Genomic DNA, 56,923 nt, shown 5'->3' on the forward strand with positions numbered 1-56,923 from the left:
CGGTGGCGCGGAAAACGCCGCCGTTCTTGCCGACGTCCTCGCCGAGAACGAGCACGTCCTCGTCGCGTTCCATCTCGCTTCGCAGCCCGTCGCGGACCGCCTGTACCAGCGTCAAACTCTGCGTCTCAGTCTCAGTATCGGTATCGGATGCTTGCGTACTCATTCCAGTAGTTCCTCGTCACCGTAGCGCTCGCGTAGCTGTTCGAGATGGGCCGCCTGCTCGTCGAGTATATCGGTCCGTTCCGCGAAGACGCTGTCGAACATGTCTGTCGAAGTCGGCACGTAGGACTCGGCCGTTTCGATCGCCTCGGCGACGCCGTCTTTTATTTCCGCATCTATGGTCGCCTCGAGTGTATCATCCAAAAGACCCTGGTTACGTAGATACCGACCAAGCCTCGTGATGGGGTCTTTCCGTTTCCACGCGTCGACTTCTTCGTCATCGCGGTAGACCGAGGGGTCGTCCGCCGTGGTGTGTGCGCCGAAGCGGTACTGCACGGCCTCGATGAGCGTCGGTCGTGTCGCCCCACCCGGCCCATCGTCGCTCGCCGGATCGGGGGACCTCGCCTTCGAGAGCGCCTCGCTCGTGACTTGGTACACCGCCAGCGGATCCATCCCGTCGACCTGTACGCCCTCGAAGCCGTACGCGTGGGCCTTCTGGGCGAACGTCTCGGAGGCCGTTTGTCGCTCTCGAGGGACCGAAATCGCCCACTGGTTATTGTTGCAAAAAAAGACCGTGGGGAGATCGAAGACGCCGGCGAAGTTCAGCCCCTCGTGAAAGTCACCTTGGCTCGTCGCACCATCACCCAAGTGACAGAGGAACGCCCTATCCTCGTTTCGTAACTTTGAGGCCCAAGCCATTCCAGCAGCATGGGGAGGATGTGTCCCAACCGAGATGGAGTCAGTGAAGATGTTCAGATCAGTTGGGATTTGATTCCCGACTTCGTTACCCATCCAGTATAGAAGGATGTCTTTGGGGTCGACACCTAGCGCCATCTTTGCGCCGTGTTCTCGGTAGCTTGGGATGAACCAATCGTCCGATCCGAGCGCATGTGCGCTCCCGATTTGTGCACCTTCTTGACCGGCCATCGGGGTGTACGTCCCCATGCGACCTTGGCGTTGTAAGCTGATTGTCCGTTCGTCAAAGTGGCGTGCAAACCGCATCTCTTTGTACATCGCGACCAACTCGTCCTCCGGAAGGTCCGGTACGGAAGCATCGGATCGGACAGTCCCATCCGGATCAAGGATTTGAACATAGTCTGACGACTGGTAGTGGACGGCTGCCATATCGGATTATATCCGTAGGTTGTTATAAATATGCGTGTTCGTGTGTCACATTCATCGGTCACAAGGTAGCTATACGGGTTTAAGCAACGTTATTCACATATTCGAAACCGATCACTCCTGCGGGAATTACCATGTTCGGTTGTTCTCAAATATTTTAATAACAAAATTAGGTCCGTTATTGAATGTTCGCAATATGTAAATTTTGGATGGAACTCGTGTGAGTTGGTCGAGTAGACGATAGCGGCGTAAAAATGTGTACCAAAAGATCGTATTAGACCACAATTGAACGGTATATGAAGACAAACATCAAAATAAGCTGCTTCGGAGATCTATTCAGGCGTCATCATAGCCTGTCAGGTATATATAGTTCGAATAACACGAACAGTTATTTGACTCGGTGTACACGTATGTACTAAGAATGAACCCAATAAAAGATCAGAAACGGCCCGTTAAAACGGTCGAAATAACATTCGAAATACTCGAAGCGATACGGAATACTGGTGGGGCAACGCTACAGAGTCTGTCCGAGGATCTCAACCTCGCAAAAAGCACGATTCATCGCCACTTGGGGACACTTGAGCGAAACGGGTTCGTCATGAGACAAGGAGATGAGTACACGACAGGGATGCAATTTCTCGATTACGGAATCGAGGTCCGAAACTCGCATCCGGGGTTCGACCTTGCACGCGAAAAGACGGGACAGTTGGCTGAACGAACCGGTGAACTCTGCGTGTTTTTGATCGAACAACACGGACAGGGGTACATTCTCTGCCGTGAGGAAGGACCGAATGCGGTACGGACGGGTACTCGTGTCGGCAAACCGGTTTATGTCCACGCAACAGCGGGTGGTAAAGCGGTTTTGTCCCAGTATAGCGACGAAGAAGTGGAGTCGATCATCGATCGATGGGGACTTCCGCCTCACACCGAAAACACGATCACGGAACGCCAAGTGCTGTTCGAAGAACTCGAACGCGTTCGGGATCAGAAGTTCGCTCTCAATCGAGAGGAACATATAATGGGGCTGCAGACGGTCGCGGCACCGATTTGCAACGGTGGGCGAACGATCGGCGCGCTCTGCATTTCTGGACCTGCAAATCGGATGACGGGGGCGTATTTAAAAGAAGAGAACGCCGATTTGCTGTTAAGCGCCGTTAACGAGCTCGAATTAAACCTTGAATACAGCTGAGTGATTCGGTTTATTTGAATACAGTTCGTCGAGGTAGAGATCAAGAGGTCCCACAAACGAAGATATAAATAACCCCTTCGATATTGTACGCAACATGGAACCGGAAGTCATTCGAAAGATAGAACGTCCAGATCCGGGGATCGTAGAGCGGTTTGGCACGCACAACGCTGCCGATGTACACGAAGCGATGGGGAAGCGAAACGCGATGGAACCCGAAATATCGCTTCAGACATCGGGAGCCCCGGTTTGTGGACCGGCGACGACGGTTCGATTGCCAGCGGGTGACAATATGATGATCTACGTCGGGATCGAACTGGCGAAGCCGGGAGACGTACTGGTCATCGAAGCTGAGACAACTCGAGCGGCGACCTGGGGAGAACTCGCGACCCGGTATGCGATGAAGAAGGGATTGGCCGGCGTCGTGAGTTCCGGAAACGTTCGAGACATCGATGCGATCACCGAACTCGGGTTCCCCGTATTTAGTCCGGCAGTATCGCAGATTGGAGCTGTCAAAGAAACGCTAGGGTCGGTTAACATCGACGTGAGTGTTGGCGACGTAATCGTGTCTCCGGGCGACGTTATCGTCGGGGACACCGACGGCGTGACGGTCGTCCCGAGGGATGTTGCCGGGGATGTGGCCGATGCGGCTGACGCGCATCTCAAGCGCGAGAATGGGCTTCGAGAACGGATCGAGAACGGAGAGTCGCTATACGAGATCGGCGGGTACGACAACGTACTCGTCGAGCACGGATTAGAACCGATTACCGACACCGAATAGCTCTGATGTCTACGAGGGAGACCGAGTCAGCCGTGGAAGGTGGAAAATATACCCTTGAGGAATACTTATATATTGAAATACTGTAGAATACTATCATGGCGCAATCAGCTGAAGAGATACCCGCGAGATTAAAAAAGATCGATACGATCGTCGACTGCGACTTTCACGTGACGGAGCGTCAGGAAGACATTCTCCCGTATCTTCCGGAGCCGTGGTCAAACGTGTTCGGTCGGAGTAAAGGAGACGACTATGGATTCCTTAGCAGTCTCTATCCGTCCGCCGGGTTGATAAATCCAATCACAACTGGCAAGGTCCAATCGGAGTCGGTTCGTTCCAAAGAAGAAGCTCAAGTTGGGATAGATCTGATTCACTCGGACAAGGTCGTCATCACACCGACGTTGAATCTATACCTTGGTTGTGTACGAAACGAAGAGGTCGCAGCAGCGCTCGCCCACGCGTACAACGAGTGGTTGCTGGACACGATGATCGACACCGATCGCGGGATGTATGGTGCAGCGGTGGTTGCCCCACAGAAACCGCAAAAAGCGGCAGAAGAAATAGACGATCGTGCGAGTGAAGATGGGATTGCGGCAGTCTTTTTCCCAAGCGGCGGTATATCGCCACTGGCAGGTGCAGAAAAATACTATCCGATCTACGAAGCAGCAGAAGCCAATGGATTGCCCGTGATGATGCACAACGCATCGGGTAACATGATGACGGCATTTCCCCGAGCGTTCGCAGATTTAACTCGATTTATTTCCTCACACGTCGTCGCCCATCCGATGATGCACATGTGCAATATGGCAGATATGATTACCCGGGGCGTTCCGGTCCGATTCCCGGATCTGAATTTCGTGGTCCAAGAGGCTGGCCTCGGCTATATTCCGTATTTTATGCGGCGCTTCGATCACGAGTATCACTCGAAAAAGGAGGACGCCCCGATGTTGGAGGCCGAGCCGAGCGAGTATATCCGACGGAATTTCTCGTTCACTAGCCAGCCGATAGAGGGGACTGGAGAACCGGAGTACGTCGATTCGATGGTTCGACTAATGGGTGGCGAAGATAATCTCATGTTCTCGTCTGATTACCCGCACCTTGACTTCGATTACACGGACGAGATGATGAATCTCCTCCCATCGTTCGATGTCGACGAGTTGAATAACGTCTACGGACAGAATGCGCTAGAAACATTCGACTTTTAAAATGAGTTCAGAACCTGTAGAAACCGACGACGGAAAGACGCTGTATCCCGTAGAACCAGCCGCAAACCTCGGCGAAGGAGAGCGAATTACGGTGAATATTAAGGGTCGTGAGATAACCCTATTCAACTCGAACGACGAGTTCCACGCGGTATTGAACTTCTGTCCCCATCAGGGTGGACCCCTATGCGAAGGACTCCTCGATGGAACGTTGACGATGGAGGATTGGGAGTGGACGTACAGTTGTGACGGAGAGATCGTCTCCTGCCCGTGGCATGGGTGGGAGTTCGACATTAAAACAGGAGAACACCTCTCGAAGAGTGATTACCGAGTTCCTACGTACGATGTCGTCGTCCGTGATGGCGAGGTGTACGTGGTAGAATGACGCAGGTTGCGATACTCGGGGCGGGAGCACTCGGTGGCGTCTTCGGTGGGTATCTATCCCGCGGTGGAGTTGACGTGACGTTGGTCGATATCTGGGAGGAACACGTTTCACAGATCAATGAGGAGGGCCTGCTCGTCGAGCGTCAGGATCGCGACGACGTAGTTATCGACGTCCCAGCAACGACGGACTCCGGAGAGATCGGCGTCGTTGATGTGCTATTCGTGTTCGTTAAGTCTTATCACACACGTACGGCATTGGAATCAAGCGAGGAGCTTTTCGACGAGAATACCACCGTCGTGACGTTGCAGAACGGCCTGTTGAATATGGACTACATCTCGCAGTATGTCCCAAAGTCCAATATCGTCGGTGGAGCAACGACGATCGGCTCCAGCACAGAAGGGCCGAGACACGTGCTACACACCGGGTGGGGTGACACGAAAATAGCGGGGGATGACGAGAATCGAGTCACACAGGTCGCACAATTACTCGAGAAGGCAGGCGTCGAAGTGCACACAGCGGACGATCCCGAAGCGGTAATTTGGGCAAAACAGTTCGTCAGTGTCGGGATAAAGCCGGTCGCAGCACTAACCGGCTTACTCGACGGCCCGCTTAGTGATCATGGCGAATCAGCGGCCGTGATGGATCGATTAGTCGAAGAAGCGATGCAGGTTGCAAAAGCGCGTGGGATCCCGATAGAGGGTGATCCAGTCGCCGAGACCCACCACAATTGTCAAATAAACTACGACACGATGTCCTCGATGTTGGAAGACGTTCAAAACGGACGCCAAACCGAGATCGATCAGATCAACGGTGCAATCGTTAAATATGCCACCGAGGAGGACATCGATGTTCCGTACAACCGGATGGCAACGAACCTTATAAAAGCGAAGGAACACAGCTACACCGAATGAGACGGATCCGCACAATATAGTAACCAGTGGTCTGCTTTCCGTTCCGCGGGACTTATGACAGAAATGCAACCTAACTAAGATAGGCACAAATAAAGATATTTAAATTGATATGATACGGAAATATCAAGCAGTTTAGGTCCGGTACAATGTATAATAATAAAATAAGGACAACCCGGTAGGTTTATAACCTATCGCATTATTTACTGTGTAGGTATGTCAAACCACACGACCTCACGGAGGAAAGTACTAGCAGGCGCAGCCGCGGCTACAGGGATGCTGGGGCTAGCTGGCTGTGCGGGTGGAAACGGTGGAGATGGAAACGGTGGAGATGGAAACGGAGAGAGTGGTGGCAACGGTAATGGCAACGGAAGCAGCGACGATGGGAGTGGCAACGGAGGAGGAGCCACACAGGAATTCACCTTCGCGACATCCGTTGAGGGTTCGACGGCATTCCGTATCGGCTCTACATTTGGCGAGTACCTTCGCCAAGAGAACCTAACGGATCTATTTGAGATCAATGCGGTTGTCTCGCCAGGGGCTACTGGAGGATACCGGATGATGGACCAAGGGGAAGCCGCTTTTTCAACCCCATCGACATACGGACTAGAGGTCTCACCCGATCAAGGACCGTTTGCGGACAACCCGCTGAACGATTTCAACGCCGTCCGACAGATCCGAGGAAACTTCAGTGTTCAACCATTCTTGATCGTTCAAGCGGATTCGGGGATCGAAAGCTGGGACGATCTCGAAGGGCAGACGGTTTCGTTTGGATCCGCAGGAGCTGGTACGCGTGTTCCCTCGGAGACAATCCTCGATCTCGAAATCGGCTTGGAGAACATTACCCCCGAATACGTTGGGTACTCTGATCAACCGGCAGCACTCAGAGGCGGCCGGGTAGACGCGATCTTCGGTTACGTGAATAACAGCGCGATTGCACCAGGGTGGATGCAAGAGTTGGATGCGACTGTCGATTGGCGACACATCCCGTATAGCGATGAGGTTCGCTCGGAGTTCGAACAACAACTACCGTACACTTCGACCCTCGAAGTTGATGGCAGTAATTTCTTCGAGTCGTTCACCGACACGATCACCCCGTACAACCTCACATACGTCGTAAGCTCAACGACGGGACTCGATGATGAAGTCGCATACGAATTTGCGAAGCTGTCCTACGAACACGGGGAAGCCTTGCTGGAGAGCGATAATTCGATGGGATTCTATCCGGACCCCGATCTGTTCTTGGAGACGATACATCCGGATGTACCGGTCCACAAAGGCGCGTATGACTATTATGTAGAGTCCGAACTCTGGGGGGATTACGACCTCACCGCGCCCCCAGAAGCGTAGTTGAATTATACTCGTAGCTGAATATTTGTTTTAACATGGCAGAGACAGACACGACGGATACAATTACACCCGAAGAATTGGAGGCGCGTATCGATGAACAGTTGGGTGTGGAATACGATTCGCCAATCACAACAGTCATTAGACGGGATCCCGCGGAATTTCTCGTCTACGCGCTCGGGGTTGCGTTCTTTATATACCACTTGTGGTACGCAGCTAGCTTTCCAGTCGCAGAAAATCAGCACGTAATTATCCATCTTGGCTTTGCGCTTTGTTTTTGGGCATCGATACAACTGTTGCGAGCGGATCGGGACGCGCTCCGTGGAAAATTGCTCACCGCCGGCTACTCGATGTATTTCGTCGCGGTGATAGTACCAACTTACTACTTATTTAACAATTACCAGCAACTGCTATTCGGTGCCGGTGCATACTCCAACGAACAGGTGATGATGGGAGCGCTGGCTATTGTCCTGCTGCTCATCGCATTGTGGTCTGTCTCCCGTCTGATCTTCGTCGTCGTCACACTCGGACTGCTCTACTCGTATTTCGGCGCTTTCTTACCGGGGGTCTTATCACATGGTGGGCTATCGCTGCAGCGGATCATCACGATGAGTACTATCGAATTCGAAGGGGTCTACGGACGCCTGACGATGGTTGCTGCGACGTGGGTTGTGATCTTTGTTATGTTGGCCAGTATGGTCGAGAAATACGGTGGCATGAGTCAGCTAATAAAAGGTGTGACCCAGATCACGACCCGTCACAAACGGGTGAAAGTTGGGCACGTCGCGGTCCTTGCCAGTATGGTCTTTGGATCGATCAACGGTGCAACGACTGCCAACGCGGCGACTACTGGCTCGTTCACCATCCCGCTGATGAAGGAAAACGGATATCCACCGAGACTCGCGGGTGCACTCGAGGCTGTTGCTTCGTGTGGCGGACAGGTGCTTCCCCCAGTAATGGGGACAAGCGTATTCATCATGGCCGAGCTGATTGACCCTAGCTATACGGACATCATCATTCGTGCGACAGCTCCTGCTGTTCTATTTTTCGCCGTTGTTATCATCTCGATAGAGTTGTACGTGTCACGTTCTGGTACAGATGAAGACAAAATGCCAAGCGTCGAAACAACCAGTTCTATGCCACGAAGGGTCTACAAAGTTCTGTCGAACTACGAATATATTGGGATGTTTATTGTCTTAATGTACTGGCTCGTGTACATCCAGGCAGATCCACTTCTGTCTGGATACTATAGCATTTTTACACTGATGGGACTGCGATTAGTACGGACGTTGCAAACATCCATTACAGGTGACAAAGAAAGTCTCAGACAACTTCGACGATACGCTCGGGAAAGTATTGAAGGCTTCCGCCGAGCAGCCGAAGCGGCAATTAGCATCACGATTATGGTCGCAGCCCTTGGAATAATTGTTAGGGCGTTCATCGTCACCGGATTCGCACAAAACCTTTCTCGCGTACTGATCACCATCGCCGCAGGAAATGTTATTCTAATGGTGATCGTGGCCGCGATCGCGTCGATTCTATTCGGTATGGGTATGCCAACGGTTGCCGCGTACCTCCTAGTTGCACTGTTCGTCGCACCACCAGTGGCCGACGTCGTTGCCGTCGATATCCTCGCGATCCATATGTTCGTCTTTTACTTTGCCATCGTTTCGAATATCACCCCACCGATCGCTGTCGCGGTCGTCATCACACAAGGGATCGCTGGCTCAGGATTCATGCAGACATCGATAGATGCTCTCAAAATGGGTACACCCCTGTTTATACTCCCATTCTTGTTTATTTTTAACGAATCACTATTGAACCCAACGCCGATGCTGGCAGTGACCGTTCTGTTGCTGGCCGTTGGTTTCCTTGCGATCTCGATCGCGTTTATTGGTTTTCGTGATCTATCGCTTCCCGCTCGAGGAGTGCTTCTCGGTACCGGGTTCGCAGCGCTATTTGCTCAACAATTAACCGTGCAAATAATACTTGTAGCGGTCATTATTATCGGACTCTCGACATTTGATCCCCGGGTCGCAGCACGATTGCCAACCAGATAAATGGCGCGAGAACCTTTTTGCTTTTACACACGAGTACCTACCAATGAAAAACGAGAGGCGGATCGAAACACTCCGGGACCGCCTACCGGGTGAGGATACAGACGAATATGAGGATAGAAACCCTAACGAGCTCCCCGACTGGTGGAAGTACGCCGTCGAAGAACACGAGGCCTATGGCCTTCGTCCGTATCGTCCCCCGCGGTTCGAAGACGATGTACTAGTGCCTCCGCTTTTGGAAACGCTCGAGGATCGATACGGAAGTAGTATCCAACTGTTTGGTATAAACAATATGTATGGAGACGACTGGGTTGTCTATATCGACGGTGAGCCAGCGTTTGAGATTCCGCGACGGCGGGATCCAGCGGGATACACCGTGTTCGAACGCTCAAGTACGAAATTCGAAGAGACCGTCCGATCAGCCCTATCGGAGTCGGCATGAAGACTGATTCGGATCAGTGGGATGCGGAATTGTACGACGCGAGCCATAGCTACGTCTACGAATACGGCAAAGACGTTCTCCAACTGCTCAAGCCGCGTGGCGGAGAGCAGATATTGGACCTCGGCTGTGGAACCGGACACCTGACAGCCCAGATTGCAGAGGAGGGTGCGGAAGTCATCGGCCTCGATAGCTCTCGAGAGATGGTCACGACGGCCAAAGAGAACCACCCGGCACTTCCGGTGGTTCTCGGGGACGCTAGATCAGTCGAATTCTCAGTACCATTCGATGCGGTGTTCTCGAACGCGGCCCTCCATTGGATGAAAAATCAACGAACCATCGCTCACAATGTCTTTTGTCACCTCACCGATGGAGGGCGATTCGTTGCGGAGTTTGGGGGAAATGGAAACGTAAACGCGATCCAGTCAGCGGTGCGATCAGTATGTCGTGCACGTGGGTACGAGGTCACCTCACCGTGGTATTTTCCAACGCCAGCAGAACATGCAAGCATCTTGGAATCAGCAGGGTTCGAGATACGATACATGCGACTCATCGATCGGCCAACGCCGCTCGAGGATGGGTTAGATCCGTGGCTGAAAATGTTCGCGGACGGACTCCTTGAGGAAGTACCTAGAAAAGAACGGGGATCGATCAGAGCGGCGGTCATCAACCGACTCCGGGATGAGTTGTACGATCCCGAAAACGGTTGGGTTGTCGACTACCGACGGCTTCGTTTCGTCGCACACCGATCATAGTTCGGCCGATATGTAAATCGTTCCAGCTGGCACTATATTAACCGGACGTGAGGATGACCACTGGAAGTTCAGTATTGAGCAGCACCGCTTGCGAAACGCTCCCGAAAAGGGCTTTCCCGACGGGACTTCGCTTTCGGCCGCCCATGACGATGAGGTCGACAGCGCCTTCGTGTGCGTATTCGAGGATCTCGTCAGCCGGGTCCCCGTGTCGACGAACGAGCGACGTATCAAGTCCGTCTGCTTCGAAGCGTCCTTCGATCGTATCAAGCCCGGTCGGAACGTCCGTTTCGTCATAAATGTCGCCAGAAGACACGGTGAGGTCCCCTTCTACGCCATCGAACGCTTCGAAAACGTTCAGAATAGTTATTTCGAGTTCGTCCCGGTCCAGTGGCATTTCTGTGAGCATTTCAGCCCGTTTCGTCGCTGCGTCGTCGACAACGTCGATTGGGAATAAGACACGATACATGATAGAATAATACATTCTTGCCATGTATTTAAAATGGCGTACTTGCGCGCGAAATAGCAACACGAACTCGCAGTAGTATACCATCGTTTATATAATATAGATGGGAAGGATACAGACTCCTGTGGGACATTCATCCACGATACGCAAGGAGGTTCGTACACTCCGTGATGATGGCAGGGGGAAAATCTTATTCGCCGTGTCGGCGGGGTCATTTCTCATAGTTGGCGTACAGATGATATACCCGGTTATGTTGCCGGAGCTACGGGTCGCCTATGGGCTCAATTTGGGTACGGCCGGCTTGTTGTTGACTCTCCTCTGGGCGGCGAACGCGATCGGTCAGATTCCGAGCGGTATCTTGGCAGACGAGATAGGTGAAAAGCGAACGTTACTGCTCAGCGTGGTATTGTCAGCAGTGACAATAGTGTTGATCGTCTCCTTCGAATCGTCGGCCGCCCTTTTTGCATCGACAGTCCTTCTCGGAGCGGGACTCGCCCTTTTCGGCGTCGCTCGATATACCATTATGTATGAGACCTACCCGGACCGGGCAGGGACGACGATCGGTATTGTGCTCGCAGCGGCCGATGCCGGACAGTCGCTGCTTCCCCCACTCGCTAGCGTATTGACGGTCGTTGTCGCGTGGCAACTCGGCTTTGGATTTACGATCCCAATATTCATTTTGATAGCGGTCACGATTTGGCTGTACATTCCACGGGAAGTCTCGAGCGAAAAACAGAGCTCGGAACACATGTCCCTGTCCCGATTCGCCGAGACGCTCTCCATGATGTACACCAAACGGGTGATCTTTGCGACGACGATATTCGTCATTTACGTTTGCGTATGGGTTTCGTTCACCAGCTTTTATCCAACGTATTTAATCGAAAGTAAAAATATCCCTCAAACGACGACTGCGATCCTGTTTGGCTCATTTTTTGCGGCCGGTGTCGTGATAAAACCGCTTTCGGGAGCGATATACGATCGGGTTGGCATTCGTCGGACGCTGATGGTATTAGCGCCCATCTCGGCGCTCGCGTTGATCGCGTTTCCATTGGCTGAAGGGGTACTACCGATTGCGGTGATCACGTTACTTGTCGCCCCACTTCTCGGCAGCGGAACGATCGCGCAGTCGTACCTCATCGAAATATTTACACACGACGTTCGGGGGACTGGACTGGGGATCATTAGAACATGCGGACTACTAATCGGGTCGACTACACCGGCGATCTTCGGGTTCTTTGCTGAGATCGGCTATTTCGATGAGGGATTTCTAGCGCTTGCGCTTCTCATTGGAACGATGATCACGTTAATTATGTTACTGCCGAGTAAGTGACGACAGACCGCTAGGAATCGATATCAGCGGTGAGCCGCTTTGCGATGTCGATGTCGCGCTCTTCAACAGAGATTACTGGAAGGAGCTTCTCGACTTGGCGTCGAACCTGTTCGACGCCGGGATGTGGTGGTTCGAGTACGAAGGTAATTCTCGAGTGCGCACCATCGCCCATTGGTTCCCCAACGATTCGCTCGATGTTTATCTGTCGTCGAGCGAGGAGGCTAGTTACTTCGGCCGTAACACCCGGATCGTTGGTTACGACTGCGGACAGGACGGCTCGTTGATCCGTGGGGACCGACCTACCAGAATCCGAAACTCGGACTCCGGCAGGCGTTCGACTGCCCGTCGGTTGAGGGCGGTCGTGTGGTCCGAGTCCATCGGGTGTGTCAGTCATAGTTCCTCTAGTTCCTGTTCGTTCATCGCGAACTTCGTGTTGTTCCCGCCGCTTGGGACGATCGGATAAACGTCCTCTTCAGGGTCGATGTGGACATCGACGACGCTTGGGCCATCGTACTCGTACGCTGCCTCGAGCGTCGACTTGACTTCATCGTGCGTCTCGACGCGGAACCCGCGTGCACCGAACCCTTCGGCTATGGAATCGAACCGAGGGATCCACGGGTACTCAGATGCCACTCGACGACCACCAAAGAACGCATCTTGCCACTGTCGAACCATCCCGACTGCAGCGTTGTTCAGGACGATGACGGTAATATCGAGTTCCTCGCGAACGGCCACCGATAGCTCTTGGAGCGTCATGAGGAACGAGCCGTCGCCATCGAAGCAGACCACGGACTGATCGTCATCCGCGGCATAGCGTGCGCCGATAGCCGCCGGAAGACCGTATCCCATCGTCCCCAACCCATGCGAAGAGACCCACGTCCGTGGGTGTCGATACGTCCAGTACTGGAAGGCCCACATCTGATGTTGGCCCACACCGGTCGTGACGATGGTATCGTCCGGCGTTAGCGCATCCATCGCCTCGACGACGAACTGTGGTTTTACTGGCCCGTCCTCGTCGATTGTGTACGCTAACGGATATTCTTCTTTCCACGCTCGACACTGTTGTCGCCATTGCTCCGTGTCAGGCGCGCTGGGCATTGCCTCGTACAATTGGTTGAGTACCGTTGAAGCATCCCCAACCAGTGGATAATCAGCATGGATGATTTTCGAAATCTCTGCGGGGTCGATGTCGACGTGTGCAACCTCAGCATCCGGAGCAAACGTCTCGACGCCGCCGGTGAGTCGATCGTCAAACCGAGTTCCGACGGCGAGCATCACGTCAGCGTGTTGCAGCGCCAAGTTCCCATATCCAGCACCGTGCATGCCGGCGACCTTCATCGAGAGTTCGTGATCCTCGGGGAACGATCCGATTCCAGGCATTGTCGTCACGACAGGGATGCGATACTCGATGGCGAACCGTCGAAGTTCGTCCCACGCGTTTCCTTTGATTACACCACCACCGGAGAGAATAATCGGCTGCTCCGCATTGGCGAGTGCTTCGGCTGCGACACAGACATGTTCAGTGTCGGCGGGATCCGTCGTTTGGTGAGTCGAGGGAAGTTTCGGTTCGATCACCGTGGACTCGGTCTCACGGCTTGTGACGTCTTTCGGGAGATCGACGAGCGTCGGTCCCGGGCGCCCAGACTGTGCGAGCATGAATGCCTCACCGACCGTCTCGCTGATGGACTCGGTATCGGCTGCAATGTAATTTGCCTTCGTTACGGGCAGCGTGACGCCGATCGTATCGGTCTCTTGGAAGGCATCTCGCCCAAGAAACTCCTTGGGAACCTGACCAGTCAATGCGAGAACAGGATCGGAGTCCATGTCCGCGTCAGCAAGCCCCGTGATCAAATTAGTCGCTCCCGGGCCGGAAGTCGCAAAGCAGACGCCAGGCACTCCAGCAACGATGCCATACGCATCCGCAGCGTGTGATGCCCCTTGTTCGTGGGCCATCGTAATATGTTGAATGTCGGAACTGTATAACGCGTCGTAGACCGGCATAATGGCGCCACCCTGAACGCCAAACACGTGTTTGACAGTAGCGGCTTCCAACGACGCAATGATCGAATCAGCGCCAGTCGTGGCGGATCGATCAGACGGTTCAGTAGGCGTATCTCGCGAGTCGGTGAGTTGTTTTGTCATTATTCTAATATTTTTGTAGTACGGCATTCGCCGTGCAACGAACGTTCACGAACGGGAGGTAGGCAGGCCGAATAGGTGTGGTAGTGGGGCTAGTAGGAAGCCCCAATAATGGAGTTGCGACGAAAAATCGCAAAGTCGAAGGTAGCAAACTCTACCATTGGACAATCGTATCATGGGATCCTACATTAAAATTTCGGTCGGAGAATCAGTTCAGAGCCACAGTTTGGCGCATCACGCCGTGGCTAATAAGAACACAGTCGGGAGCACATGAACCGTCCGCCACCTGACCGTAAGCGTCTCCGCCTCGGGGTCTTTATAGTTACCCCACCGAAAGAATGAGATATGGGGCGTTTGTCAATTCCCGATATTTTTGAAAAGTACGAAAACGGTGAACGTTTGGCAATGTTGACTGCGTACGATGCGCCGATAGCACGGCAGGTCGATAACGGAGGCGTCGACATGATTCTAGTCGGAGATAGTGCAGGGGACAACCAATTGGGATACAAAGGTACACTCCCTGTGACGCTCGACGAGTCACTCTCAAACACTGCCGCCGTCAGTCGAGGGGTCGAAGACGCGATGGTGATCGGCGACATGCCGTTTCTATCATACGGTACATCGCTCGAGGAGTCCGTGAAGAACGCTGGGAGATTTATTAAGGAAGCGGACGCAGACGCGGTGAAGTTAGAAACCGCCCCATACGGACAGACGACGATCGATATCGTGTCCCGACTCACCGAACTCGGGATACCGGTTGTCGGGCATATCGGTCTGACACCGCAGCGTATGAATCAGATCGGCGGGGGATACGTCCAAGGACGGGGAGACGAAAACTCGACGAGCGTCGACGCGCTTGTCGAGACGGCACAGCAACTCGAGGACGCGGGCGCATTTTTGATCATCCTCGAAGCGGTGACCGAAGAGACAGGAAAGCGTGTCACCGAAGCGGTCGACGTTCCGACGGTCGGAATCGGGGCGGGGAGACATGTAAATGGACAAGTGCTCGTAATAAACGACGTACTCGGACTTAACGAGACCTCTTATAAATTATCGAAGCAGTATGTCGATCTCAATTCGATCATCGGTGGCGCTGTAACGGAGTACGTCAGCGAAGTCAAAGGCGGTAACTTCCCCGGTCGTGAGAACACGTTCGATCCAATCTACGAAGACTAGTGATCGGGGAAGTCTCAACGCGTCTCAGTCGTCCGTCGAAACGCTCGCCTCGTCGACGTCGACCGGCGATCCCGTGAGGTTGCCCTCTCGCCACGTCCCGCGGCCGTACCACGCGTAGGCGAGGAGCGCGCCGACAACGTTCGAGATCGCAAAGGACAGCCAGATACCCGACGAGCCGAGTTCGCCGGCGGCGACCCACGCGATCGGAAAGCGGACGACACCGAGCATCAGCACGGAGATCGCGGCGGCGGTGAGCGTCTTGCCCGCGCCGCGGAAGCTCCCCGTGTACGCGCGCATGATGCCGATGAACCCGAAGGTCAGCGCGACGTAGCGCAGGAACTGGGTGCCGACCTCGACGACGCGGACGGCGTTCTCCTGGTCGGCACCGACGAACACCGACACGATCGGTTCCGGGACGAAGAACACAAGCACGCCGGCCGCGGAGAGCACGACGAACAGCGTCTTCGCGGCGAGCCCGGCGGCCGCGGCGGCTCTGTCGGGCTCGTTCGCGCCGATGTTCTGGCCGGTCATCGTCTCGACGCCGCGGGCAACGGCGATCGCCGGGAGGAAGATCACGGAGAACACGCGCGTGCCGATGCCGTAGGCGGCGACCACCGGATCGGGGAAGAGCGCGACGATGAACAACAGGAGGTTCATCGAGACCGCCCGGCCGGTCCCCTCGATCGAGGCGGGCAGGCCGATCCGGACGAGTCGCTTGAGATAGCTGGAGTCCGGCACCATGTCTCGGAGGTGAATCTGGACGCCGCGCGCCCCGCGGAACATGATCGCCAGCCCGACGACGAGCGCGAGTCCACGCGAGAAGACGGTCGCGAGCGCCGCGCCCTCGATGCCGAGTTCGGGGAACGGCCCCCATCCGAATATGACAAACGGATCGAGGACGATGTTGAGTACGACGGAGCCGAACATCACGAGCATCGGCGTGATCGTGTCTCCATGCCCGCGCATGAGCGCGACGAACACAAAAAAACCGAACATGAACGTGAGACCCAGCGAGATGACCTGCATATAACTCGATGCCATCGGCAGCACGTCCTCCGAGGCTCCCATTATCGCGAGAAAGTCTCCGACAAGCAGGTAGCCGGTCCCACCCAGGATCACCGAGGCGATCAGCGCGAACGTCACGGTCTGTGAGGCCGCGTACTCGGCTTCGCGCTCCTCGTTCGCGCCGGTGTACTGCGCGACGAGGACGCTGCCGGCGACAGAGATGCCCATCCCGAACGAGATGAGCAAAAAGACCATCGGGAACGCAAAACTGATCGCGGCCAGCGCGTCAGTGCTGTACTGGCCGAGCCAGAAGGTGTCTGCGAGGTTGTACGCCGTCTGAAGCAGGTTCGTCACGACGATCGGCAGCGAGAGGAAAAACAGCGGCTTGCCGATGCTCCCCGAGGTGAGATCGAACTCGTCGGGGCCTTTGAACAGAGCATCAAGCGAGTCTCGAACCCCCATCAGGCCGTCACCTCGAACTGCCGAGCCATCGCTGCGTCGAGATTCGTCACAGTAGTACTGAACTTGCTGGTCGGTAAGTCAAAAGGCTTTGGAAAGATCGACCCTATATGCCATTGAACGGCGGTATTACACGTATCTACGGAAGTACCGTACGTCCAGTAGCGGCGCGACTAACTGAGTGGTCATAATAATTATCACCCGGAGGCGACATTCGTCGCGTAATGGCCGACGATTCGGATTCGTCGAGGTCGAACGCACACGGGGAGATCATGCGGGCAACGTATCGCGCGCTGCGCGATCACGGCTATGCAAACCTCACGATCAAGCGGATCGCCGAGGAGTACGGCAAATCGACGGCGGCGGTTCACTACCACTACGACACGAAGGACGAGCTTCTGGCCGCGTTTCTCGACTACCTGCTCGGCCGGTTCAAGGACACGGTCCACGAGGTCGAGATCATCGATCCCGAACGGCGTCTCGATTCGCTGTTGGATCAGCTCCTGATCGAACCAAACGACCACCGGGATCTGTTGATCGCGATGTTGGAGATGCGCAGTCAGGCACCGTACAGGGAGGCGTTCGGCGAACGGTTTCGAGGCAGCGACGCGTACGTTCGGTACATCCTGCGAACGGTGATCGAGCAGGGCGTCGCGGCGGGTGCGTTCGACGACGTTGACGTCGATCACGCCGCCAGAGCGCTCATGACGGTCGTCGTCGGCGCACAGACCCGAGATGCTGTCCTGAACGACGACGAATCGGACGCTTTCGAGACCGCGCGGCGGCTGGCCGACGAGTACGTCTCGGCCGTGCTCATCGACGACGATTCGGGGGCGAACTGAGGCGGAAGACGACCGACGGATCCCCGTGTTTCAGGGCTCGGCTCGGTCGCCGTCATTCGATTCTCGCGCCACGTGTACCCCGTTAAGTTCGGTTGTACACCAGTGACAGAACTCTAAGCCCGGGTCGAGCGACTGCCCGCAGTTTGGACACGGGCGAGAATCATCCACGGCGGTGGACTGGCGGCCACGGTCAGCGGTCGCCCGCGACCCGGCGATCAGGTTCTGGACGCGGGCGAGGAGGTACGCGTCCACGGCGCTACAAGCTGTCACGAGCAGGGCAGGCGCGACCGAGAGCACGCTGACGGCGTTCCCGTTCGCGTACGCCTCGATCGCCGCGGGGTCGACGAAGAGCGCGGTGACCCCGAAGAGCGCGGCGAGCCAGCCCACCGCGCGCAACCACCGTCGGAGGTAGAGGTGACCGAGTCCGGTCGCGAGCGTCCCGAGCAGCGCTGCGAGCCACGGTCGTTTCCGCGAGATCGGTCGGGCCATACAGTAATTAACTGGTTAGTAAGCAATAAACATTCTCGTGGGGGACGGCATATCCTCACCGACGGCGGAGAGACGCTTCGACAGCGTGACCGACCTGCTGCGTCGCGCGGAGTACTGGCGAAAACGCGTCGGTACGGGAGGCAGTGGGCTAATCGCCACCGATTTTCGGTCGGGGACACGGCGGCGCATATCACAAATATAAAGTGTTCAACTTACTACGTGATTGCCATCGTGAAACCGCGTTCGGCAGGGCCAGAGAACGCCACACGTCGAGGAAAGCCCAACGAAGTGGCGCCCGACGCGGATCGTCGTCCCCGGCCGAAAACGGACGCACGTTTGAGATGATCCGATCGTTCATCCGCAACCTCGTCGGGGGGCCGTTCGCGCCGCAGATGCGCCGGTTCGTCATCGTCGGGATCGTCGCTGCGGGCATCCAGATGGTCCTGCTGTGGGCGTTCGTCGATGTCGCGGGAGTGAACTATCTGCTCGGCGCGGTGATCGCGATCGAGATTACCATCGTGCTCACGTACGTCGCCAACAACGCGTGGACGTTCCGTGCGCGGCGAAACGACTGGGTCGTCGAGTACCTGATCGGACTGGTCAAGACGAACCTGGTCCGCGGGACAGCGATCCCGATCCAACTGGCTGTTCTGTACGCGTTCGTCGAGTGGGGCGGGCTGTCGTATCTGCTCGCCAACGCGATCGCCATCGGGGTGAGCGGACTCTATCGGTACGTTCTCGACGCGCGATGGACGTGGAGGAGATAACACACGCATGCTCGAACCGATAGGCGCGCTGTTCACCGGCGGCATGGAAGCGCTCGTCGAGTCCGCGACCGGGCGGTACGGGATGAGCATCATCTTCGTCTACTCGTTTCTGTTCGCGTTCGTGCTTCCGGGACCGAGCGAGATCGTCCTGCTTGTGCCGCTCGACCTCGGGCTGTCGTCGATGGCCGAACTATCGATTATCATGCTCGTGAGCGCGACCGGAAAGGCCGTCGGCAGCGTCTTCGCGTTCCACATCGGCCAGGAGGCGAAGCAGGCCGGGCCGATCGTGCGGTGGTTGCGAGCGTCGCGGTGGAACGTCCTCGAGTGGTCCGAGAAGCGGTTGATCCGTTGTCCCGCGGGTACGGCTACGGCGGGATGGCGATCGCGCTCTCGGTTCCGTTCTTCGCGGAGACGATCTCGATCTACGCCTATGCTATCCTCGAGACGGATTACAAGAAGTTCGCCATCGCGACGTTTATTGGCAGTCTCGGGCGACTCGTCGTGACCGTCGGGCTGGTCGGTGGCGCGCTCACGGTAATCTAATCGCGGGGATCGAGCTCGACTCCCTCGGCCAACAGCTCGTGCGAGCGGAGGGCGTCGTCGTGGTCGGCGACGACGTGTTGGATCATCATCTCGTCGGCGCCGACGCGATCGGCGAGCTGTTCGAGCAGTCCCGCGAGCGTCTCCGGGCTCCCCGAGATCGCCCGCGGCCACTCGTCGTCCGGGAGCGTTGCCGGCGTCGGCTCCGGCACGCCGCCCAGTTCGTCGATGACCTTCTCGACCGAGGGGCGGGTGCCGGTCACGCCGCGTCGCATCCGCTTGTAGGTCGCCTCCGCGATCGCCCGAAGCCGCGCGGCCCCCTCGTCGGTCGGCGCGCAGATCGCGTTCGCGGCGACCATGCCGTGCGGCTCCTCGACGCCGCCGGCCAGCGACGACGGCTCGAAGTGCTCGCGGTAGGCTTCGAAGGCGTACTCAGCGAACTGCGGTCTGATGAAGGCCGCAAAACAGTAGCGTAGGCCGAGCTTGCCCGCGAGCTCCGCGCTCGATGGGCTCGATCCGAGCACCCACGGGATGGGCGTTTCGGCCCCCGAACGCGGGATACCGAGATCGCTGTAGGCGTGCTCGTCGGGGTAGGCGTCGTACAAGTGGTTGACGACGGCTTCGACCTTCTCGGCGTGATCCGCGTCAGGGTTCTCCACATACCGGTCGGTCCCGAGCGCGCGGTCGGACGCGGGCGAGCCGTTCGCCCGCCCCAACCCGGCGTCGATCCGGCCGGGGGCGAGCCCGTCGAGCGCGCCGAACACCTCGGCGATCTTGAATGGGCTGTAGTGGTTGAGCAGTATCGCCCCAGAGCCGAGCCGGATCGAGTCGGTCTCGGCGGCGAGGCGTCCGAGCAACACTTCCGGCGTGGTTCCGGCGAGCGTCTCGGTCAGCCCGTGATGTTCGGCCACCCAGAATCGGCTGTATCCGAGCCGTTCGGCCTGTCTGGCCGTTTCGACCGTGTTCGCATAGGCGTCGCTCGCGGTGCCGCCATCGGGGATCGGAGAGAGATCGACTACCGAGAGATCCATGCGGGGAGTCGGAGGCTCCGACGGAAAACGGTTCGGCTGTCGGCCAGTCGCGGCTTAGAGACGATCGTGGTACTTCAGGTAGCCGTCGGTGATGAGCCGCGCGTAGAAGGACTCGACGGCGGCCGAGTACGGCGGTGACACGTCGAGCAGTTCGTCGGCGACCATCCGTAGGGTCGCATCCCGCGAGCCGGTCTCGTCGTGGGTCGTGAGGATGCGGTCGTCGAACCGGTGCAGCTCCCGCCGGGCAAGTTCGAAGACGTCGTCAGGATCGTCCGGCCAGACGCCGAAGTGCGGGAGCAGGACGTGGGCCGGGTCGAGCGCTTCGAGCCGGTCGATGGCGCAGTCGATCGCGGCGACGTCGAAGTTCGGCAGCGTCGCGGGCGGGAACCACTGGTCGGCGCGTTCGAGGTAGCCGCCGAGACACTCCGCGGCGAACAGCAACTCGCGCGCTTCGTTCCAGACCGCGAAGTGGTCCGGCGAGTGCCCCGGCAGGTGGACGAGTTCGAGCGTGTGCTCGCCGATGTCGAGCGTCGTGCCCGCGTCCGGGACCGTCCGAACGTTCGACTCCGGAACCGGCCCCTGTGCGCCGACCTCCGCGAAGTGCTCACCCATCGCGGCGCGGCTGCTCTCGATGAGCGCCTCCGGATCGATCAGATGCGGGGCTGTCAGCTCGTGGATGTACACGTCGAGATCGGGGTTCAGTTCGACCAGCGCGCTCGCCGCGCCGGAGTGGTCGACGTGGACGTGTGACAACACGAGGTTCTCGAGCGATTCAGGGTCGACACCGCACTCGGTCATCCCCTCGACGATCGCGTCGGTGCCCGACGGCGTGCCGGCGTCGACGAGGGTCGGTTCATCGTCGTCGAAGAGATACACGGATATGAACCCCGAATCGAACACCTCGATGTCGATCCCATACACGTCCGCTATCATCTGAAACGTAGCCATTGCGCGAGAGATGCGCACACGCGGTGAAAAGCAGTTCGATGAGTCCGAAAACGAGATCGACTCCCGGGCACGTCGAACGTCATCGTCACGCACGCATTCCGACAGGTCTCACCGAGACCTGCGATGCCGCGCGCGAATCGAGAAGTGTCGCGCTGGAAACGAATCCGCCGAACGTGTTCGTCTCGGCCGGCGGATCGATGGATTCGCGGTTCGATACACGCCTCCATGGGTGCCGCGACAGCACCCTACTTCTCGATGATCGACTCCTCGACGGCCTCGCCGAAGTGTCGCGCCACGTCCTCGTAGCGGACGAGCACCTCGTCGTCGACCGCGAGGTCGGTGACCGCCTTGCGGCCGGACTCCGTGGCGACCTTGATCGTCTCGGCGTTCTGCAACAGCGTCTCGATCCGATCGCCGTTTTCGAGTTCAGCCTCGATCCGGAACATCGGCCGCTTCTCGATCTTCGCGCGGCCGACGATCGCTTCACGTGTGTTGCCTGCCGTGTCGACGATTTGGACCTCGTCGCCGGATTTCAACTCGGCGAGATACTTCGTCCCGCCGTCGGGTGTGCGAACGTAGGCGTGGACCGCGCCGGCGTTGACGCGGAAGGGTCGCGACGCGACGTACGGCGAGTCGGCGGTCTCGGCGTGGACGAAAAAGAGCCCACGGCTCATCGAGCCCACGAGCATCCCCTCGTCGTGTTCGAGCATCGACGCCGTGTCGACGCAGACCCGGTCCGCCGAGCCGGTTTCCTCGAGGTCGGTCACGGTCGCGTACTCCAGATCGAGCGTCTCGCGTTCGGTCGCGTTCCGGACCTCGACAGTCGCTCTGATCTCGTCGGGATCGTCCGTGTCGAGCAACACCGCGTCGGCGCCGAGTTCGAGCGTTTCGAAGGCCGTCCGGGCCTCCTCGGCGTTTCGGACGCCGGTCACGAGATCCGTCTCGTCGCCGATCCGGGCGATGAGATTTTCGAGAGGGATGATCTTCCAGTCCTCGCCGACGACGATGGTGAAGTCGGCGTCCTCGGCGGCCGCCTCGGCGAACGATTCGTAGTCGGCGTTGAGGATGCGGACGTACGCCCCACCGAGGGTGTCGGAACGGCGAAGCGTCGTCAGGTCAGCCGAGCCGGAGAGATCGGAGGGGAGATCGACGGTGCCGTCGCCCTCGCCGTCCTTGCCGACGATGACGGCGTCCGGTTCGGGCGCGTCCTCGGTTTCGGCGTCCATCACGTGCACGTCGTCGCCGGCGAAGGCGGCCACGTCGACGCGGCCGAGTTCCCTGACGCGGCCGACGTCGCGTTGATCGACGAGCACCCAGTCGATGCCGGCTTCGAGTCCGGCGGTGATGCGACGCTTTCGCGCCTCCCAATCGCCGACCTCGTCGTCGGCTTTCAGCCACACGGAGCGTGTCATATCTCGTCGGTGGCGGGGGCGGCTATTGAACGTGGCGGGACGGCGGAGCGCTCAGAATCACGATGGTGAACGGTCGACCACCGCGTGCGGTCGTGTCGATATACGATACCGTTAATAGTTCGTCTCGTAATACATACACAAATCCATGATCGATCTCGATCTCGATATGCGGCAATACGACTGCCCGTTCATCGACACCACCGACGAGGTCGACGTGAGCTTTTCGGCGATGCAGTGGCATTTGGACACGAACCGCCGACAGCTCGAGACTCGATTGCTCGTCGAGGCGGACTCGCGAGCCGCACTCGACAACGGGCTCGACCAACTGTGCGACCACCGAAACATGGCCGACTGCGAAACGCTACAAAAGCAGGGCGGGGTCGCGACGATCCGGACGCTCATTGAACAGACCGACGCGATGGGCGTCGTCAAGGATCACGACGGCTACATCACGGGCCCGTTCAAGATCGAGGACGGCACGGAGATGTGGCACGTCGGCTTCGACGACGAGACGACCGCCGACCGGGCGCTCTCAGAACTCGACGACGGCAACGACGTGGTCGTCGAAGGGCGCACCGATCTGTCGATCACGGAGCTGTTCGACGTCATCGAGAACGCCGGGCCGGCCCACCGGTTCTTGGACAGTTGTCGGAAGCTGACCGACACCGAGCGAACCACGCTCGTGACGGCCGCTGAGGCGGGCTACTTCGAGACCCCCCGTGCGGTGTCGCTCGACGACCTCGCCGCGGAGTTCGACGTCTCGAAGACCGCCGTCTCGATGAACCTCCGGCGCGCCGAGCGAAAACTGGTCGATTCGACGGTCGATTCGATGTCATCGATTCAGGGCATCGAGTAGCCGAGGTGGATTTCTCAGCGAGCGTTCCGAAATTCGATCCGGACGCCGCCGTCGCGTCCCTCGGTCGCCGAGACGCGCCACCGGTGCGCCGCGGCGATCTGTTCGACGATCGCGAGCCCAAGCCCCGTCGCGCCGTCGGTCGTCGAAACACCCGGCTCGAAGAGGTCGTCGTATCCCCCCACATCGGGTCCGTCGCCGTCGTCCTCGACGTAGAAGCCGTCGTCGAGGTCGCCGACCGTCACGGCCACTGACGCACCGCCGTGCTCGACCGCGTTCCGGTAGACGTTCCGAAACGCCGCGACGAGGCGTCCGCGGTCTGCCCTGACAGTCGCCGCCGTCTCGATTTCGAGCGACGCATCCACGGTGTCGACGCTCGCCCACGTCTCCGACGCCACGTCGGCGATATCGATGGGTTCGGTTTCCTCGACGGGGGTGCCCTGCGCTTCGAGCGTCCCGAGATCGGCGAGATACGCCTCCAGGCGATCGAGCGAGACCGCCACCTGCTCGAGCAGCTCGTCTTCGTCCTCGGCATCGCCCGAGCGGACGAAATCGAGGTAGCCCTGCGCGACGTTGAGCGGGGTCCGGAGATCGTGCGAGACGACGCTTCGGTACGTTTCGAGCCGGTCGTGGCGGCGTTCGAGCCGCCAGTCGGCTTCGGTTTCGTCGTCGCCATCGGCGTGCGCGCGTCCCATCACCCCGCGGTACCCGTCCGCGTCGTGAATAGGTTCGGGACGTTTCACCCACCGAGTCGCGGTAAGCCGCTGGAACAGTGTAAGAGGCGACGTCGAATCGCGCGTACATGCACTAATACTTATCTTACTCCCGTTCATCCGTCCGGACACCAATGCCGACTCGAGTCGTCTGCGATTTCACCGCTGACGTGACGCTCGACGGGGTGGGTTCGGACGACCCGCGCACTATGCGGGTTCTCGTGGGGGACGACCGGATCGTACTCGGAGCCGACGACGTGAAGCGAACGATCGATCTCGACGACGTGTTCGACGTCGTCCGGGACGTCTCGCGCGGGGCAACGCCGAACGCCGACGAAACAGTCTCCATCGCCATCCGGACGGGCGAGGCGACCGAAGTCGCCTCGATCAGCGCCCGCGCCGACGAACTCGTTCGCTTTCAGGGTGCGCTGTACCGACAGGCGCTCGGAGGCACGCTGTGCGTCATCGAACACGAATCCGGCGACGACGCCGTGGATCTGCCGACTCACCGCTTTCGTCTGGGCGTGACCGCCTCGCGAATCCGGTTCGTCGACAAGAACGACCCGGAGACCGAACTCACGATCGCTCGCGATCGAATCCTCGAATTTCGAGCGCTCTCTGGAACCGACGACGACCGACGACCGGCTGTTCTGCTCGTTTCCGATGGCGATGACGGGCTGGCGAAGACGGTCGTCCGGCTGCCTTCCTCGCGCCATCTCAATCTGTTCGGCCGGTATCTGAAGTCCGAACTCCGGCTGTCCGGGTCCCCCACCGACTCGCACGAGCGGTCCGAGTCGATCGACCTGCTGCTCGTCGACGACGATCCGCAGGACCTCCACGCCGCGGAGATGTTCCTGAAACGGCGTCCAGAGCCGTTCTCGATCGAGATGGCTGCCGGGGGTGAGGCCGGGCTCGAACACCTCGAAACCGACGACGCGATCGACTGTGTCGTGAGCGACTTTCGGATGCCCGGTATGGACGGCATCGAGTTCCTGCGGGCGGTCCGGGACCGACACCCGAAGCTGCCGTTCATCCTCTACACCGGGAAGGGGAGCGAGGAGGTTGCCAAGCGCGCGATCCTCGACGACGTGACCGACTACGTCGAAAAGGACGTCGGCACCGACCAGTACGACGTGCTGGCCGAGCGGATCGACAAGGCGATCCGACAGCCGACCGGTCGTCGCCGGTGATCGGGCCGCCGACACCGACTTTTATGTCCTCCCCCCGTGTGTCCCCGTGGTATGACCTGGCACGTCACGATGCCAACCGAGAGCTACGAGCGCGCCCGCGAGGCGTTCGAGTGGGACCTCCCCGACGATTACAACGCCGCACACGATCTCGTCGGGAAACACGACGATCCGGATCGCCCCGCGCTGTATCAGGCGTTCCCGGACGGCCGTCGTGAGACGTTCACCTTCGCCGACCTCGACCGGCGCTCGAACCGACTCGCCAACGCGCTCGCCGAGTTGGGCGTCGGTCGCGGCGACCGCGTCGGGGTCGTGTTGCCGCAGGTCCAGGCGAATCCGATCACCCACCTCGCCTGCTGGAAACTCGGTGCGATCTCGATGCCACTGTCGGTGCTCTTCGGTCCGGATGGCCTCGGGTACCGACTCGACGACAGCGGCGCGACGGTCGCGGTCGTCGACGGCAACAACTACGAAACCGTCGACGCCGCCCGCGAGGACTGTCCGGCCCTCGAACACGTCCTCGAGGTCGACTGGCACGGCCGCGGCTACCACGACTCGGCGACGCCGTTTGAACCGCTCGTCCAAGACGCCAACCCGATCTTCGATCCCGTCGACACCGATCCCGACACGCCCGGCGTGATCATGTACACCAGCGGTTCGACGGGGCAACCGAAAGGCGTCCTCCACAGCCAGTCGGTGTGGGTCGGTCACTGCCCGGCGTTCGAAATGTACTTCGGTCTCGATCTCTCGGAGACGGTCTGTTGGACGCCGGCCGACTGGGCATGGATCGGCGCGCTGGGGGATCTGCTGTTCCCGGCGTGGCACTACGGCCGGCCGGTGGTCGGCTATCCGATGGAGGGGTTCGATCCTGAGACGGCCTTCGAGCTGCTGGCGGAGTTCGACGTCACCTCGTCGTTCCTCCCGCCGACCGCGATTCGGATGATGATGAACACCGACGCCGACGCCTACGACCTCTCGCTCGAGGCGATCTGCTCGGGCGGCGAGCCGCTAACCTCGGAGATCCTGGAGTGGGCCGACGACGAACTCGACGGCGTCGCGGTCAACGAACTGTACGGGCAGACCGAGGCGAACCTCCTCGTCTGCAACTGCGATGAGTGGTTCCCGGCTGTTCCGGGGAGCATGGGTAAACCGGTTCCCGGTCACGACATCGGCGTGGTCGATCCCGACACCGGCGAGGAGGTCGCCGTCGGCGAGGTGGGCGAGATCGCGGTCGAGCGCGGCGACGATCCCGTGATCTTCGAGGAGTACTGGAATCAACCCGAAAAGACGGCCGAAGCGACCGTGGGGTCGTGGCATCTGACGGGGGATCTGGGCGAGCGCGACGCCGACGGCCGTCTCTGGTTCAAATCGCGCGACGACGACCTCATCATCACGAGCGGCTACCGCGTCGGCCCCGGCGAGGTCGAGGACGCGATCCTCGAACATCCGAAGATCGAGCAGGTCGGCGTCGTCGGGATTTCCGACGAGATGCGCGGGGAGATCATCAAGGCGTTCTGTCAGCCGGTGTCGGGCGTCGAGGGGAACGAGCTGTTGGCCGAATCGGTCCGCTCGCTCGTCAGGGAGTCGCTCGCGAAACACGAGTATCCCCGCGAGATCGAGTTCGTCGACGAACTGCCGACGACGACGACGGGGAAGATACGGCGGACGGACCTGCGCGAGCGGGAGGAGTAGCTTCGGATACGTCCCGAACTCTCCCCCACAACGCATTTGCGTGCGCACCGCCTACGGTCGGCCGATGACGACAGCGGCCTACGACCGGTGGGCCTTCGATCTCGACGGGACGATCGTCGACGTCGAACCGGACTACGTGCACGACCTCCTCGGCCGGGTCGGCGATCGACTCGGCTACGGCTTCACCGAGCGGCAGGCCGAGATTCTCTGGCACGGCTTCGACGGGAAGCGGAGCGGCCACCTCGACGTGTGGGGCGTCGATCCGGAGCGATTCTGGACGGTGTTTCACGACGAGGAAGACCCTGAGGCGCGCGCGGAAGCGACGTTTCTGCACGAGGACGCGGCCGCCGTCGGCGACCTCGACGCGCCGACGGTACTCGTCACGCACTGTCAGCGGTATCTGACCGAGCCGGTGTTGGAGGCGTTGGACATCGGCGACTGGTTCGACGCCGTCGTCTGCTGTACGGCCGAGACCGGTTGGAAGCCGGATCCGCGACCGGTTCGGTCGGCGCTGTCGGCTGCAGGCGCACGTTCGGGATCCGGCGTCCTCGTCGGCGACAGCCCGCAGGACGTCGGCGCGGCGTGGAACGCCGGGCTCGACGCCGCCCACGTCGAACGCCACGGTCACGAGCGCCGCGGCTGCTGCGTCGTCGGTGATCACCGGGTGGACCGGCTCGACGAACTGCTCCGGGCGTAGCGTCCGTCGATCGGAACGGACACGAATCGACGACCGACACACTTTTTAGGCCGCCCTAAAATAACACCACACGGCGTCGAACGGGTGGATCCGTACTGCACGGAAGTGGGCATCACCTTCCCCCCGTCGTCGCGCCGTTCGGTAATCACTGCTGTCCCACCTGTTGGTGTCGATCCCGCGGTAACGGCTTCGACACCCCATATCGCTACACTTTTAGGGTAGCCTAAAATATAGGTGAGCAATGGGAACCACGAACCGATCCGATCAAGACATCTGCGTCGTCGTGCCGACGATCCGCGAGTACGAGTGCATCCGCGCGTACGTCGAAAACGCCCGCGAACACGGCTTCGACACGTCGCGGCTGTTCGTCTTGCTCGTCACCGAGGACTTCTGCGACACCGACGACATGCGCGCGATGCTCGACGACCTCGACGTCTCGGGCGCGGTGTTCGACGGGACGCGCCGCGAGGAGTGGTACGAGGACAACGGCGTCGCCGAGTACGCCCACGTCGTCCCGGCCGCGAGCCACGCCGAGACGAGTTTCGGACTCCTGTACATGTGGGCCAACGAGCGCTTCGAGTACGGCTTCTTCATCGACGACGACACGCTCCCCCACGAGGGCGACTTCTTCGGCCGCCACATGCGAAACCTCGCCTTCGGCGGAGAGATCGAACGCGTCAGTTCGGACGAGCAGTGGGTGAACGTCCTCTATCAGCGCGCCGACGAACACGGCCTCTATCCGCGCGGGTACCCCTACTCGGCGATGGACGAGACCGTCGAAACCGACACGGTCGAGATCGACGGCGGGAACGTGGTCGCCTCTCAGGGGCTGTGGACCAACGTCCCCGACCTCGACGCGGTCCGCATCCTGATGGACGGCGACCTTCGGGGGCAGGCCCAAACGCGGACGGCGACCGGCGACTTCGAGAGTGATTTCATCGCCGACCGCGGCAACTACCTCACCGTCTGTTCGATGAACCTCGCGTTCCGCCGCGAGGTGATTCCGGCGTTCTACCAGCTGCCGATGGACGACAACGCCTGGGACGTCGGTCGATTCGACGACATCTGGAGCGGCGTCTTCCTCAAGCGCGCCTGCGACCTGCTCGGCGGGCGGATCTACAATGGCCGGCCGCTGTGTGAGCACAACAAGGCCCCCCGGTCGACGTTCGACGACCTCCACAACGAGGTCGCGGGACTGGAGCTCAACGAGCACCTCTGGGAGCTCGTCGACGATGTGGAGCCGGACCTGCCGGACGCGAGCCGAACCCCGGACCGGTACGCCGCCGTGTTCGAGGCGATGGCCCACCGGCTGGCAGACGGCGAGTTCGACGAGTACCGAAACGGCGGGTTCTTCAACCACGTCGGCGCGTACATGCTCGATTGGCTCGAGTGCCTCGAGGCGCTCGCGTCCGTCGAAACGCCGGCCGTTGCGGACGACTAAAGCGATGAGTATAAATGCATTTAGGTGGACCTAAAAACATGCGCGATACACGCGACAGTTCGAGAGACCAGGGGCGTCGACGCTTCCTCGCAACCGCGGGCGCGATCGGCGCGGCCGGCATCGCCGGCTGTTCCGGTCTCCTCGGCGACGACTCGAGCGACGACGAACCGTCCGAGCCCTCGGACTCGCCGGTCGGTCAGATCGGCTCCGGGCGGGAAGGCCGGGATGCCCCCGATGGCGTATCGATGAGCGAGATGCCGGCGCTGGAGGGAGAACTGACGGTGTACTCCGGTCGCGGCGAGTTCCTCGTCGGCGATCTCGTGAACTACATCGACGACCTCTACGACGACCTCGATCTGACGATGCGGTACGGCGGATCGACCGATCTCGTCAACCAGATCATCAACGAGGGCGACGGCTCCCCCGCGGACGTGTTCTACTCCGTCAACTCGGGTGCGCTCGGCGCGATCGCCGACGAAGGCCGGGCCGCAGCGCTCGACGAGGACATCCTCGACATGGTGCGTTCGGAGTTCCACACCGATGAGTGGATCGGTACCTCGGGGCGGGCGCGAGCGGTCCCGTACAACACCGACGAGTACAGCGCAGAGGACATCCCCGACGACATCATGGTCTATCCCGACGAGTTCGACGGGGATCTCGGCTGGGCTCCATCCTACGGCTCCTGTCAGGCGTTCGTCACCGCGATGCGACTCATCGAGGGCGAGGAGGCGACCCGAGAGTGGCTCCAAGGGGTCCTCGACGCTGGAATCACGGAGTACCCGAACGAGTTCGCCGCCTGTGAGGGGATCGCCGACGGCGAGATCGACGCCGCGTTCACGAACCACTACTACATTCAGCGCGTTATCGACGGGAACCCGAACGCGTCGATCGCCACCGCGTTCACCTCCGGCGACGCCGGCGCCGTGTTCAACGTCGCGGGCGCGGCCGTCGTCGACACGGCGACGGACGCGACGCTCGCGAACAACTTCGTGCGCCACCTCCTCTCGGCGGAGGCGCAGGACTACTTCGCGCGCTCGACCTTCGAGTACCCGCTCGTCCCCGACGTCGATCCGATCGGCGACCTCCCGTCGATCGACGAACTCGACGTACCGGACATCGACCTGACGCAGCTTTCGGACCTCGAAACGACTGTCGACCTCATGCGCGATGTCGGCGTGCTATAGGTTCGACGCGACGTGTCGCCCCCACCATCGCCCCGCCCCCGGATTCGACGGCTCGCCAACGGGCTCGACGCGACGACGGCCGCGGCCGCCGCCGTCGCCACTACGGCTGGCCTCGCCGTCCTCGTCGTCTCGATAACCGTCTTCGCATACCATTCGAGCAACCACGACGAGGGCGTCTATCTCCTGCAGGCGGCGATGCTGTTACAGGGTCAACTCGAACTGCACGCCGGCGACCTCGCGGGCGCGTTCCACCCGTGGTTCTTCGTCGAGGACGCGGGCCGGCTCTACCCGAAGTACGCGCCCGTCCCGGCGGCGATGTTCGCCGCCTCGATGGCGCTGTTCGGCGAGCCGCGGGTGACGCTCGCGGTCGTCGCCGCCGTCAATGCGGCGCTCGTGTACGCGCTCGGCTCGATGGCCTTCGATCGACGCGTCGGCGTCGTCGCCGCGATCCTCTTCTCCGCGTCGCCGCTCGCGCTCGTGACGACCTCGGCGTTTCTCCCATATGCACCGACGACGGCGCTCAATCTGGTGTTTGCGGTCGCGTATCTCCGAAGCGTCCGCGACGAGTCCGCCGTCGTCGCCGCCGTCGCTGGCGGCGCGATCGGGCTCGCGTTCTTCGCTCGGCCCCTCACCGCCGTGTTGTTTGCCATCCCGTTCGTCCTGCACGCGCTCTTCTCGCTCGCCCGCTCGCTCGTCGACGAGGGTGTCGTCCTCTCCGGCGTCGTCCGCCGCCGCGGCCTCACGGCGCTCGTCGGCCTCGCGTTCGTGGGCGTGGCGCTCGCATACAACGCTCGGATGACCGGCTCGCCGCTCGTGTTCCCCTACGAGGCCTTCGCGCCCCGCGACGGACCCGGGTTCGGTACGCGCCGAATTCTCGGTCACTCGGTCGACTACACGCCCCAACTGGCGCTCGAAGCCAACGGCTACGCGCTCTACTACCTCGTGACGCGGTGGTTCGTGGCGGGGCCGATTGGGACGGCGCTGGCCGCCGTCGGCCTCGCGCTCGCGGCTCGCAGCTGGCTCGAACCGCGGTGGACGCGCTCGGCGTCCGACAGCATCGAGCGGACGGCCGGCCTTCTGCTCGCCGGCCCCCTCGTCACCGTTCCGCTCGGGAACCTGTTCTTTTGGGGCAACTACAACCTGCTGGCGACGATGTCCGATCCGACCGACGGGCTCGTCTCGCAGTTCGGCCCATTCTATCACTTCGATCTCCTCCTCCCGCTGTCGGTCTTCGCGGCCGTCGCCGCGGTCGCGGCTTGGGACCGGCTCCCGGCGCTGCGGGGTCGGCTCGACTCGACGCTGTCGCCGCGAGCCGGGCGGGCGATCGTCGCCGTGGTGCTCGTCGCGAGCCTCGTCGGATTTGGTGTCACGGCCGCGGCGGCCGTCTCGACGCCGCTCGACCGGAACGCAGCCTACGCCGACAAGTACGAGATCGCCTACGAGCCGATCGAGACGGCGGATCTCGAGGACGCGCTCGTCTTCCTCCCGACGCCCTACGGCGAGTGGCAGAACCACCCGTTCCAGTACCTCCGCAACGACGGCGGCCTCGATGGTTCGGTCGTCTACGCGCTCGATCGCGAGCCCGACGAGGACTTCGCCGTCCTCGACGCCTACCCGAACCGGACCACCTACCGGTACGCCTATCGCGGTGAGTGGACGCCAAATGCCAACCGCCACGTCACCCCGAAACTCGAAGCGATCGAAGTGCGGCGCGGGACGGCGCTGTCCGGCGACACCGTCGTCGGCGTCCCGCCGCGCGTCGAGTACGCGATGGTTCGACTCGAAAGCAGGGCGGGCGGCCGCGCCGAATACGCGGTCGCCGATCCAGGCGAGTCGATCGCCGTCCCGTGGTCGGTTGACCGCGACGCGGCCCGCCTCGGCGCGCTCGACGCCGATTCGGATCCGTCGATCCGCGTCGGCGAAGACGACGTCGTCGTCCTGACGATCACGCTCACCCAGCCCGACGGCGGCACGCTCACGTATCGTCAGGAGACGACCGTTCGAACCGACACCGACGGTGTCGAGGCGGTCTGGCCGCCCGAGCGCTCCGTCTGCCCGCTCGTCACCGACTGCGGGAACGAGGGAACGTATCTGCCCGACGAGCCGGACTCGCATCGCGATGGCGTCTCTTTCGAGACGAGCCTGACGCGGGCGTGACAGTCGGGGTCGTGCCGGGTGGCCCACGTTCCAGCGCGTGCGCAAGCAGTCCTCGTGTGAGGAGTACCGAAACGCTGATCACCGCGTGACGAAACGGCCCGGGTAGTGAGCAGACACGCGCTCGACGATCGCGATTCGCTCCGGAGCTGGCTGGTCGTCGGCGCTTCGTTTCTCACGCTGGTCGTCACCTGGGGCACTCTGTTCTCCTTCGGGGGTGTTGCTCGATCCGCTGGCCGAGGAGTTCGACGCCTCGAGAGTGGCGATCTCGACGGTCTTCTCCGCGGAGACGTTCGCCGTCTACATCGTCGCCGGATCCATGGGCATCCTACTCACTCGGCTCCGGATCCGACGGGTCATCGTGCCCGTCGCCGTCTGGGTGGCGCTGCTCAGCGGGGGGCTCCACGTCGTCTCGTCGTACCTCGGACTCCTGATGGTGTTCGCCGGGATCGGTCTCGCGATGGGGCTCGTGTACATCATCGTCGTCTCGGTGACGCCGCGGTGGTTCGACGAACACCGGGGGATCGCGACGGGAATCTTCTTCGCCGGCAACGGCCTCGGGATGCAGGTCATGCCGCCGGTGTGGGCCCGGTTGATCGACGGTTACGGCGTTCGGAACGCGTTCACGATCGTGTTGCTCGGCGCTGCCGCGATCTACGTCGCGGCGGCCGTCGTGATTCGGCGTCCGCGGATCGACGACGACGGGAGTGAGCGCGGACTCGATGATCTGCTCGATTGGCTGAAACGGCTGCTCCGGGAGCCGGCGTTTCCCCCACTCTTCTTGGCGATGGCGCTGCTGTACGCGTGGTATTTCCTGATCTCTACGCACGCGATCAACATGTTCGCCGCTTGGGGGATCGAGCGCGGCTTCGCGACGGTCCTGTTCGGGGTCATCGGCGGGTCGAGCATTCTCGCTCGGGTCGCGAGCGGGTACGCCGGCCAACGGCTCGGCTTTCGCCGCATGATCGCCGTCTCGCTCCTCTTGATCGCGGTCGGCTGTTTCGTGTTCATCGCACAGACGACGCTCGCGATCTACGCCGGGATCCTGTTGCTGGGAATCGGACTCGGCACGACGTCCGCGCTGTACGTCCCCGTCCTGCTCGACATCTTCGACCCGGCGAACGACACCGCGATCGTCGGCATCTTCAACGTCGCCTTCGGCGCGGCGGCGCTGGTCGTCCCGCCGGTCTCGACGTTGGTCGTCGAGGCGACCGGCGACTATCGCCTCGTCCTCGGACTGACGGGGGTAGTCACCGCGCTCAACGTCGCAGTGTTCTACCGGAGTACCGCGCCGTCGCGGTGGTCCGACACGTTGTAGCTCCGTTTCACCGCTCCGTCAGTCCCCGCCGTTCGGACTCGCCGACTTCGTCTCCGCCGGGCAGACGATGACTTGCTCTTCGGCCACGTCGTGGACCTGGGCTTCGGTCGCCCGCTGGGCGAAAAAGGAGACGAGAACGACCGCGTCTTGGTAGTCCGCCGTCTCGTGGTACGGCCCCTGCCGGTTGAAGTCGAACAGGTAGATCGCTTGGTTGTCGTCCAGCGAGACGACGCCGTCGTCGATGAACGGTTCCGCGTACGCGGCGACGTCCTGTTGGCCGGAGCCGGCATCGTAGTTCGGTACTGGATCGCCGTCCCGGAGCACGACCAGGTACTCGTCGTTCTCGGCGTCACTCGTGGTTCGCCAATCGCCTAACCGCGATTCCTTGCCGCTGGCTCGGACCGAGATCGAGGTGCCAGTCGACTGCCGGGAGACGCCGTACGACCCGACGGTCGTGTCGGAGTCGCCGACCAGCTCCCAGGCTTTCACCTCGGTCCTGTTCACGCGCACGGAGACGTTCACCGGCGCGTCGTAGGTCGGGCTCGACCAGCCAGTGCCGAGGAACTTCACGTTGGCCGTGAAATCGGCGGTGGTCTCGACGCTGTCACCGCGAATGACGAACTGGCCACGCTCGATGGGGACGCGCCGTTCGGAGAGCACGTAGGCCGAGTCGGCCCCGTCGTAGACGAGCGTCACCTCGGCAGTGTCGCCGTCGCCGCGACAGATCGTGTCCTCGTCGAGTTCGAGGTCGAGCCGCTCACCCGAAGACCACTCGCCGTCCGCGAGTGTCGGGGCGCTCCCTGTGTCGAGATCGACGGTCTGGGTCGCTTCCCCGTCCCCGACGCGGACGCGGAGCGCGTCGGCCGCCACCGACTGGCCCGCCAGGTGGACGAACTCTAAGCTGTGTTCCGTGTCGTTGCCTTGCAACGCCACCTCGACGGTCTCGTCGGTAGCGAAGGTGTGGCCAGGGTCGCGAAGCTGGGACTCGAAGCCGAGCAACATACCGGCGGAGACCCCTGCCAACAGGACGACGATGACGAACATGAGGGTGACGCCGATCACCGGCGAGATGGCTCGGTCACCCTTCGCTCGTCGCTCCATGGTGGTGGGTTCTCTTCATCCGATATGAATGTCCCCCAGCGTCTTCAAAACGAGAAAACGCTCGTTCGATGACCGAGCCGACTACCGAAACCGCTCTTCGAGACAGACCGTCACGATCGACTTCGCGATGGCGAGGCCGCCCTCGATCGGGTCGAGTTTCGTCTCACCGGCGCGCTCGCGATAGGCGATCGGCTGCTCGCGGATCTCGTAGCCTCGCATGAGCGGTCGGATGAGCAGTTCCGCCGACAGCCCGGTGTTCTCGGTCCACTCGATCGACTCGACGACCTCGCGCCGGTAGGCGCGCATCCCCGTCGTGGTGTCGTGGACGCGCTCGCTCATCAGGACGCTCGCGATGGCGGCGAAGGCCTGGTTGCCGAAGCGGTTGAACGCGGGCATCGCCTCCGCGCCGTGATAGAGGCGGTCGCCGCTGACGACGTCGGCCCCGTCGTTGATCGCCGCGAGGAACTCCGGCAGCTGTTCCATCGGGTAGGTGTCGTCGCAGTCGGTCGTGACGACGATCGGCCGATCCGGCGCGAGGATCGCCTCGCGGACGGCGACGCCGTACCCCTGCGGTTCCTGCTCGATCACGCGAGCGCCCTTCTCGCGGGCGATTTCGGGCGTTCGGTCCGACGATCCGTCGACACAGACGATCTCCGCCTTCCCGTCCGTGACGGCCTCCACGTCGTCGATGACGGTCGCGATCGCCGCCTCCTCGTTGTACGTGCCCATCACGACGCTTACGTCTTCGAAGGTGTACTCGTCTTCCGTGTCGCTCGTCTCCCCGTCCGTGGCGTCCACGTCGCTGCCGTCCGCCTGCCGCTGAATCGAACTCATTGTCACTCATCTCTCCCGCAGGCGCTTAAGTTTTTAGGTATACCTAAAACAAGCGTCAAAGCGTTTCACGAAGGTTCTCCGCGGCTCTCAGCGCGAGTGCGGCGATGGTGAGCGTCGGGTTCATCGCGCCGCCGGTCGGGAACGCGCCGCTGGTGACGAGCCAGCAGTTCGTCAGGTCGTGAGTCCGAAGCCACGGATCGACGACGCTTTCGGCCGGATCGGTCCCCATCCGCGTCGTGCCCATGTGGTGGTACGCCGGCCCGGTGTTGTCGGGGCCGACCTGCCAGGTGATCTCCGCGCCTAACTCCTCGAGGATCGTTCGCTGGATTTCGTTGGCCCGCTCGATCGTCCGCAGCGCCCGGTCGTCCACCGACCAGTGAACGTCCGGCACCGGCCGGCCGTGATCGTCGGTCCGCTCGCGGTCGAGGCCGACGTAGTTGTCCTCCCGCGGGCGCTGCTCGACGAGCGCCCCCATCCCGATGTGGTTCCCGTACGACTCGCGAAGCCGATCGAGCAGGGCGTCGCCCCACTCGTCGCCCGAGAGCGCCATCTCGACCGGCGAGGGGCCGTCGTAGTTGAAGAACTCCAGTTTGAACGGCCCGACCTCACCGTCGGCGTCGTCGTAGAACTGGTGGCACCCGCTCGTGAGAAAGCCGACGTGGTTCTGGCGGGTCGGCTCGTCGAGGACGCCGCCCATGCCGGCGAATAGGTGATCCATGAAGAACGCGCCGACGAGGCCGCTGGAGTTCGCGAGCCCATCGGGGTACTGTTCGGACTCCGAACACAGGAGCAATCGCGGCGTCTCGACGCCGCCGCAGGCGACGACGAAGGCCTCGGCCTCCTGTCGGTGCTCCTCGCCGTCGGGGGTCGCGTAGACCGCCGCTGTCACCCTATCAGCGTCGTGTTCGAGCCGTTGGACCGGGGCCCGATCGATCACCGTCGCACCCCTCTCCTCGGCGCGCTCGACGTGGACGGTCGCATCGTACTTCGCGCCCGACGGACAGACGGGCTGGCAGGTCCCGTAGCCGACGCACGCCGAGCGCCCGTCGTAGGACTCGGCGTTGCGGGCGTTCGGCACCGAGTGCATATCGATCTCCAGGGTTTCGCAGGCCTCGGCGAACAGGCCGTCGCTGTAGGAGGGCGCGAACGCCGTCATCGGAAACGGCTCCTCACGGGGCGGCGCGTAGGGGTTGTCGTCCGAGCCGGCGACGCCCAGCTCGCGCTCGGCGTCGGCGTAGTACGGCCGGAGGTCCGCGTAGTCGATCGGCCAGTCAGCGCCCGCGCCGCGGACGCTTTCGGAGTTGAAGTCGTCCTCGTGCAGCCGCATCACCATCCCCTGCCAGTGCAGCGTCGAGCCGCCGATCCCCTTGACGCGCGCCTGGTTCAGCGGGTAGAACCACTCGCCTGAGGCCGAGTGCGCGTCGCGTTCGGGATCGCCGTCCCACACGTCGGAGCGGTCGTAGGCCGGGCGGATCGCTTTCTCTTGGCGCTCGATGCGGTCGTCGAAGTCGAATCGCGGTCCGGCGTCCAACACGACCACCTCGTGCTCGTCGGCGAGTCGGTCGGCGACGAGCCCGCCCGCCGGTCCCGCGCCGATCACGCAGACGTCCGCTCGCTCCAGCGGCGTTCGATCGCTCCGTGGGGAACTCATTGCGGCCCCCGTCGGTAGCTTTCGGTCCCGCCAGGATACCCCTGGGGGTTCTCGATTCCGACCAACTCGCCGCCCGTCGGCGAGGCGTACAGCGCGAGCAGCAGTTCGTTGACGACGTAGTATCTGATCCGCTCGGCAGTCGTGCCCTCGGGATCCTCATCGGCGGTGTTCGCGCCGGCTTCTCGGAGAAGTCGATCGCGGTCCGCGACCGGCAGTTCGGCGAAGCGATCGCCGTACCACGCCGTCGCGAGTTCGTCTAGTTCGCCGACCGCCTCACCAAGGGCGACCGCGTGGTCAGGGCGGTCGAGCCGCCCGTCGAGGAACGCCTCCACGAACGCGTCGACTCCCGAGACCGCCTCGGGGTAGACGACGGCGGCGGCGGCCGAAAGCGTCTCCACGATCCGCGCGTCGTCGACCGTCACGCCGGCCGCCGGATCCGGCCGTTCGTCGCGCTCCTCGCGTTCACGTCCGAGCCGATTGACGCCGAACGCGACCGCGCCGGTCGTCCCGATCGCAGCCAGGGCGGCGGCGGCGTCCCGCCTCGTCAGCTCCATACCCTATTTAGGCTGGCCTAAACTCTTATATCCGTCGGAGTGTTTCGATCGAACTATACCGCTCGGCGCGTTCGAACCGAACCGAAGCCACGGTCGTCGCCCGACTCCTCCATCCACCATGGACCAACCGACCGAAACCGACGCCGATTCGTCGACCCGCTCGTTACCGCTGGGGCTGACGTTGCTCTCCGGGCTAATCGCCGTCGCGTTGGTGTTCCCGCTCGCCTGGCTCTTCATCGAAGTCGCGGCCGTCGAACCGACGCGCGCGCGCGGCCTCGTGTTCAGCGCCGGCACCGCTGACGTGCTCGTCAACAGCCTCCTCCTGATGGGCGGCGTGACCGCGGGGTCGGTGCTGCTCGGCGTCCCGCTCGCGTACCTGACCGTCAGAACCGACCTTCCATTCCGCCGGTTCTGGTCGATCGTCGCCGCCCTTCCGCTCGTTATTCCCAGCTACGTCGGCGCGTTCGCGTTCGTCTCGGCGTTCGGCCCCCGCGGGGAGTTCCAGTCGATTTTGGCCCCGCTCGGTATCGAACGGATCCCCGAAATATACGGGCTCCCGGGCGCTGTACTCGTCATCACGCTGTACACGTACCCGTACGTCTACCTCACTGCTCGAGCCGCGTTGGTCTCGTTCGACACCCAGTTGATCGACGCCGCGCGGACGCTCAACTACGGGCGGTGGGACGCGTTTCGCAGGGTGACGCTGCCGCAGATCCGCCCCGCGATCGCCGCCGGTGCGCTGTTGAGCGCGCTGTATGCGATCTCGGACTTCGGCACCCCGGCGATCATGCGCCTCTCGGTGTTCACCCGCGAGATCTACGTCGAGTACACCTCGTTCGGCGCCGAGTACGCCGCGCTGCTTTCGATCCAACTCCTGTTGCTCGTGCTTCTCGTGCTCGTGTTGGAGTGGGCGATCCGTCCCGATCAGACCGTCAAGGGTGGCGACGCCGACCACGACGGCACCCGCGTTCAGCTGGGGCGGTGGCGTTGGCCCGCGACGTTGTTGCCCGCGGGCGTCTCCCTCGTCGCGCTCGTCGTCCCAATCTGGATCCTGCTGCTGTGGCTGGTTCGAACGGACACCGAACGACAGCCCTCGTTGTCTTTCGAGTGGGTACAGGTGCTCAACTCCGTCGGCGTCGCGGCCGCCGCGGCCGCCGTGGCGACGCTGGTCGCGCTGCCGGTCGCGTACTTCGCGGCGACGAACGACTCCCGTGTCTCGATCCTGTTCGAGCGGGCGACGTACGTCGGTTTCGCGGTGCCGGGCGTCGTCTTGGGGCTCGCCTTGGTCTTCTTCGGGGCCGGCTATCTCCCGAGCCTCTATCAGACGCTGCCGCTTTTGATCTTCGCGTACACCATCCGGTTCGTTCCGCAGGCGGTCGGCACGACCCGCACGTCCATTCTGCAACTCGACTCGAAGCTCGTCGAGGCCGGTCGGACCCTCGGGGAGTCCCCGCTCGGGACGTTCAGACGGATCACGCTGCCCAACATCCGCTCGGGGCTCGTCGCCGGCGCCGCGCTCGTGTTTTTGACGACGATGAAGGAGCTCCCCGTTACGCTCATTCTGCGTCCGTCGGGCTTCGAGACGATCGTCACCCAGATCTGGCGCGCGCAGGCGGCCGTCCTCTACCAGTACGCGGCGATCCCGGCGCTGCTGTTGCTCCTCATCTCGGGGCTGTCGATGGTCGTCATCCTGGCACAGGAAGGCGACGAGCGGGGACTGTGAATCACTCCAACACCGAACGGGGTAGCCCTCGATAGAGCCCCTCGCTGAAGTATCGTCTAGTGCTCGCTCCCGGGAGCTCCGGCTGCTGAACGCGTCCAACGACGGACCATCGGAGCTATTATATGAATAGTTGTTCAATTACTCATCTATGGCCCAGAAAGCAGAGCGGATCGAACGACTCATCGCCGACGAACTCGGTGCGTGTTGTGAGGCCGACGTGGCGGACCGGCTCGACTCGCTTCGGGCGTACCGATCGGAGATACCGGCGCGCTCCGACGCCGATCTCACCGCCCTCAAGGCGTTGGGTAACGACACCCGACACACCATCGTACGCCTCCTGAACGCCGCGGATCGGGAGCTGTGCGTCTGCGAGATCAATCCGGTCGTGGACGTCAGCGACAGCGCCATCAGCCACGCGCTCTCGGATCTGTACGACGCCGGACTCGTCGCGCGGCGCAAGGAGGGGACCTGGCGATACTACGAGCCGACCGATCGCGCCGAGGCGCTTCTCGCGGCGCTCGACGAGACGCGTGAGGGCGATCGATGAGCGACACACCAGTCTCTGTGGCGTTCATGTGCGTCCAGAACGCTGGGCGGTCACAGATGTCGACTGCATTCGCCGAACACGAACGGGAGCGTCGAGATCTCGCCGACATCGTCGAGATTCTCACTGGCGGAACCCACCCTGCCGATCACGTTCACGACGTCGTCGTCGAGGTGATGCGCGAGGAGGGATTCGACCTCTCTGAACGGACACCGCGGAAGATTTCGACGGAGGAACTCGAATCGTGTGACTACGTCGCCACGATGGGCTGTTCGACGCTCGAACTCGACGCTGACGACTCCGATGTAGACATTCGTGACTGGGCACTGGACGATCCCGATGGGGAAGGCCTCGACCGAGTCCGAGAAATCCGCGACGAGATCGAGCGGCGGGTGACCGCGCTGTTCGACGAGGTCGAGCGAGAGATGGCCAGCGGTACCACCCGAACGTCGGACATCGACAATGCGTGATGCCGACGCCCACGAACACGGCCCGAACTGTGGCTGTGAGAGCTGTGGCGATCCTCGATCGATGGACTTTCTCGACAAGTACCTCACCGTCTGGATATTCGGCGCGATGGCGATCGGCGTCGGCCTCGGATTCGCCGCTCCGTCGGTGACGCGGCCGATTCAGGACTTCCACCTCGTCGAAATCGGTCTCGTCGCGATGATGTACCCGCCGCTGGCGAAGGCCGACTACTCGCGACTTCGCGCGGTGTTCAGCAACTGGCGCGTTCTCGGATTGAGTCTCGTCCAGAACTGGCTGATCGGTCCGACGCTCATGTTCGGGCTGGCCGTGATCTTCTTCAGCGGACTCGTGCCCGGCCTGCCGGCTCGCCCCGAGTACTTCCTCGGGCTCGTCTTCATCGGGATGGCGCGCTGCATCGCGATGGTGCTCGTCTGGAACGAACTCGCCGAGGGCTCGACGGAGTACGTCACCGGCCTCGTCGCGTTCAACAGCCTGTTCCAGATCATCACCTACGGCGTCTACGTCTGGTTCTTCGGACTCTTCCTCCCGCCGCTTTTCGGCATGGAGTCGCTCGTCGCCGGCATCGAGACGTTCGACGTGACGCCGACGCAGGTGTTCCGAGCGATCGTCATATTCCTCGGTATTCCCTTCGTCGGCGGGTTCCTCACGCGATACGTTGGGACGCGAACCAAGGGGGAAACGTGGTATGACGAGGCGTTCGTCCCGAAGATCGACCCGCTGACGCTCGTCGCGCTCCTTTTTACCGTCATCGTGATGTTCGCAACTCAGGGCGAGAACATCGTGGCCTCACCCGGTGACGTGCTCTTGATCGCGGTCCCGCTGACGATCTACTTCGTGGTGATGTTCCTCGTGAGCTTCGGGATGGGCAGGGGCATCGGCGCGGACTACTCGACGACGACGGCGATCGGCTTCACCGCCGCATCGAACAACTTCGAACTCGCAATCGCGGTCGCCGTCGCGGTGTTCGGCGTCGGGTCGGGCGTCGCCTTCGCCACCGTCGTCGGACCGCTCATCGAGGTGCCGGTGCTTCTCGCGCTGGTCAACGTCGCCCTGTACTTTCAGGGCCGGTTCGACTGGAGCGGTGCCACGATCGGGCGGCTCGATACGTCCCGCCCGGACGCGCCCGCAGAGGACGACTGACGACGGGGCCCACCGCGACCGTTCGGCCTCATCGGGTGGTGACGGTTCCGACGAGATCAAGCCGAAAGGATTTGGTTCGGGGGCGAGTGCCGCTAGGTATGCAAGCTGTCGTACTCGCCGCGGGGGAGGGGACGCGTCTCCGACCGCTGACCGAGGACAAACCGAAGGCGCTCGTCGAGGTGGACGGCCGCCCCATCCTGAGTCACTGCTTCGATCGGCTGCTCGAACTCGACGCCGACGAACTGCTCGTCGTCGTCGGCTACAAGAAAGAGAAGATCATCGACTTCTACGGCGACGACTACGAGGGCATCCCGATCACGTACACCCACCAGCGCGAGCCGAAGGGACTCGCCCACGCGCTGTTGTGCGTCGAAGAGCACGTCGAGGACGACTTCATGCTCATGCTCGGGGACAACGTCTTCGAGGCCAACCTCGCCGACGTGGTCAACCGCCAGCGCGAGGAGCGCGCCGACGCCGCCTTCCTCGTCGAGTCCGTCCCCTGGGAGGAGGCCTCCCGCTACGGTGTCTGCGACACCAACGACTACGGCGAGATCACGGAAGTGATCGAAAAACCCGACGAACCGCCGACGAACCTCGTGATGACGGGCTTTTACACGTTCACGCCCGCGATCTTTCACGCCTGTAACCTCGTCCAGCCCTCCGATCGCGGCGAGCTCGAACTCTCGGACGCGATCGATCTGTTGATCCACTCCGGACGGACGATCGACGCCATCCGGATGGACGGGTGGCGAATCGACGTCGGGTATCCCGAGGACCGCGACGAAGCCGAACGGCGGCTCCAGGAGGGCTACGAGGCAGATCCCGAGGTCGCCGACGCGCCGTTGGAGTAAGTTACGTTTCCGTTTTCGGTCGCCGCTCTAGAGGGTTCGGATCGCCTCGACCGCCTCCTCCAGCGAGGGCGCGCTGAACAGTTCGCGTCCGATGTATGCGTTCGTCCCAGCCGTGTACATCTCGCGTGCGGCGTCGACGACGTGTCTCGGAAGGGGTTGCGGATCGACCGCGCACAGCTCGCGCCAGTCGGCGATGTCTTCGGCCTTCGCTCGCGCCTTGGCCTCTCCGACCGCCTCGACCCACTCCGGCTGAGTGCGCTTGTGATGCTGCCTGAGGACCTCCTTCGAGAGCTGTTGACCGTCGTGGGAAAACCGGTTCTCGTCGAACGTGCCGACGACGTCGGCCACGCGGATCTCGCCGTCGAAATAGAGACACTCGATCTTGCCGTCCTCGTGTTTGAGCCCGGCGTCGGCGGCCGTCCGGGTGACGATCCGATTGACCTCGCGGGCGACCGATTCGAGGTCGTCGATGTCGGCTTTCCCCGCGATGAAGTCGGCGTTCTCCCGCGAGAGATACCGATCCGACTCCTCGTACTTCGTCGAGAACTCGACGACCGGTTCGGGGAGGTCGACCGGTTCGTCCGGCCAGGTCTCCTCGTCGAGGCCGAACTCGCTCGGTTCGCCCCGCGAACGGAGCGACGAGCCGACCGGGACGGTGTTTCTGAAGACGATTTCGAGGGGGATCAGGTAGTTGTCCCCCGCCGCCTCGTGGTAGGCGTTGTAGTTGTATTCGCGGCCCTCGTGCGGGAGCTCCGGCACCCGAGTAAGATCGATCGCCATCTCCCGCGGCGGGGCGACGACCGAATCGAAGTCGACGACCTCGCCGCTGCTGACGACGCCGCGGTAGTGGGTCGGGACGCCCTCGACCTCCAGTCGCTCGAAGTTCGCCGCGCCCATCGCGCACAGCGACGCTCCCTTGTTCGGAATCGCGTCGGGCATCTTGCCCCAGTCGAACACGGAGTAGTCGTCGGTGAAGACGAACGCGCCGACCCCGAGCGAATCGGCCGTCGCGGGCTCCTCGACGCGGAACTCCTTGACACTCGTCATTACCGGGTGGGAGTCCCTGCGGCCGCAAAGGCGTTTCCATCGGGCGGTGTGTCGCCACGCTCGTCGTCGCGGTCGAACTCCCGCCAACTTACAGGAGGGCGAGCCCGCCGACCACGGCGAGGCCACCCAGACCGACGCAGACGAGCCAGAAGGCGACGCGCTCGACGATTCGCATCAGCGCGTCGATGGTGAGGTAGCCGACGACGGCGCTGGTGGCGAGGGCGACGACCGCGACGAGCGGGGAGATCCCGGGGAGTCCGTCGCCGCTCACGACGACGAGCGTCGCCGCGCCCAGGCTCGCCGGGATCGAGAGCAGAAACGACAGCCGAAGCGACGAGGACCCCTCGTAGCCGCGGAGCAACAGGGCGCTGACCGTCGTCCCGGATCGCGAGATTCCCGGAAGGATCGTCAGCCCCTGGAGCCCGCCGACGAGCAGCGTATCGAAGAGCGTCGGCGTCTCTTTCAGTTGGAGGTCGACGGCTTCGCTCGCGCGCTGGAGGAGTCCAGTGCCGACCAAGAGTGCGCCGATCACCGCGATGAACAGCCCGCCGGCGAGCCCCGACACCGCCTCCCGGAGCGTGAGGTACAGCGGAATGCCGACGAGGCCGGTCGCGGCGCTTGCGAGGACGATGAACGTCGTCTCGGCGTTGCGCTCGCTGTAGGCCCTTCGCGGCCGCCAGTCGGGGACCGATCGGAGGGCGGTCGCGATGTCCTCGCGGTAGTAGATCGACGACGAGCAGATCGTCCCGAGCTGGACGAACAGCGCGAGGTCGACCGCAACCGCGGGATCGATGTCGGTGACCAGCGTGGCGACGATCGAGACGTTCCCCTGGCTGGAGATCGGTAGCCACTCGACGATGCCCTGAACGAGGCCGACGAGCACCGCAAAGAGGAGTTCGGCGCGGTTCACGTAGCCGTAGCTGTCACCGGGCGATAGAAAACAGCAGCGGTTCGCCGGTTCTCACTCGCCGACCGGAAGCGTCTCGATGACGCGTTCGGAGCGTCGTACCCAGACACCGCCGTCGAGACCGATCGCGTCGTTCCACTTGCCGACGACGGTCGCGACCGCCAAGTCGCCGGCGAGAGCTGTCGGATCCCGGTGAGCAACGTGAACACGAAGTGGGCAACTTGACCTCCTCGACGCCCTGAACGACGTGGGATCCGGCCACCGGAGTTCCACCGAGTGTGGCGTTCGAGGTACCAACCCGCACGCAAGCGGAACCGGCAGCACACCCGAGGAACTCTCGTTTCCTCCCCTGTATAGGGCTGTGGCCCGCTCAAAGAGGTCGTTCGAAAATCAGAGATGTTCGTGACCACGAGAAAACGATTACCGTGGGTAATCAAATGCCCACCGTCCGTGGTTCGTGGCTGAGTTGTCCACTCGACCCCCGCCTGTTCGGGACGGCAGGGGTATGCGCTCGTATCTCTATCAGCCCGATGGATATTCCTGGGGATCGAACTCTTATCGAGGAGGGTATTGAAACGGTGGACGCAGGTCTTTACCGAGAGCAGAGACGATATCGCACGAGCATTCCCGTGGATGAATCAAGCCTCAACACGGCTCCCGGCGGCGATAAAAAAGCCGACAATGGCGGTGATAAAAGCCATCGTTCCGATCGCGAAAGCGCCTATCTGAAACGTTTCACCTCCGAGCCTGTCAGCGGTCAGTGTCAAAAAAACTGCTGTTACGAATCCGATCAACACCAATGTGCGACCGAACCGGCCAACGTCGATACCAGGGGCGTTAGACACGATCGAGAACCTCTAACAGCACTCCGTTATATTCGTCGTCGGTCGCGGCGTTGCCGAGCGAGTGGATCGACTGAGAGATCCACATTCCCGCGGTGAAATTTATGAAGGCAACCATGGATATCAATCCGATCTGCCCATTGACGAATAGGCCCGAAATAACGGCACCGACGAAACCGATTCCCATAAGAGCGTGTGTGACGATCGAGCGCGAGCCGAAGGTGGCGAATCGGACCGAGAGATCTGAACCAACTTGCATGCAAACGTGTTGGTCTCCAAGGCACATAATACCCGTGCTTGCTGAGGGCCTGTCTGGGGGTCTCTCGCTCCCCAACATCGAGCGGGTCCATCTCGCGACCGGTCGGTTTGCGATCCCTATTCGGCGAGAGCGCCGAGACACATCACCGCTCGGCTTCGGTGAAGCCGGCTGGAAGCGTTTTCACTCCGAGAGCCGGTCGACGAGCGTCCTGAGCGTTTCGAGGTCGTACTGCCCCGGCGCAGTCGCGGCGTCTGGGTCGACCGGCGCGTAGCCGATCTTCGACCCGTAGACGGGGGCGACCGCGCGCGTGTGACTTCCCACTGCGCCCATCGCCATCGTCGCCACCCGGACGCCCGCTTCGGTCAGTTCGTGCGTGACCGACAGCACCGACAGGGCGTCCCCACGATCGCGGGCTGTCACGGCGATCTTGCCGACGTCGCCGTGCTCGCTCGCCCGCCGGAGGCGGTCTCGGAGCTCAGACGCCGGTGGCGTCGCCTCGAAGTCGTGCGTCGAGACGACGACGGCGACGTCGACATCCGAGGCGGCTTCGACCAGCGATCGGGCCGCGTCGGCGTCCCCTCGACCGTTGTCATCGAGCGCTTCGAGTTCAACGTCGATCGCGCCGACTGCATCGTGGGCGAGGGCGTCACCGAGCGCGTCGAGGCGGCCCTCGTCGGCGGCCCCACCGCCCTCCCACTCGGCGCGGTTCGTCACGAGAAGCGGGAGGTCGCCGTCGTAGGCGGCCAGTTGCTCGTCCGACTTCGCGGCGAGGTCCATGCGGAACTCCACGCAATCTGCGACGTCGCGAGCGGCGGGTTCCTCGCCGAGATCGGCCGTCGAGGCGGCGAGGGTGAACGAATCGAACGGGATCGACATACCCGATCCGGGACGGCGAGAGACAAAAGTGTCCCCGGTTCCGTCGCCGCCGGTCAACGACGGTCGAGGAATCGCGCCTGGGCCGTCGTGCCCTTCGAGCCGTAGTCGATGACCTGCACCCGGATCGTCTCCCCGACGGCGAGAGCGTCTGATCCATCGGGATCGGGGATCTCGCGGACGAACGTCTGGAGGCCGTCGATCGTCCCGCGGACCTCGGGGGGCACCCGGTCGTACTGGGTTTCGGCGACGACGAGGTCGTACCGCTCGCCCTTCCGTGCAGCCTCCTCGGGGGCGCGCCGTTGTGCCTCCCGGTGGGCGCGGTCGCGCTCGCGTTGGGCGTCGGTGTTCGGGCGGCCGTCCCCCCAGTGACCGCGGACGGATCGAACGACGAAAAAGAAGACGACGATGACGGCGAGAACGCCGAGGGCGGCCGCGCCGAGAACCGGCGGTTCGAGCATTGGCGGCGATTTGCGGCCGTCCGATATATCCGTTGTGACCGCGATTAGAGGGGAGCACGACGGCGCGATTCGACGGCCCGGATGCCACCAGAAGGTTGATGCCCGGCGGTTCCCGACACACGACCGATGACCGACCGGGAGGTGAGCGTCGTGTTGCCCGCCTACGACGAAGCGGCGACCATCGAGGAGACGGTCGCGACGACCGTCGCGGCGCTCAAGGCGTTTCTCCCGGACGGCGCGTTCGAAGTGTTGATCGCCGAAGACGGCTGCACGGATCGAACGCCCGAAATCGCCGCCGAACTGGCCGAGGTCGACAACCGGATTCGACACTTTCACAGCGACGATCGACTCGGTCGCGGCGGGGCCTTAGAGCGCGCCTTCGAGGCGAGCGACGGCGATGTGCTCGTCTACTTCGACACCGATCTCGCCACGGATCTCTCGTATCTCGGAGCGCTCGTCGAGTCGATCCGCTCGGAGGGCTACGACGTCGCCACCGGGTCGCGGCGGGTCCCGGGGCGGAAACAGCGCCGCGATCCGGAGCGAGGGGTCGCCTCGACGGGTTACAACTCGCTCGTCCGGCTGGTCCTCCGGTCGTCGCTGTACGACCACCAGTGCGGGTTCAAGGCGTTCGACCGCGACGCGCTCTTCGAACTGCTCGAAACCGTTGAGGACGACCACTGGTTCTGGGACACCGAGGTGCTCGTTCGCGCCCAACGAGCGGGCTACGCGGTCAAGGAATTCCCCGTCGAGTGGGAACCGAAGGGCGACACGAAGGTCGATCTGATCCGCGACGTCGTCGGGATGGGGAGTCAGATCGCCCGGCTGTGGTGGCAGCTGTCGGTTCGGCCGCGGATCGACCGGCGGACGACGATGGCGGCCGGCACGGTGTTGACCGTCGTCGCGCTCGCGCTGATGACGCTGTATCTCGATCCGACCGAAGTCCTCGCGGCGATCGGCGAGGCGAATCCGCGGCTCGTCGCGATCGCCGCGGGCGTCTACATCCTCTCGTGGCCGCTACGGGGGCTCCGGTACCGGGACATCCTCGCGGAGCTCGGCTACCGCGGCGACGTGGGCTTTCTCACCGGCGCGATATTTATCAGCCAGACCGGCAACCTCGTGGTGCCGGCCCGCGGCGGCGACGCTATTCGGGCGTACATCGTGAAGGCACGGCGGGAGATTCCGTACCCCTCGGGCTTCGCCTCGCTCGCCATCGAACGGGTGTTCGACCTGTTGACGATCGCGGTGCTGGCCGGCGGGACCCTCGTGGCGCTGGCCGCGGCCGGGGTCGACGTGACGGCGCTCCGGACGGCCGAAGCGAGCGGCGAGATCGGCGAGAGCGGCCGGACCGCGGTCGTCGTCGCGGCCGGCGTCGGCGGGGCGGCGGTGGCCGCCGTCGCGCTCATCGCGCTCACCGCCCGCTCGAATCGGAACCTCGTTCGGGCCGGGCTGGCTCGGCTGAGCGACGACTCCTACGTCGAGTACGTTGCGAGCGTCGTCGAGCGGTTCGTCGGCGACGTGCAGACGATCGCGGAGGACCGCCGGGCGTTCGCCGTCGTCGGCGCGTCGAGCCTCGTCATCTGGGGGATCGACATCCTGACCGCGATCGTCGTCTTCGCCGCCTTCGGCGTCGACCTCCCGACCTGGCTCCTCGTGGCAGTCGGCTTCTTCGCCGTCGCCGTCGGCAACCTCGCGAAGGTGTTGCCGCTCTCGCCGGGCGGGATCGGCCTCTACGAGGGGGCGTTCACCCTCATCGTGGTCGCGCTCACGCCGATCGCGTGGCCGACGGCGCTCGCGGCGGCCGTCGTCGATCACGCCCTCAAAAACATCGCCACCGTCGTCGGCGGGGTCGGCTCGATGCTCCGGTTCAACGTCTCCTTGACGACGGCCGTCGAGGAGTCGACGGAGATCGAGCGCGAGTCCGCGCTCAGAGAGTGATCCGATCGGCACCTCGTGCGCGTCGCTTTTGTTCGGCGCGTGCCAACTAGCCCCATGAGCACTCCGCCCGAACCCCATCCGAACGTGCGCGAGACCGCCCACCGGATCGCCGAGATGGACGTTCGAGGCGCAGCCGCCATCGCCGACGCGGCCGCCGCGGCGCTGGGCGTACAGGCGGCCGAGAGCGACGCCGACTCGTCGGAGGCGTTCCAAGCAGCGCTGCACGCCGCGGCGCGGGAACTCCACGATACCCGTCCGACCGCCGTCAGCCTGCCGAACGCGCTCCGCTACGTGCTGTCGGGGCTCGACGGCGGGGACGGAGACGTCGAGGCGCTTCGCCGGACGGTCGAACGCCGCGTCGCGCGGTTTCAAGCGGGTCTCGACGCCGCGCAGGACCGCCTCGGCGGGATCGGCGCTGGTCGGTTCACCGACGGCGACGTGGTGATGACGCACTGTCACTCCACGGACGCGATCGCCTGTATCGAACACGCCGTCGACTCGGGCGTCGAACTGGAGGCCGTCGTCAAGGAGACGCGGCCTCGAAACCAGGGTCACATCACCGCCAGGCAACTGCGTGAACTCGGCGTGCCGGTGACGCTTATCGTCGACAACGCGGCCCACCGGTTTATGAACGACGTGGACCACCTGCTCGTCGGCGCGGACAGCATCGCGGCCGACGGCAGCGTGATCAACAAGATCGGGACCGCGGGGCTGGCCGTCTCGGCGCGTGATCGCGGCGTCCCGATCATCGTCGCCGCCCAGTCGATCAAACTCGATCCGCGGACCCTGACCGGCGCGGCCGTCACCATCGAAGAGCGCGATCCCGAGGAGGTGATCGACGCCGGGACGCGCGCGGAAATCGGCGAGATCGGGGTGGCGAACCCCGCCTTCGACGTCACGCCGCCGCGGCACGTCGACGCGATCGTCACCGAACACGGGCAGTTCCCGCCCGAGAGCGTCGTCGTGTTGATGCGCGAGCTGTTCGGCAACGGCATCTCCGAGCCGTGGGAAAGTGTATGAATAATAGAAATGTATATAAACGGCATTATTCGGGGAGTGGGGACAGCTGTCTGCGTCCATTCCGGTATCGCTCAGTCGAGACGACGAGGTGAGTTCAGAAATCGACATCCGAACCCGCCACCACGGAAGGTCTACTCGATCGGTACGGTGTAAGTAGAGATGGAGAGTCGAAAAAACTTGTCGCGCGCAGTAGATTCGGGCTGGGATCGCGCTCAGTTCCGGACGATGGAAGTTGGGAGTCAAATAAATAGTTAACAGATTGAAATATGCTTTGAAATATAAACTAATAGATATTTTAGAGATCACTCATCCAGTACGGCTTCGACGTCGAGTTCGACCAGCAGTTCGCCGTCGGCGATGGGGCTGAGCTGGTCGACGCCGACGAGGGTGTGACACGGGTAGGGCTTGTCGAACACCTCGCTCCACGGCTCCCGGTAGCCCCCGACGTTGTCTTCTAGGTCGACCATGTACGTCACGACTTTGCCGACGTCGTCGTACCCCTTTCCGGCCGCCTCGAGCGCGACGCCGAGATTCTCGAACGCCTTCCGTGCCTGTGATTCGACGTCGTCACCGGCCACCCGTAGCTCCGAATCGACGCCGATCTGCCCGGAAAGGTGTAGCACCCCGTTCCGTTCTCTCGCTTGGCTGAAGCCGAATTCGGTCGCATCGAACAGTTCGCCTGGGTTTATGATCTCGTCCGTCATAGCCGTGGGGACCATTCCATTCGGGATAGTTAACCCTTTGCGCGAACGGGCTCGAAAACGTTCGAACGCGTGCCTAGTCGACCGGTTCGAAGACGACGAGTCGCTCATCGGTCGTCTCCGAGCGACCGACCGCGATCCCGACCGACTGGCCGATGTCGACCTCATCGGCGTCGATCCCTCGGAGCTGTCCGGTGACCCGCACCGGTCCAAAGTCGACGACCGCGACGACGTACGGCGCGTCGCCCGTGAAGTCCGGCGAGGCGACGTGCGTCTGAGTGTGGGTGACGATCGTCCCAGTCTCGGGCAGCGGTCGCTCGGTCAGCTCGTCGCTGCCGGTCGCGGGGTCGATCCGGCGGGGGGGCAGCCAGCCGTCGCCCTCGGGGCCCTCGAGATAGTAGGGCTCCCCCGCCTCGACGGCGTCGAGGAAGTCGTCGAAGCCCGCGTTTCGGGCGTCGCTCATTCTCGGACCTCCAACACGTGGACGACACAGCTCGCGACCGTCCCACCCGCGTTGTGGGTCAGGCCGACGGTCGCGTCCTCGACGGCGTCGCTGTTGACGTGGTCGCCGCGCAGGAGCTTCGTTAGCTCCGAGATCTGCGCGCCGCCGGTCGCGCCGACGGGGTGGCCCTTCGCCTTCAGGCCGCCCGAGAGGTTCACCGGCAGCTCCCCGTCGATCGTCGTCTCGCCGTGTCGGGCCGCAGAGATCGCTTCGCCCGGCTCGTAGAAGCCGAGCGACTCCAGCGCGATCACCTCGGCGATCGTAAAGCAGTCGTGGACCTCGGCGACGTCGACGTCCTCGGGGCCGATCCCGGCGTCCTCGTACGCCTTTCGGCCCGCCTCGACCGCGGCCGGAGTCTCGGAAATCGAGTCGCGGTCCTGCAGCGCGAGGCTGTCGCTCCCCTGCCCCACGCCCGTGATCGCCACGGACGGATCGAGGCCCGCGCGCTCGGCGAACGCCTCGCTCACCAGCACGGCCGCGCTCGCGCCGTCGCTCATTGGTGAGCAGTCGTACAGCCCGAACGGCGAACTGATGTCGGGGGCGGTGAGCACGTCCTCGACGTCGATCGCCCGCTGGAACTGCGCGAGGTCGTTCTCGACGGCGTTCGCGTGGTTCTTCACCGCGATGTGCGCGAGGTCCTCGCGCGTGCCGCCGAACTGCTCGAAGTAGCTGTTCGCCATGAGCGAGTACGCGCCCGGGAACGTCACCCCGGCGCTGATCTCCCACAGCGCGTCTGCGGCCGCCGAGAGCGCCCGTGTTCCCTCGGCCGTCGAGATGTTCGTCATGCGCTCTGCGCCGCCCACGAGGACGACGTCGGCCTGCCCGCTCCGGACGTGGTTGACGCCGTATCGGACCGCGGCGCCGCTGGACGCGCAGGCGCTTTCGACGCGCGTCGCCGGCGCGGAAACGCCCGCGGCCTCGGCCATCAGCGGCCCCTGATGGCCCTGCGTCTCGGCGAACTCGCCCATGTAGTTGCCGTAGAACAGCTCCTCGACGGCGTCGGGCGCGACGCTCGCGTCCGCGAACGCCTTGGCGGCCGCCTGCGCGAACAGGTCGCGCGCGGTGCGCTCGGACGACGAGCCGAAAGGCGTCATGCCGACGCCGGCGACGTACACGTCGCTCATTCGGGCCGACCCCTGTTCGATCCGCGATCGCAGTTCTTGAGTGGTTGCCAGGGCGTCGCGACGCGTGTCCCGCGTCGGCACGACACGGCCACCGGGGCGACCGATTCGGGAGGTTCAGGTCGATCTTCGGGTAATATACTCGGCACACCGAACGCTAGCAGTTGCGTGGATATAAATTCCGGTTCGACGATCGACATAACGGGATTCGTGGCCGGTCGAAACGCGTCTCGGTCAGCCGTCGACACGGACGGGATGCATTACTGGAGACAATATAGGTAAATTGTATGTTCATTCTCCGGTAATGTAGAATATAGTGTATTTAAGATGAGTTACATTATAAATATAAAATCGCGTCAAAAAGAGAATTTCTATATAAATTCGAAATATAACTGTTTTAGTAGACTGTTTTCGGCACTAAAAGACAAACTTTATTTTTGTATATAAATAAAATATAATATAAATCCTACGTAAAGTATCGTGGAACGGTCGGCCGAGAGCGCTATCCTGAGCCGAACGCCACGTGCGTGAAAAGTAACGGTGCCGTCGGTTCGAAACGGCGGGGATGAGCCGGTTCAGTACTCTTTTTCGAACCCGCGGAACTCCGTTCGATGGGCCTCCTCGTCGGCGAGTATCGTGACGGCGAGGTCCTCGGTGACCGGATCGTCCGTCTCCTCGGCTGCATCGATGAGATCGCGGTAGGTCTGGATGGCGTCCTCCTCGGCGTCGAGAACGCCGTTGATCACGGCGAGGACATCCGTCGATTCCGCCGGCGGCTGCAGCGACTCCTGTCTGGCGGTGAACTCCATCGACGACGGCGGGCGCGCGCCCAACTGTTTGAGGCGCTGGCCGAGCTGTTCGGCGTGGCCGAGTTCCTCTTGGATGTCCTGTTGGAGGCTCTCTTTGATCTCCTCGGCGCGGACGCCGTCGAGGACGATCGCGTTCGTCTGGTAGTTCATCACTGTCTCAATCTCGTCGCTGTACCCCTTTCGTAACAACTCGATAACTCGGTCGGACGACATGACGTTCGCGCCTTCGGCATACAGCTATAAAGATCTGATCGACCCGGCGAGGAAGGGGCCACTCACTAGATTGATGTGGCTATCGGAGCAAGAGTTATCAACGGGCCAGCAAGACCAGACCAGCGGCGAGTCAATCAATCCGGGGATAGCGGTCTACACCGAGGACGGGCGGCCCCCATTACGCCTCGGCCGTCAGGGGTCGTTCTGGGCGTCGGTTCTCGCGGCGCGGGAACGTGCGGTGACGACGCGGACGGCGAGCGCTCACGACAGGTGTTCGGCGAACCACGCGGCGGCGAGATCGGCCACCTCCTCGAGTTCTCCGGGGCCCTCGAAGAGGTGCTCGGCCCCTTCGATCACCGCGAGGTCCTTCGTGCAGGTGAGATCGTCCAACCCCTCCCGGTTGAGCGCCAACACGTCCGCGTCCGCGCCGCCAACGATGAACAGCGTCGCCGCCGTCACCGCCGGTAACTGCTCGGTGGCGAGGTCCACCCGCCCGCCGCGCGAGACGACCGCGTCGACGTCCTCGCCGAGACGGGCGGCCGCTCGGAGCGCCGCCGCCGCACCGGTGCTCGATCCGAAGTACCCGACGTGCAGTCCGCCGGTGTCCGTCCGTTCGCGAAGCCACTCGGTCACCCCGAGCAGCCGCGTCGTCAGGAGGTCGATATCGAAGCGAGTCTCGTACGTCCGGTCCTCCTGTTCGGTGAGCAGGTCGAACAGGAACGTGCCTAGACCGTGCCGTCTGAGCGCCTCGGCGACGAACGCGTTGCGCGGGCTGTGCCGGCTACTGCCGCTCCCGTGTGCGAACACGACGAGGCCGGTCGCGTCCGCCGGGAGCGCGAGGTCGCCTTCGAGTTCGACGCCGTCGATCGGAACCGTGAACGAGTCCGCAGGCTGGTCGACCATGTCCGACGCTACGGCACAGATCACTGTTAACGTTCCCCACAGAGCAGGGTAAGCAACTCACTCGTCGGCCGTCACCGAGTCTCAGTCCGCGAGAAGCCCTCCGAGCCGGTCGTGGAGGGTGCGGGCCTGCGCTTCGGAGAGATCGACGATCGCGACCCGTCGGCACTCGCCCGGCTTCGATTCCGGCTGTACGCGATGGTAGCCGCTGATCTCCACGACGTGTTCCCCGTTCGATTCTCGGATGCACACCTCGATATCGTCGTATTGCATTGTCTGTCGTGCGGCCGGTACGACCGGCCGATACGTCTCCTAAGAGACGCGCGGCCGTACTGTTCGTTGTGGTGCGTCGCAGAGACTGCAAACACGCACTCGCGGTCCGTTCGGTGGTGACGTCGAGGGCGGTTGGTCACCCATACTTTTCACCCGATCGCCCGACTACGAGAACGGATGGGCGAAAGCGAAACCGAGAATGGGTACACGCGATCCCAGCGCGTGGGGCTACTGCTGGGACCGCTGCTGTTCGTCGGGACGCAGCTGTTCGTCTCGCCGCCGGGGCTTTCGGAGCCGGCGAACGCCGTGCTCGCGAGCACGCTCTGGATCGCGGCGTGGTGGATGACCGAGGCCGTGCCGATCCCCGTGACGAGCCTGCTCCCGATCGTCCTCTTTCCGACGCTCGGGGTGACGAGCGTCGTCGACGCGGCCGCACCCTACGCGGACCCCGTCGTCTTCCTGTTTCTCGGCGGCTTCCTCGTCGCGCTGGCGATCGAGCGCTGGAATCTTCACCGCCGCATCGCGCTCAACGTGCTACATCGGGTCGGCGACGACACGCGGCGATTGATTCTCGGGTTCATGCTCGTCACGGCGTTCCTCTCGATGTGGATCTCGAACACGGCGACGGCCATGATGATGGTCCCGATCGGGATGGCCGTCGTCGGCCAACTCGAGGCGTTTCGGGCGGCGGGAGACGACACGCCCACGTACACCGATCCGTCGCTGGAGGCGCTCGACGCGCGCGACGTCCCCACGTCGAACTTCGGCGTCGCCCTGATGCTCGGCATCGCCTACGCGGCCTCGATCGGCGGGGTCGCGACGATTATCGGGACGCCCCCGAACGCGATCCTCGCGGGCATCGCGCGGACCTCGCTCGGGATCGAGATCGGCTTTTTCGAGTGGATGCTGTTCGGTCTCCCGATCGCCGTCATCTTTCTCCCCCTCACGTGGGGCGTCCTCATCGCGCTCCTGCGCCCCGAACTGCGCACGGTCTCGGAGAGCGGGGCGGTGATCGAACGGCAGCTCGCGGCGTTGGGAGCCATGCGCACCGGCGAGCGGCGGACCCTCGTCGTCTTCGCGATCGTCGTGGCAGGGTGGATCCTCCGCCCGTTCGTCATCGAGCCGATCGCGCCAGGGATCACGGACACCGTGATCGCCCTCGTCGGCGGCGTGCTCGTCTTCCTGGTTCCGGTCGATCTGAGACGGGGGGAGTTCCTCCTCGAGTGGGAGTACACGACGCGCGTTCCGTGGGGCGTCCTGCTCCTGTTCGGCGCGGGGTTCTCGCTGGCCGGGGCGTTTCAGGCGAGCGGGCTGGACCGGTGGATCGCCGGGAACCTGTCCGGGCTCCGCGGCGTGGCGCTCGTCGCGATCTTGCTCGCGGTGGCGACGCTCGTCGTGTTTCTCACCGAGGTGACCTCGAACAGCGCGACCGCCTCGCTGTTCATTCCCGTGATGGTGAGCTTCTCCGCCTCGCTCGCGGTCTCGCCGGTGATCCTCATGGTGACCGTGGCCGTCGCCGCCTCCTTCGCGTTCATGCTGCCGGTGGCGACGCCGCCGAACGCGATCGTCTTCGGGAGCGGCTATCTCACCATTCCGCAGATGGCGCGAGTCGGCTTCTGGTTGAATCTCGCGGGCATCCTGTTTCTGACGGCGATGGTGTACGTCTGGCTACCGATCGCGTGGGGGCTCTGAGACGGCGGCTCAGTCCGAACCGTACACCTCGAGGAGTTCTTGATACCGGTTTCGGATGGTGACCTCGCTCACGTCGGCGGCCCCGCCGACCGCCGTTTGGGTCAGCTCGCGGTCGGTGAGTCGGGCCGCAGCGTAGATCGCGGCGGCGGCGAGACCGATCGGGCTCTTCCCGTTGAACGTTCCCGTGCCGTCGGCGGCGGCGAGTATGTCACGGGCCAGTTGTTCGGTCTCGGCGTCGACGTCCAGTTTCGACGTGAGGCGACCCACGTAGTGTTGGGGGTTCGCGGGCTGGACGGCCAGGCC

At 62.5% G+C, this 56,923-nt stretch carries 54 protein-coding genes and 2 pseudogenes (1 of these 56 cut by a window edge); 30 read left to right on the plus strand and 26 right to left on the minus strand.

Annotation, left to right across the window (positions count from 1 at the left end):
- Both DM868_RS15590 and pdhA read right to left on the minus strand, forming a co-directional pair.
- Positions 1–163, minus strand: a pseudogene (locus tag DM868_RS15590) (alpha-ketoacid dehydrogenase subunit beta); the annotation flags it as partial.
- Positions 160–1,284, minus strand: coding sequence for a pyruvate dehydrogenase (acetyl-transferring) E1 component subunit alpha (pdhA, locus tag DM868_RS14395; RefSeq protein ID WP_137277537.1), 1,125 nt, complete (start codon positions 1,282–1,284; stop codon positions 160–162). The gene pdhA and the pseudogene DM868_RS15590, both read right to left, overlap by 4 nt.
- Before the next feature lie 418 nt (positions 1,285–1,702).
- Here pdhA and DM868_RS14400 point away from each other — a divergent pair, with 418 nt between their 5' ends.
- From DM868_RS14400 to DM868_RS14440, 9 genes are all read left to right on the plus strand, one after another.
- Entirely contained in the window at positions 1,703–2,470 is a 768-nt protein-coding gene (locus DM868_RS14400) for an IclR family transcriptional regulator (RefSeq protein ID WP_137277538.1), read from the plus strand.
- Positions 2,471–2,564: 94 nt separating this feature from the next.
- Positions 2,565–3,248, plus strand: a complete 684-nt coding sequence (locus DM868_RS14405; protein ID WP_137277539.1) for a 4-carboxy-4-hydroxy-2-oxoadipate aldolase/oxaloacetate decarboxylase — start codon at positions 2,565–2,567, stop codon at positions 3,246–3,248.
- Positions 3,249–3,343: 95 nt separating this feature from the next.
- Positions 3,344–4,450, plus strand: coding sequence for an amidohydrolase family protein (locus DM868_RS14410; protein WP_137277540.1), 1,107 nt, complete (start codon positions 3,344–3,346; stop codon positions 4,448–4,450).
- Position 4,451: 1 nt separating this feature from the next.
- The gene (locus DM868_RS14415; protein WP_137277541.1) at positions 4,452–4,832 is read left to right on the plus strand and encodes a Rieske (2Fe-2S) protein; all 381 of its coding nucleotides are present in this window, start codon (positions 4,452–4,454) and stop codon (positions 4,830–4,832) included.
- Entirely contained in the window at positions 4,829–5,743 is a 915-nt protein-coding gene (locus DM868_RS14420) for a ketopantoate reductase family protein (RefSeq protein WP_137277542.1), read from the plus strand. Before DM868_RS14415 ends, DM868_RS14420 begins: the two co-directional genes overlap by 4 nt.
- A 213-nt stretch (positions 5,744–5,956) precedes the next feature.
- Entirely contained in the window at positions 5,957–7,090 is a 1,134-nt protein-coding gene (locus DM868_RS14425) for a substrate-binding domain-containing protein (RefSeq protein WP_137277543.1), read from the plus strand.
- 35 nt (positions 7,091–7,125) lie between these two features.
- Positions 7,126–9,147, plus strand: coding sequence for a TRAP transporter permease (locus DM868_RS14430; RefSeq protein ID WP_137277544.1), 2,022 nt, complete (start codon positions 7,126–7,128; stop codon positions 9,145–9,147).
- A 43-nt stretch (positions 9,148–9,190) separates the two neighbouring features.
- Complete coding sequence (locus DM868_RS14435) at positions 9,191–9,586, plus strand: hypothetical protein (RefSeq protein ID WP_137277545.1); 396 nt, start codon at positions 9,191–9,193, stop codon at positions 9,584–9,586.
- Entirely contained in the window at positions 9,583–10,338 is a 756-nt protein-coding gene (locus DM868_RS14440; RefSeq protein WP_137277546.1) for a class I SAM-dependent methyltransferase, read from the plus strand. The genes DM868_RS14435 and DM868_RS14440 overlap by 4 nt, the downstream gene beginning before the upstream one ends.
- Before the next feature lie 37 nt (positions 10,339–10,375).
- Here DM868_RS14440 and DM868_RS14445 read toward each other — a convergent pair whose 3' ends face one another.
- Positions 10,376–10,888 (minus strand): universal stress protein, encoded by a 513-nt coding sequence (locus DM868_RS14445; protein WP_137277547.1) that lies wholly within the window; start codon positions 10,886–10,888, stop codon positions 10,376–10,378.
- Between the two features lie 37 nt (positions 10,889–10,925).
- Between DM868_RS14445 and DM868_RS14450 the strand changes: the two genes are divergently transcribed.
- Positions 10,926–12,131: an MFS transporter gene (locus tag DM868_RS14450; protein WP_222845561.1), complete on the plus strand. Its 1,206-nt coding sequence runs from the start codon at positions 10,926–10,928 to the stop codon at positions 12,129–12,131.
- 10 nt (positions 12,132–12,141) lie between these two features.
- Here DM868_RS14450 and DM868_RS14455 read toward each other — a convergent pair whose 3' ends face one another.
- Entirely contained in the window at positions 12,142–12,525 is a 384-nt protein-coding gene (locus tag DM868_RS14455) for an ACT domain-containing protein (RefSeq protein WP_137277549.1), read from the minus strand.
- Positions 12,522–14,273, minus strand: a complete 1,752-nt coding sequence (ilvB, locus tag DM868_RS14460; protein WP_137277550.1) for a biosynthetic-type acetolactate synthase large subunit — start codon at positions 14,271–14,273, stop codon at positions 12,522–12,524. Before ilvB ends, DM868_RS14455 begins: the two co-directional genes overlap by 4 nt.
- Positions 14,274–14,615: 342 nt before the next feature.
- Between ilvB and panB the strand changes: the two genes are divergently transcribed.
- Positions 14,616–15,446 (plus strand): 3-methyl-2-oxobutanoate hydroxymethyltransferase, encoded by an 831-nt coding sequence (gene panB, locus DM868_RS14465; RefSeq protein WP_137277551.1) that lies wholly within the window; start codon positions 14,616–14,618, stop codon positions 15,444–15,446.
- Positions 15,447–15,470: 24 nt separating this feature from the next.
- Here the strand turns inward: panB and DM868_RS14470 are convergent, their stop codons facing one another.
- Positions 15,471–16,913, minus strand: a complete 1,443-nt coding sequence (locus DM868_RS14470; RefSeq protein ID WP_137277552.1) for an MATE family efflux transporter — start codon at positions 16,911–16,913, stop codon at positions 15,471–15,473.
- Between the two features lie 221 nt (positions 16,914–17,134).
- Between DM868_RS14470 and DM868_RS14475 the strand changes: the two genes are divergently transcribed.
- A complete protein-coding gene (locus tag DM868_RS14475; RefSeq protein WP_137277553.1) occupies positions 17,135–17,752 on the plus strand; it encodes a TetR/AcrR family transcriptional regulator in 618 nt (205 codons plus the stop codon).
- 30 nt (positions 17,753–17,782) lie between these two features.
- Here DM868_RS14475 and DM868_RS14480 read toward each other — a convergent pair whose 3' ends face one another.
- Positions 17,783–18,241: a zinc ribbon domain-containing protein gene (locus DM868_RS14480; RefSeq protein ID WP_137277554.1), complete on the minus strand. Its 459-nt coding sequence runs from the start codon at positions 18,239–18,241 to the stop codon at positions 17,783–17,785.
- A 341-nt stretch (positions 18,242–18,582) separates the two neighbouring features.
- Between DM868_RS14480 and DM868_RS14485 the strand changes: the two genes are divergently transcribed.
- On the plus strand, positions 18,583–19,008 hold the full coding sequence (locus DM868_RS14485; protein ID WP_137277555.1) for a GtrA family protein: 426 nt from the start codon (positions 18,583–18,585) through the stop codon (positions 19,006–19,008).
- A gap of 7 nt (positions 19,009–19,015) precedes the next feature.
- Positions 19,016–19,551: pseudogene (locus DM868_RS15860) on the plus strand (YqaA family protein).
- Here the strand turns inward: DM868_RS15860 and DM868_RS14495 are convergent.
- From DM868_RS14495 to DM868_RS14505, 3 genes are all read right to left on the minus strand, one after another.
- Complete coding sequence (locus DM868_RS14495; RefSeq protein ID WP_137277556.1) at positions 19,548–20,579, minus strand: LLM class flavin-dependent oxidoreductase; 1,032 nt, start codon at positions 20,577–20,579, stop codon at positions 19,548–19,550. The pseudogene DM868_RS15860 and the gene DM868_RS14495 overlap by 4 nt on opposite strands.
- A 54-nt stretch (positions 20,580–20,633) precedes the next feature.
- The gene (locus tag DM868_RS14500) at positions 20,634–21,527 is read right to left on the minus strand and encodes an MBL fold metallo-hydrolase (protein ID WP_137277557.1); all 894 of its coding nucleotides are present in this window, start codon (positions 21,525–21,527) and stop codon (positions 20,634–20,636) included.
- 245 nt (positions 21,528–21,772) lie between these two features.
- Positions 21,773–22,939 carry a 3-dehydroquinate synthase II gene (locus DM868_RS14505; RefSeq protein WP_137277558.1) on the minus strand — a complete coding sequence of 389 codons (1,167 nt, stop codon included), beginning with the start codon at positions 22,937–22,939 and terminating at the stop codon, positions 21,773–21,775.
- Positions 22,940–23,084: 145 nt separating this feature from the next.
- Here DM868_RS14505 and DM868_RS14510 point away from each other — a divergent pair, with 145 nt between their 5' ends.
- Positions 23,085–23,795, plus strand: a complete 711-nt coding sequence (locus DM868_RS14510) for a helix-turn-helix domain-containing protein (RefSeq protein ID WP_137277559.1) — start codon at positions 23,085–23,087, stop codon at positions 23,793–23,795.
- A gap of 14 nt (positions 23,796–23,809) precedes the next feature.
- Here DM868_RS14510 and DM868_RS14515 read toward each other — a convergent pair whose 3' ends face one another.
- Positions 23,810–24,487 (minus strand): sensor histidine kinase, encoded by a 678-nt coding sequence (locus tag DM868_RS14515; RefSeq protein ID WP_170964538.1) that lies wholly within the window; start codon positions 24,485–24,487, stop codon positions 23,810–23,812.
- A 152-nt stretch (positions 24,488–24,639) separates the two neighbouring features.
- Between DM868_RS14515 and DM868_RS14520 the strand changes: the two genes are divergently transcribed.
- From DM868_RS14520 to DM868_RS14550, 7 genes are all read left to right on the plus strand, one after another.
- Positions 24,640–25,695 carry a CheF family chemotaxis protein gene (locus tag DM868_RS14520; RefSeq protein ID WP_137277561.1) on the plus strand — a complete coding sequence of 352 codons (1,056 nt, stop codon included), beginning with the start codon at positions 24,640–24,642 and terminating at the stop codon, positions 25,693–25,695.
- 51 nt (positions 25,696–25,746) lie between these two features.
- Entirely contained in the window at positions 25,747–27,384 is a 1,638-nt protein-coding gene (locus DM868_RS14525) for an acyl-CoA synthetase (protein ID WP_137277562.1), read from the plus strand.
- A 64-nt stretch (positions 27,385–27,448) separates the two neighbouring features.
- Positions 27,449–28,081, plus strand: a complete 633-nt coding sequence (locus DM868_RS14530; protein ID WP_137277563.1) for an HAD family hydrolase — start codon at positions 27,449–27,451, stop codon at positions 28,079–28,081.
- A 241-nt stretch (positions 28,082–28,322) separates the two neighbouring features.
- Positions 28,323–29,522: an alpha-1 4-glucan-protein synthase gene (locus DM868_RS14535; protein ID WP_137277564.1), complete on the plus strand. Its 1,200-nt coding sequence runs from the start codon at positions 28,323–28,325 to the stop codon at positions 29,520–29,522.
- Positions 29,523–29,560: 38 nt separating this feature from the next.
- A complete protein-coding gene (locus DM868_RS14540) occupies positions 29,561–30,706 on the plus strand; it encodes an extracellular solute-binding protein (protein ID WP_137277565.1) in 1,146 nt (381 codons plus the stop codon).
- A gap of 12 nt (positions 30,707–30,718) precedes the next feature.
- Positions 30,719–32,863, plus strand: a complete 2,145-nt coding sequence (locus DM868_RS14545; RefSeq protein WP_170964539.1) for a DUF7846 domain-containing protein — start codon at positions 30,719–30,721, stop codon at positions 32,861–32,863.
- A 217-nt stretch (positions 32,864–33,080) separates the two neighbouring features.
- A complete protein-coding gene (locus DM868_RS14550) occupies positions 33,081–34,178 on the plus strand; it encodes an MFS transporter (RefSeq protein ID WP_170964540.1) in 1,098 nt (365 codons plus the stop codon).
- Positions 34,179–34,196: 18 nt separating this feature from the next.
- Here the strand turns inward: DM868_RS14550 and DM868_RS14555 are convergent, their stop codons facing one another.
- The 4 genes from DM868_RS14555 to DM868_RS14570 form a co-directional block, all read right to left on the minus strand.
- A complete protein-coding gene (locus DM868_RS14555; RefSeq protein WP_137277567.1) occupies positions 34,197–35,279 on the minus strand; it encodes a type IV pilin in 1,083 nt (360 codons plus the stop codon).
- An 81-nt stretch (positions 35,280–35,360) separates the two neighbouring features.
- Positions 35,361–36,008 (minus strand): dolichyl-phosphate hexose transferase, encoded by a 648-nt coding sequence (locus DM868_RS14560; RefSeq protein ID WP_246049150.1) that lies wholly within the window; start codon positions 36,006–36,008, stop codon positions 35,361–35,363.
- A gap of 160 nt (positions 36,009–36,168) precedes the next feature.
- Positions 36,169–37,764 carry a GMC family oxidoreductase gene (locus DM868_RS14565; RefSeq protein WP_137277569.1) on the minus strand — a complete coding sequence of 532 codons (1,596 nt, stop codon included), beginning with the start codon at positions 37,762–37,764 and terminating at the stop codon, positions 36,169–36,171.
- The gene (locus DM868_RS14570; RefSeq protein ID WP_137277570.1) at positions 37,761–38,318 is read right to left on the minus strand and encodes a gluconate 2-dehydrogenase subunit 3 family protein; all 558 of its coding nucleotides are present in this window, start codon (positions 38,316–38,318) and stop codon (positions 37,761–37,763) included. Before DM868_RS14570 ends, DM868_RS14565 begins: the two co-directional genes overlap by 4 nt.
- Before the next feature lie 118 nt (positions 38,319–38,436).
- Here DM868_RS14570 and DM868_RS14575 point away from each other — a divergent pair, with 118 nt between their 5' ends.
- The 5 genes from DM868_RS14575 to aglF all read left to right on the plus strand — a co-directional run bounded on the left by DM868_RS14575 (position 38,437) and on the right by aglF (position 43,065).
- Positions 38,437–40,041: an ABC transporter permease gene (locus DM868_RS14575; protein ID WP_137277571.1), complete on the plus strand. Its 1,605-nt coding sequence runs from the start codon at positions 38,437–38,439 to the stop codon at positions 40,039–40,041.
- A 148-nt stretch (positions 40,042–40,189) separates the two neighbouring features.
- Positions 40,190–40,588, plus strand: a complete 399-nt coding sequence (locus DM868_RS14580) for an ArsR/SmtB family transcription factor (RefSeq protein ID WP_137277572.1) — start codon at positions 40,190–40,192, stop codon at positions 40,586–40,588.
- The gene (locus tag DM868_RS14585; protein ID WP_137277573.1) at positions 40,585–41,055 is read left to right on the plus strand and encodes a low molecular weight phosphatase family protein; all 471 of its coding nucleotides are present in this window, start codon (positions 40,585–40,587) and stop codon (positions 41,053–41,055) included. Before DM868_RS14580 ends, DM868_RS14585 begins: the two co-directional genes overlap by 4 nt.
- The gene (arsB, locus tag DM868_RS14590) at positions 41,048–42,214 is read left to right on the plus strand and encodes an ACR3 family arsenite efflux transporter (protein WP_137277574.1); all 1,167 of its coding nucleotides are present in this window, start codon (positions 41,048–41,050) and stop codon (positions 42,212–42,214) included. The genes DM868_RS14585 and arsB overlap by 8 nt, the downstream gene beginning before the upstream one ends.
- Positions 42,215–42,312: 98 nt before the next feature.
- Positions 42,313–43,065 carry a UTP--glucose-1-phosphate uridylyltransferase AglF gene (gene aglF / locus DM868_RS14595; protein ID WP_137277575.1) on the plus strand — a complete coding sequence of 251 codons (753 nt, stop codon included), beginning with the start codon at positions 42,313–42,315 and terminating at the stop codon, positions 43,063–43,065.
- Positions 43,066–43,092: 27 nt separating this feature from the next.
- On the opposite strand, the gene DM868_RS14600 is transcribed toward aglF, so the two are convergent.
- The 4 genes from DM868_RS14600 to DM868_RS14630 all read right to left on the minus strand — a co-directional run bounded on the left by DM868_RS14600 (position 43,093) and on the right by DM868_RS14630 (position 47,454).
- Positions 43,093–44,112 carry a phosphoribosylaminoimidazolesuccinocarboxamide synthase gene (locus tag DM868_RS14600; RefSeq protein ID WP_137277576.1) on the minus strand — a complete coding sequence of 340 codons (1,020 nt, stop codon included), beginning with the start codon at positions 44,110–44,112 and terminating at the stop codon, positions 43,093–43,095.
- Between the two features lie 88 nt (positions 44,113–44,200).
- Positions 44,201–45,022, minus strand: a complete 822-nt coding sequence (locus DM868_RS14605; RefSeq protein WP_137277577.1) for an undecaprenyl-diphosphate phosphatase — start codon at positions 45,020–45,022, stop codon at positions 44,201–44,203.
- A gap of 1,278 nt (positions 45,023–46,300) precedes the next feature.
- Positions 46,301–46,996: a type I 3-dehydroquinate dehydratase gene (locus DM868_RS14625; protein ID WP_170964541.1), complete on the minus strand. Its 696-nt coding sequence runs from the start codon at positions 46,994–46,996 to the stop codon at positions 46,301–46,303.
- A 53-nt stretch (positions 46,997–47,049) separates the two neighbouring features.
- Positions 47,050–47,454 carry a hypothetical protein gene (locus DM868_RS14630; protein ID WP_137277579.1) on the minus strand — a complete coding sequence of 135 codons (405 nt, stop codon included), beginning with the start codon at positions 47,452–47,454 and terminating at the stop codon, positions 47,050–47,052.
- Between the two features lie 126 nt (positions 47,455–47,580).
- On the opposite strand from DM868_RS14630, the gene DM868_RS14635 reads away from it, so the two are divergent.
- Entirely contained in the window at positions 47,581–49,389 is a 1,809-nt protein-coding gene (locus DM868_RS14635) for a flippase-like domain-containing protein (RefSeq protein ID WP_137277580.1), read from the plus strand.
- 54 nt (positions 49,390–49,443) lie between these two features.
- Positions 49,444–50,409 carry a ribose 1,5-bisphosphate isomerase gene (locus DM868_RS14640; protein ID WP_137277581.1) on the plus strand — a complete coding sequence of 322 codons (966 nt, stop codon included), beginning with the start codon at positions 49,444–49,446 and terminating at the stop codon, positions 50,407–50,409.
- A gap of 302 nt (positions 50,410–50,711) precedes the next feature.
- Here DM868_RS14640 and DM868_RS14645 read toward each other — a convergent pair whose 3' ends face one another.
- From DM868_RS14645 to DM868_RS14670, 6 genes are all read right to left on the minus strand, one after another.
- The gene (locus DM868_RS14645) at positions 50,712–51,113 is read right to left on the minus strand and encodes a RidA family protein (protein ID WP_170964542.1); all 402 of its coding nucleotides are present in this window, start codon (positions 51,111–51,113) and stop codon (positions 50,712–50,714) included.
- A gap of 73 nt (positions 51,114–51,186) precedes the next feature.
- Complete coding sequence (locus DM868_RS14650) at positions 51,187–51,573, minus strand: Zn-ribbon domain-containing OB-fold protein (RefSeq protein WP_137277583.1); 387 nt, start codon at positions 51,571–51,573, stop codon at positions 51,187–51,189.
- Positions 51,570–52,736, minus strand: a complete 1,167-nt coding sequence (locus tag DM868_RS14655; protein WP_137277606.1) for a thiolase domain-containing protein — start codon at positions 52,734–52,736, stop codon at positions 51,570–51,572. Before DM868_RS14655 ends, DM868_RS14650 begins: the two co-directional genes overlap by 4 nt.
- 572 nt (positions 52,737–53,308) lie before the next feature.
- Entirely contained in the window at positions 53,309–53,755 is a 447-nt protein-coding gene (locus DM868_RS14660) for a ferritin-like domain-containing protein (RefSeq protein ID WP_137277584.1), read from the minus strand.
- A 261-nt stretch (positions 53,756–54,016) separates the two neighbouring features.
- The gene (locus tag DM868_RS14665) at positions 54,017–54,658 is read right to left on the minus strand and encodes a dienelactone hydrolase family protein (RefSeq protein ID WP_137277585.1); all 642 of its coding nucleotides are present in this window, start codon (positions 54,656–54,658) and stop codon (positions 54,017–54,019) included.
- An 81-nt stretch (positions 54,659–54,739) separates the two neighbouring features.
- A complete protein-coding gene (locus DM868_RS14670) occupies positions 54,740–54,928 on the minus strand; it encodes a hypothetical protein (RefSeq protein ID WP_137277586.1) in 189 nt (62 codons plus the stop codon).
- Between the two features lie 177 nt (positions 54,929–55,105).
- Between DM868_RS14670 and DM868_RS14675 the strand changes: the two genes are divergently transcribed.
- Positions 55,106–56,620, plus strand: coding sequence for an SLC13 family permease (locus tag DM868_RS14675; protein ID WP_137277587.1), 1,515 nt, complete (start codon positions 55,106–55,108; stop codon positions 56,618–56,620).
- A gap of 9 nt (positions 56,621–56,629) precedes the next feature.
- On the opposite strand, the gene DM868_RS14680 is transcribed toward DM868_RS14675, so the two are convergent.
- On the minus strand, positions 56,630–56,923 hold the 3' portion of the coding sequence (locus DM868_RS14680; RefSeq protein WP_137277588.1) for a transcription initiation factor IIB. It continues 675 nt past the right edge of the window; the window shows 294 of its 969 coding nt (coding positions 676–969); the start codon falls outside the window, past its right edge — the gene reads right to left on this strand; its stop codon occupies positions 56,630–56,632.

Origin of the sequence: Natronomonas salsuginis (assembly GCF_005239135.1) — an archaeon.
Classification (GTDB): Archaea; Halobacteriota; Halobacteria; order Halobacteriales; family Haloarculaceae; genus Natronomonas; species Natronomonas salsuginis.

Coding starts and splice junctions, on each gene's coding strand:
- pdhA (WP_137277537.1), bottom strand. CDS start 1,284: ATGGCAGCCGTCCACTACCAGTCGTCAGACTATGTTCAAATCCTTGAT.
- DM868_RS14400 (WP_137277538.1), top strand. CDS start 1,703: ATGAACCCAATAAAAGATCAGAAACGGCCCGTTAAAACGGTCGAAATA.
- DM868_RS14405 (WP_137277539.1), top strand. CDS start 2,565: ATGGAACCGGAAGTCATTCGAAAGATAGAACGTCCAGATCCGGGGATC.
- DM868_RS14410 (WP_137277540.1), top strand. CDS start 3,344: ATGGCGCAATCAGCTGAAGAGATACCCGCGAGATTAAAAAAGATCGAT.
- DM868_RS14415 (WP_137277541.1), top strand. CDS start 4,452: ATGAGTTCAGAACCTGTAGAAACCGACGACGGAAAGACGCTGTATCCC.
- DM868_RS14420 (WP_137277542.1), top strand. CDS start 4,829: ATGACGCAGGTTGCGATACTCGGGGCGGGAGCACTCGGTGGCGTCTTC.
- DM868_RS14425 (WP_137277543.1), top strand. CDS start 5,957: ATGTCAAACCACACGACCTCACGGAGGAAAGTACTAGCAGGCGCAGCC.
- DM868_RS14430 (WP_137277544.1), top strand. CDS start 7,126: ATGGCAGAGACAGACACGACGGATACAATTACACCCGAAGAATTGGAG.
- DM868_RS14435 (WP_137277545.1), top strand. CDS start 9,191: ATGAAAAACGAGAGGCGGATCGAAACACTCCGGGACCGCCTACCGGGT.
- DM868_RS14440 (WP_137277546.1), top strand. CDS start 9,583: ATGAAGACTGATTCGGATCAGTGGGATGCGGAATTGTACGACGCGAGC.
- DM868_RS14445 (WP_137277547.1), bottom strand. CDS start 10,888: ATGGTATACTACTGCGAGTTCGTGTTGCTATTTCGCGCGCAAGTACGC.
- DM868_RS14455 (WP_137277549.1), bottom strand. CDS start 12,525: ATGACTGACACACCCGATGGACTCGGACCACACGACCGCCCTCAACCG.
- ilvB (WP_137277550.1), bottom strand. CDS start 14,273: ATGACAAAACAACTCACCGACTCGCGAGATACGCCTACTGAACCGTCT.
- panB (WP_137277551.1), top strand. CDS start 14,616: ATGGGGCGTTTGTCAATTCCCGATATTTTTGAAAAGTACGAAAACGGT.
- DM868_RS14470 (WP_137277552.1), bottom strand. CDS start 16,913: ATGGGGGTTCGAGACTCGCTTGATGCTCTGTTCAAAGGCCCCGACGAG.
- DM868_RS14475 (WP_137277553.1), top strand. CDS start 17,135: ATGGCCGACGATTCGGATTCGTCGAGGTCGAACGCACACGGGGAGATC.
- DM868_RS14480 (WP_137277554.1), bottom strand. CDS start 18,241: ATGGCCCGACCGATCTCGCGGAAACGACCGTGGCTCGCAGCGCTGCTC.
- DM868_RS14485 (WP_137277555.1), top strand. CDS start 18,583: ATGATCCGATCGTTCATCCGCAACCTCGTCGGGGGGCCGTTCGCGCCG.
- DM868_RS14495 (WP_137277556.1), bottom strand. CDS start 20,579: ATGGATCTCTCGGTAGTCGATCTCTCTCCGATCCCCGATGGCGGCACC.
- DM868_RS14500 (WP_137277557.1), bottom strand. CDS start 21,527: ATGGCTACGTTTCAGATGATAGCGGACGTGTATGGGATCGACATCGAG.
- DM868_RS14505 (WP_137277558.1), bottom strand. CDS start 22,939: ATGACACGCTCCGTGTGGCTGAAAGCCGACGACGAGGTCGGCGATTGG.
- DM868_RS14510 (WP_137277559.1), top strand. CDS start 23,085: ATGATCGATCTCGATCTCGATATGCGGCAATACGACTGCCCGTTCATC.
- DM868_RS14515 (WP_170964538.1), bottom strand. CDS start 24,487: ATGGGACGCGCGCACGCCGATGGCGACGACGAAACCGAAGCCGACTGG.
- DM868_RS14520 (WP_137277561.1), top strand. CDS start 24,640: ATGCCGACTCGAGTCGTCTGCGATTTCACCGCTGACGTGACGCTCGAC.
- DM868_RS14525 (WP_137277562.1), top strand. CDS start 25,747: ATGACCTGGCACGTCACGATGCCAACCGAGAGCTACGAGCGCGCCCGC.
- DM868_RS14530 (WP_137277563.1), top strand. CDS start 27,449: ATGACGACAGCGGCCTACGACCGGTGGGCCTTCGATCTCGACGGGACG.
- DM868_RS14535 (WP_137277564.1), top strand. CDS start 28,323: ATGGGAACCACGAACCGATCCGATCAAGACATCTGCGTCGTCGTGCCG.
- DM868_RS14540 (WP_137277565.1), top strand. CDS start 29,561: ATGCGCGATACACGCGACAGTTCGAGAGACCAGGGGCGTCGACGCTTC.
- DM868_RS14555 (WP_137277567.1), bottom strand. CDS start 35,279: ATGGAGCGACGAGCGAAGGGTGACCGAGCCATCTCGCCGGTGATCGGC.
- DM868_RS14560 (WP_246049150.1), bottom strand. CDS start 36,008: ATGGGCACGTACAACGAGGAGGCGGCGATCGCGACCGTCATCGACGAC.
- DM868_RS14565 (WP_137277569.1), bottom strand. CDS start 37,764: ATGAGTTCCCCACGGAGCGATCGAACGCCGCTGGAGCGAGCGGACGTC.
- DM868_RS14570 (WP_137277570.1), bottom strand. CDS start 38,318: ATGGAGCTGACGAGGCGGGACGCCGCCGCCGCCCTGGCTGCGATCGGG.
- DM868_RS14575 (WP_137277571.1), top strand. CDS start 38,437: ATGGACCAACCGACCGAAACCGACGCCGATTCGTCGACCCGCTCGTTA.
- DM868_RS14580 (WP_137277572.1), top strand. CDS start 40,190: ATGGCCCAGAAAGCAGAGCGGATCGAACGACTCATCGCCGACGAACTC.
- DM868_RS14585 (WP_137277573.1), top strand. CDS start 40,585: ATGAGCGACACACCAGTCTCTGTGGCGTTCATGTGCGTCCAGAACGCT.
- arsB (WP_137277574.1), top strand. CDS start 41,048: ATGCGTGATGCCGACGCCCACGAACACGGCCCGAACTGTGGCTGTGAG.
- aglF (WP_137277575.1), top strand. CDS start 42,313: ATGCAAGCTGTCGTACTCGCCGCGGGGGAGGGGACGCGTCTCCGACCG.
- DM868_RS14600 (WP_137277576.1), bottom strand. CDS start 44,112: ATGACGAGTGTCAAGGAGTTCCGCGTCGAGGAGCCCGCGACGGCCGAT.
- DM868_RS14625 (WP_170964541.1), bottom strand. CDS start 46,996: ATGTCGATCCCGTTCGATTCGTTCACCCTCGCCGCCTCGACGGCCGAT.
- DM868_RS14630 (WP_137277579.1), bottom strand. CDS start 47,454: ATGCTCGAACCGCCGGTTCTCGGCGCGGCCGCCCTCGGCGTTCTCGCC.
- DM868_RS14635 (WP_137277580.1), top strand. CDS start 47,581: ATGACCGACCGGGAGGTGAGCGTCGTGTTGCCCGCCTACGACGAAGCG.
- DM868_RS14640 (WP_137277581.1), top strand. CDS start 49,444: ATGAGCACTCCGCCCGAACCCCATCCGAACGTGCGCGAGACCGCCCAC.
- DM868_RS14645 (WP_170964542.1), bottom strand. CDS start 51,113: ATGACGGACGAGATCATAAACCCAGGCGAACTGTTCGATGCGACCGAA.
- DM868_RS14650 (WP_137277583.1), bottom strand. CDS start 51,573: ATGAGCGACGCCCGAAACGCGGGCTTCGACGACTTCCTCGACGCCGTC.
- DM868_RS14655 (WP_137277606.1), bottom strand. CDS start 52,736: ATGAGCGACGTGTACGTCGCCGGCGTCGGCATGACGCCTTTCGGCTCG.
- DM868_RS14660 (WP_137277584.1), bottom strand. CDS start 53,755: ATGTCGTCCGACCGAGTTATCGAGTTGTTACGAAAGGGGTACAGCGAC.
- DM868_RS14665 (WP_137277585.1), bottom strand. CDS start 54,658: ATGGTCGACCAGCCTGCGGACTCGTTCACGGTTCCGATCGACGGCGTC.
- DM868_RS14670 (WP_137277586.1), bottom strand. CDS start 54,928: ATGCAATACGACGATATCGAGGTGTGCATCCGAGAATCGAACGGGGAA.
- DM868_RS14675 (WP_137277587.1), top strand. CDS start 55,106: ATGGGCGAAAGCGAAACCGAGAATGGGTACACGCGATCCCAGCGCGTG.